The 56,483-nt window shown below is 69.9% G+C and carries 51 protein-coding genes and 1 pseudogene (1 of these 52 running past the window's edge); 22 read left to right on the top strand and 30 right to left on the bottom strand.

Annotated features, from left to right (window positions below; translation table 11 throughout):
* Positions 1 to 2,170: the 5' portion of an alpha-galactosidase gene (locus DI269_RS06585; RefSeq protein ID WP_112134304.1), read on the bottom strand. The gene continues 32 nt to the left of window position 1, outside the view; the window shows 2,170 of its 2,202 coding nt (coding positions 1–2,170); it begins with the start codon at positions 2,168 to 2,170; the stop codon falls past the left edge of the window.
* 91 nt (positions 2,171 to 2,261) lie between these two features.
* On the bottom strand, positions 2,262 to 3,422 hold the full coding sequence (locus tag DI269_RS06580) for an ROK family transcriptional regulator (protein WP_112134303.1): 1,161 nt from the start codon (positions 3,420 to 3,422) through the stop codon (positions 2,262 to 2,264).
* Positions 3,423 to 3,662: 240 nt separating this feature from the next.
* Between DI269_RS06580 and DI269_RS06575 the strand changes: the two genes are divergently transcribed.
* The 4 genes from DI269_RS06575 to DI269_RS06560 all read left to right on the top strand — a co-directional run bounded on the left by DI269_RS06575 (position 3,663) and on the right by DI269_RS06560 (position 9,814).
* Positions 3,663 to 5,357: a type 2 periplasmic-binding domain-containing protein gene (locus tag DI269_RS06575; RefSeq protein WP_157974797.1), complete on the top strand. Its 1,695-nt coding sequence runs from the start codon at positions 3,663 to 3,665 to the stop codon at positions 5,355 to 5,357.
* 84 nt (positions 5,358 to 5,441) lie between these two features.
* Entirely contained in the window at positions 5,442 to 6,425 is a 984-nt protein-coding gene (locus tag DI269_RS06570) for an ABC transporter permease (protein ID WP_112134301.1), read from the top strand.
* Complete coding sequence (locus DI269_RS06565) at positions 6,422 to 7,375, top strand: carbohydrate ABC transporter permease (protein ID WP_112134300.1); 954 nt, start codon at positions 6,422 to 6,424, stop codon at positions 7,373 to 7,375. The genes DI269_RS06570 and DI269_RS06565 overlap by 4 nt, the downstream gene beginning before the upstream one ends.
* 60 nt (positions 7,376 to 7,435) lie before the next feature.
* Positions 7,436 to 9,814 carry a sialidase family protein gene (locus DI269_RS06560; protein ID WP_112134299.1) on the top strand — a complete coding sequence of 793 codons (2,379 nt, stop codon included), beginning with the start codon at positions 7,436 to 7,438 and terminating at the stop codon, positions 9,812 to 9,814.
* Between the two features lie 54 nt (positions 9,815 to 9,868).
* Here DI269_RS06560 and DI269_RS26835 read toward each other — a convergent pair whose 3' ends face one another.
* Positions 9,869 to 10,690: a helix-turn-helix domain-containing protein gene (locus DI269_RS26835; RefSeq protein WP_198667212.1), complete on the bottom strand. Its 822-nt coding sequence runs from the start codon at positions 10,688 to 10,690 to the stop codon at positions 9,869 to 9,871.
* Positions 10,691 to 10,799: 109 nt separating this feature from the next.
* On the opposite strand from DI269_RS26835, the gene DI269_RS06545 reads away from it, so the two are divergent.
* Positions 10,800 to 12,002 (top strand): Gfo/Idh/MocA family protein, encoded by a 1,203-nt coding sequence (locus DI269_RS06545; protein WP_198667211.1) that lies wholly within the window; start codon positions 10,800 to 10,802, stop codon positions 12,000 to 12,002.
* A gap of 86 nt (positions 12,003 to 12,088) precedes the next feature.
* Here the strand turns inward: DI269_RS06545 and DI269_RS06540 are convergent, their stop codons facing one another.
* Positions 12,089 to 14,146, bottom strand: coding sequence for a cellulase family glycosylhydrolase (locus tag DI269_RS06540; protein WP_112134297.1), 2,058 nt, complete (start codon positions 14,144 to 14,146; stop codon positions 12,089 to 12,091).
* Between the two features lie 407 nt (positions 14,147 to 14,553).
* On the opposite strand from DI269_RS06540, the gene DI269_RS06535 reads away from it, so the two are divergent.
* Both DI269_RS06535 and DI269_RS06530 read left to right on the top strand, forming a co-directional pair.
* Entirely contained in the window at positions 14,554 to 14,817 is a 264-nt protein-coding gene (locus tag DI269_RS06535; protein WP_112134296.1) for a glycoside hydrolase family 12 protein, read from the top strand.
* A 48-nt stretch (positions 14,818 to 14,865) separates the two neighbouring features.
* Entirely contained in the window at positions 14,866 to 15,612 is a 747-nt protein-coding gene (locus tag DI269_RS06530) for a glycoside hydrolase family 12 protein (protein WP_157974795.1), read from the top strand.
* Between the two features lie 276 nt (positions 15,613 to 15,888).
* Here the strand turns inward: DI269_RS06530 and DI269_RS06525 are convergent, their stop codons facing one another.
* From DI269_RS06525 to DI269_RS06515, 4 genes are all read right to left on the bottom strand, one after another.
* A complete protein-coding gene (locus tag DI269_RS06525; RefSeq protein ID WP_408612272.1) occupies positions 15,889 to 17,358 on the bottom strand; it encodes a non-reducing end alpha-L-arabinofuranosidase family hydrolase in 1,470 nt (489 codons plus the stop codon).
* 409 nt (positions 17,359 to 17,767) lie between these two features.
* Positions 17,768 to 18,868 (bottom strand): RICIN domain-containing protein, encoded by a 1,101-nt coding sequence (locus tag DI269_RS06520; RefSeq protein ID WP_112134293.1) that lies wholly within the window; start codon positions 18,866 to 18,868, stop codon positions 17,768 to 17,770.
* Between the two features lie 283 nt (positions 18,869 to 19,151).
* Positions 19,152 to 19,316, bottom strand: a complete 165-nt coding sequence (locus tag DI269_RS26830) for a hypothetical protein (protein ID WP_157974794.1) — start codon at positions 19,314 to 19,316, stop codon at positions 19,152 to 19,154.
* A gap of 24 nt (positions 19,317 to 19,340) precedes the next feature.
* Entirely contained in the window at positions 19,341 to 20,612 is a 1,272-nt protein-coding gene (locus DI269_RS06515) for an ROK family protein (RefSeq protein ID WP_198667210.1), read from the bottom strand.
* A 195-nt stretch (positions 20,613 to 20,807) separates the two neighbouring features.
* Here DI269_RS06515 and DI269_RS06510 point away from each other — a divergent pair, with 195 nt between their 5' ends.
* Positions 20,808 to 22,310, top strand: coding sequence for a cellulase family glycosylhydrolase (locus tag DI269_RS06510; RefSeq protein WP_112134291.1), 1,503 nt, complete (start codon positions 20,808 to 20,810; stop codon positions 22,308 to 22,310).
* A gap of 481 nt (positions 22,311 to 22,791) precedes the next feature.
* On the opposite strand, the gene DI269_RS06505 is transcribed toward DI269_RS06510, so the two are convergent.
* Together DI269_RS06505 and DI269_RS26825 are read right to left on the bottom strand one after the other, a co-directional pair.
* Positions 22,792 to 23,439: an NAD(P)-dependent oxidoreductase gene (locus DI269_RS06505; RefSeq protein WP_112134290.1), complete on the bottom strand. Its 648-nt coding sequence runs from the start codon at positions 23,437 to 23,439 to the stop codon at positions 22,792 to 22,794.
* Between the two features lies 1 nt (position 23,440).
* A complete protein-coding gene (locus tag DI269_RS26825; RefSeq protein ID WP_157974793.1) occupies positions 23,441 to 24,277 on the bottom strand; it encodes a winged helix-turn-helix transcriptional regulator in 837 nt (278 codons plus the stop codon).
* Between the two features lie 52 nt (positions 24,278 to 24,329).
* On the opposite strand from DI269_RS26825, the gene DI269_RS06495 reads away from it, so the two are divergent.
* The 4 genes from DI269_RS06495 to DI269_RS06485 are packed head-to-tail and all read left to right on the top strand — an operon-like array spanning position 24,330 to position 26,494.
* Entirely contained in the window at positions 24,330 to 25,079 is a 750-nt protein-coding gene (locus DI269_RS06495; protein WP_112134289.1) for an SDR family oxidoreductase, read from the top strand.
* 4 nt (positions 25,080 to 25,083) lie between these two features.
* The gene (locus DI269_RS26820) at positions 25,084 to 25,227 is read left to right on the top strand and encodes a hypothetical protein (protein ID WP_157974792.1); all 144 of its coding nucleotides are present in this window, start codon (positions 25,084 to 25,086) and stop codon (positions 25,225 to 25,227) included.
* A gap of 52 nt (positions 25,228 to 25,279) precedes the next feature.
* Positions 25,280 to 26,014, top strand: a complete 735-nt coding sequence (locus tag DI269_RS06490) for an SDR family NAD(P)-dependent oxidoreductase (protein ID WP_112134288.1) — start codon at positions 25,280 to 25,282, stop codon at positions 26,012 to 26,014.
* Between the two features lie 12 nt (positions 26,015 to 26,026).
* Positions 26,027 to 26,494: a cupin domain-containing protein gene (locus tag DI269_RS06485; RefSeq protein WP_112134287.1), complete on the top strand. Its 468-nt coding sequence runs from the start codon at positions 26,027 to 26,029 to the stop codon at positions 26,492 to 26,494.
* 81 nt (positions 26,495 to 26,575) lie between these two features.
* Here DI269_RS06485 and DI269_RS06480 read toward each other — a convergent pair whose 3' ends face one another.
* From DI269_RS06480 to DI269_RS06445, 8 genes and pseudogenes are all read right to left on the bottom strand, one after another.
* Positions 26,576 to 27,007: a DUF6069 family protein gene (locus tag DI269_RS06480; RefSeq protein ID WP_112134286.1), complete on the bottom strand. Its 432-nt coding sequence runs from the start codon at positions 27,005 to 27,007 to the stop codon at positions 26,576 to 26,578.
* Positions 27,008 to 27,029: 22 nt separating this feature from the next.
* Positions 27,030 to 27,893 carry an NmrA/HSCARG family protein gene (locus tag DI269_RS06475; RefSeq protein ID WP_112134285.1) on the bottom strand — a complete coding sequence of 288 codons (864 nt, stop codon included), beginning with the start codon at positions 27,891 to 27,893 and terminating at the stop codon, positions 27,030 to 27,032.
* 146 nt (positions 27,894 to 28,039) lie between these two features.
* Positions 28,040 to 28,543 carry a MarR family winged helix-turn-helix transcriptional regulator gene (locus tag DI269_RS06470; RefSeq protein ID WP_112134284.1) on the bottom strand — a complete coding sequence of 168 codons (504 nt, stop codon included), beginning with the start codon at positions 28,541 to 28,543 and terminating at the stop codon, positions 28,040 to 28,042.
* A gap of 153 nt (positions 28,544 to 28,696) precedes the next feature.
* Positions 28,697 to 29,719: a zinc-binding dehydrogenase gene (locus tag DI269_RS06465; RefSeq protein ID WP_112134283.1), complete on the bottom strand. Its 1,023-nt coding sequence runs from the start codon at positions 29,717 to 29,719 to the stop codon at positions 28,697 to 28,699.
* A gap of 83 nt (positions 29,720 to 29,802) precedes the next feature.
* Positions 29,803 to 30,878, bottom strand: a pseudogene (locus tag DI269_RS06460) (carboxylesterase family protein).
* Positions 30,875 to 31,279 (bottom strand): MmcQ/YjbR family DNA-binding protein, encoded by a 405-nt coding sequence (locus DI269_RS06455; protein ID WP_112134282.1) that lies wholly within the window; start codon positions 31,277 to 31,279, stop codon positions 30,875 to 30,877. Before DI269_RS06455 ends, DI269_RS06460 begins: the two are co-directional and overlap by 4 nt.
* A complete protein-coding gene (locus tag DI269_RS06450; RefSeq protein ID WP_112134281.1) occupies positions 31,276 to 33,795 on the bottom strand; it encodes an excinuclease ABC subunit UvrA in 2,520 nt (839 codons plus the stop codon). The genes DI269_RS06455 and DI269_RS06450 overlap by 4 nt, the downstream gene beginning before the upstream one ends.
* A complete protein-coding gene (locus tag DI269_RS06445) occupies positions 33,792 to 35,129 on the bottom strand; it encodes a replication-associated recombination protein A (protein ID WP_112134280.1) in 1,338 nt (445 codons plus the stop codon). The genes DI269_RS06450 and DI269_RS06445 overlap by 4 nt, the downstream gene beginning before the upstream one ends.
* Positions 35,130 to 35,339: 210 nt before the next feature.
* Here DI269_RS06445 and DI269_RS06440 point away from each other — a divergent pair, with 210 nt between their 5' ends.
* Positions 35,340 to 36,308: a helix-turn-helix domain-containing protein gene (locus tag DI269_RS06440; RefSeq protein ID WP_112134279.1), complete on the top strand. Its 969-nt coding sequence runs from the start codon at positions 35,340 to 35,342 to the stop codon at positions 36,306 to 36,308.
* A 93-nt stretch (positions 36,309 to 36,401) separates the two neighbouring features.
* On the opposite strand, the gene DI269_RS06435 is transcribed toward DI269_RS06440, so the two are convergent.
* Together DI269_RS06435 and DI269_RS28590 are read right to left on the bottom strand one after the other, a co-directional pair.
* Positions 36,402 to 36,821, bottom strand: a complete 420-nt coding sequence (locus tag DI269_RS06435) for a hypothetical protein (protein WP_112134278.1) — start codon at positions 36,819 to 36,821, stop codon at positions 36,402 to 36,404.
* Positions 36,822 to 36,894: 73 nt separating this feature from the next.
* Entirely contained in the window at positions 36,895 to 37,020 is a 126-nt protein-coding gene (locus DI269_RS28590) for a hypothetical protein (RefSeq protein ID WP_269814143.1), read from the bottom strand.
* Between the two features lie 569 nt (positions 37,021 to 37,589).
* Here DI269_RS28590 and DI269_RS06425 point away from each other — a divergent pair.
* The 3 genes from DI269_RS06425 to DI269_RS06415 all read left to right on the top strand — a co-directional run bounded on the left by DI269_RS06425 (position 37,590) and on the right by DI269_RS06415 (position 40,360).
* A complete protein-coding gene (locus tag DI269_RS06425) occupies positions 37,590 to 38,021 on the top strand; it encodes a hypothetical protein (RefSeq protein ID WP_112134277.1) in 432 nt (143 codons plus the stop codon).
* Positions 38,022 to 38,088: 67 nt separating this feature from the next.
* Positions 38,089 to 39,624 carry a multicopper oxidase family protein gene (locus DI269_RS06420; protein WP_112134276.1) on the top strand — a complete coding sequence of 512 codons (1,536 nt, stop codon included), beginning with the start codon at positions 38,089 to 38,091 and terminating at the stop codon, positions 39,622 to 39,624.
* Positions 39,625 to 39,808: 184 nt separating this feature from the next.
* Positions 39,809 to 40,360, top strand: a complete 552-nt coding sequence (locus DI269_RS06415) for a cadmium resistance transporter (RefSeq protein WP_112134275.1) — start codon at positions 39,809 to 39,811, stop codon at positions 40,358 to 40,360.
* A 255-nt stretch (positions 40,361 to 40,615) separates the two neighbouring features.
* Here DI269_RS06415 and DI269_RS06410 read toward each other — a convergent pair whose 3' ends face one another.
* From DI269_RS06410 to DI269_RS06380, 7 genes are all read right to left on the bottom strand, one after another.
* Positions 40,616 to 42,193 carry an FAD-dependent oxidoreductase gene (locus DI269_RS06410; RefSeq protein ID WP_112134274.1) on the bottom strand — a complete coding sequence of 526 codons (1,578 nt, stop codon included), beginning with the start codon at positions 42,191 to 42,193 and terminating at the stop codon, positions 40,616 to 40,618.
* Positions 42,190 to 43,089, bottom strand: a complete 900-nt coding sequence (locus DI269_RS06405) for an alpha/beta fold hydrolase (protein WP_112134273.1) — start codon at positions 43,087 to 43,089, stop codon at positions 42,190 to 42,192. The genes DI269_RS06410 and DI269_RS06405 overlap by 4 nt, the downstream gene beginning before the upstream one ends.
* On the bottom strand, positions 43,086 to 43,937 hold the full coding sequence (locus DI269_RS06400) for an alpha/beta fold hydrolase (protein ID WP_112134272.1): 852 nt from the start codon (positions 43,935 to 43,937) through the stop codon (positions 43,086 to 43,088). Before DI269_RS06400 ends, DI269_RS06405 begins: the two co-directional genes overlap by 4 nt.
* Positions 43,938 to 44,100: 163 nt before the next feature.
* Positions 44,101 to 45,429: an amidohydrolase family protein gene (locus DI269_RS06395; protein WP_198667207.1), complete on the bottom strand. Its 1,329-nt coding sequence runs from the start codon at positions 45,427 to 45,429 to the stop codon at positions 44,101 to 44,103.
* 80 nt (positions 45,430 to 45,509) lie between these two features.
* Positions 45,510 to 46,127 carry a TetR/AcrR family transcriptional regulator gene (locus DI269_RS06390; RefSeq protein WP_198667206.1) on the bottom strand — a complete coding sequence of 206 codons (618 nt, stop codon included), beginning with the start codon at positions 46,125 to 46,127 and terminating at the stop codon, positions 45,510 to 45,512.
* A gap of 80 nt (positions 46,128 to 46,207) precedes the next feature.
* Complete coding sequence (locus DI269_RS27660) at positions 46,208 to 46,519, bottom strand: hypothetical protein (protein ID WP_198667205.1); 312 nt, start codon at positions 46,517 to 46,519, stop codon at positions 46,208 to 46,210.
* Entirely contained in the window at positions 46,497 to 46,928 is a 432-nt protein-coding gene (locus DI269_RS06380; RefSeq protein ID WP_112134271.1) for a type II toxin-antitoxin system Rv0910 family toxin, read from the bottom strand. The genes DI269_RS27660 and DI269_RS06380 overlap by 23 nt, the downstream gene beginning before the upstream one ends.
* A 263-nt stretch (positions 46,929 to 47,191) precedes the next feature.
* On the opposite strand from DI269_RS06380, the gene DI269_RS06375 reads away from it, so the two are divergent.
* The 3 genes from DI269_RS06375 (at position 47,192) to DI269_RS06365 (ending at position 49,210) form a co-directional block, all read left to right on the top strand.
* Complete coding sequence (locus tag DI269_RS06375) at positions 47,192 to 47,605, top strand: pyridoxamine 5'-phosphate oxidase family protein (RefSeq protein WP_157974791.1); 414 nt, start codon at positions 47,192 to 47,194, stop codon at positions 47,603 to 47,605.
* 104 nt (positions 47,606 to 47,709) lie between these two features.
* Entirely contained in the window at positions 47,710 to 48,150 is a 441-nt protein-coding gene (locus tag DI269_RS06370) for a universal stress protein (protein WP_112134269.1), read from the top strand.
* 67 nt (positions 48,151 to 48,217) lie between these two features.
* Positions 48,218 to 49,210 (top strand): 2-hydroxyacid dehydrogenase, encoded by a 993-nt coding sequence (locus DI269_RS06365; protein ID WP_112134323.1) that lies wholly within the window; start codon positions 48,218 to 48,220, stop codon positions 49,208 to 49,210.
* A 51-nt stretch (positions 49,211 to 49,261) separates the two neighbouring features.
* Here the strand turns inward: DI269_RS06365 and DI269_RS06360 are convergent, their stop codons facing one another.
* Positions 49,262 to 51,640 (bottom strand): phosphoketolase family protein, encoded by a 2,379-nt coding sequence (locus DI269_RS06360; RefSeq protein ID WP_112134268.1) that lies wholly within the window; start codon positions 51,638 to 51,640, stop codon positions 49,262 to 49,264.
* Positions 51,641 to 51,741: 101 nt separating this feature from the next.
* Complete coding sequence (locus DI269_RS06355) at positions 51,742 to 52,383, bottom strand: response regulator (protein ID WP_112134267.1); 642 nt, start codon at positions 52,381 to 52,383, stop codon at positions 51,742 to 51,744.
* 212 nt (positions 52,384 to 52,595) lie between these two features.
* Here DI269_RS06355 and DI269_RS06350 point away from each other — a divergent pair, with 212 nt between their 5' ends.
* Positions 52,596 to 53,036 carry a universal stress protein gene (locus DI269_RS06350; RefSeq protein WP_112134266.1) on the top strand — a complete coding sequence of 147 codons (441 nt, stop codon included), beginning with the start codon at positions 52,596 to 52,598 and terminating at the stop codon, positions 53,034 to 53,036.
* Between the two features lie 117 nt (positions 53,037 to 53,153).
* On the top strand, positions 53,154 to 54,380 hold the full coding sequence (locus DI269_RS06345) for a GAF domain-containing sensor histidine kinase (RefSeq protein WP_112134265.1): 1,227 nt from the start codon (positions 53,154 to 53,156) through the stop codon (positions 54,378 to 54,380).
* Here DI269_RS06345 and DI269_RS06340 read toward each other — a convergent pair.
* Complete coding sequence (locus tag DI269_RS06340) at positions 54,377 to 54,856, bottom strand: response regulator (RefSeq protein ID WP_112134264.1); 480 nt, start codon at positions 54,854 to 54,856, stop codon at positions 54,377 to 54,379. The genes DI269_RS06345 and DI269_RS06340 overlap by 4 nt on opposite strands.
* A 205-nt stretch (positions 54,857 to 55,061) precedes the next feature.
* Here DI269_RS06340 and DI269_RS06335 point away from each other — a divergent pair.
* Positions 55,062 to 56,483, top strand: a 1,422-nt coding sequence (locus DI269_RS06335) for a GNAT family N-acetyltransferase (protein ID WP_115509834.1), incomplete at its 3' end; no start/stop codon positions are given.

Genomic DNA, 56,483 nt, shown 5'->3' with positions numbered 1-56,483 from the left:
CGGGTGCCAGGAGCGGGAGCTGGATTCCCACCTCGGCGATCACCGAGCCGGGGAGGCACAGTTCGCCGTGTTCGATCCAGGGCGGAGGCACCTCGTCGAGGCCGCGCGGCACGGGCAGCTCCGGAACCGGTGCGACCCGGTACCGGCTGCCCGGGTCGAGGCCCGGTACGCGGAGCGCGGTCGCGAGCGCGCGGTTCCCGGTGGCGTGGCGGGCGACGCGCACCACCGCGTGGTCGCGGTCGTCGCCGACGACGGAGGTCGCGGTCGTCCCGTCGTCGCCGGTGTCGAGATGGCCGAGCGTCCCGGTGTGGAGGAGGCCGCGGAGGCGGCGGTAGCAGGCGATGCCGAGGCGCAGCCGGTCGAGTTCGGCCGGCGTGCAAGAGGTGATGTCCCATTCGATGCCCGCGGAGGCGAACAGGGAGGTCGCGATCCGGAAGTCCAGGCTCGCCGCCCGGTGGGTGGTGTGGGCGGTCGGCGGGCCGATGTGGGATCCGATGAGTTCGAGGGGCAGCAGCAGTTCCGTCCACCGCTGGATGGCGAGGCGCTCGATGGGGTCGTTGGTGTCGGAGGCCCAGACGCGGTCGGTGCGGTCGAGGATGCCGAGGTCGACGCGGGCGCCTCCGGAGGCGCAGGATTCGATCTCCAGCGACGGGTGCAGGTCCCGGAGCCGGTCGAGGAGCCGGTAGACGGCCTCGGTGTGCCGGTGGACGTTCGCCCGCCCGTGGTGGACGGCCTCGATGAGGTCGCGGTTCTGGTCCCATTTGATGTAGTCGAGCTCGTATTCGCGGACGAGCGCCGAAATCGAGTCGAGGAGGTACCTGAACGCGTCGGGGCGGGTCAGGTCGAGGGCGTACTGGCCGCGCCACGCTCGCGTCGACGGGGGCTGGAGGAGCCATTCGGGGTGGCGGCGGGCGAGGTCGGAGTCGGGGTTGACCATCTCGGGTTCGAACCACAGGCCGAACTGCATGCCGAGGGAGCGGACGGTGCGCACGACGGGGTGCAGGCCCTGCGGCCAGACCTCGGGGTCGACGGTCCAGTCGCCGAGGCCGGCGCGGTCGTCGCGGCGGCCGCGGAACCAGCCGTCGTCGAGGACGAACCGCTCGACGCCGATGTCGGCGGCCGTGCGCGCCAGTGTCTCCAGGCGGTGGAGGTCGTGTTTGAAGTAGACGGCCTCCCAGGTGTTCAGCACGACCGGGCGGGGTTCGCGCGGGTGCGAGGGCCGGGCGCGGAGTGAGCGGTGGAAGCGGTCGCCGAGACCGTCGAGACCCCGGTCGCTCCAGACGAACACGGCCTCGGGTGTGCGGAAGGATTCGCCCGGGGCGAGGTCGATCTCGCCGGGGCGCAGCAGCGGTCCCGCCCCGAGGACGGTCCGTGCTTCGGGGAGGGCGTCGTGGCGGTAGACGGCGTCGCCGCTCCATGCGAGGTGCACCGCCCACAGTTCGCCCGCGGCGGCGTCGAAGCCGGGAGTGCCGAGGACGAGGGCGAACGGGGAGTCGTGTCCGGTGCGGCCGCGCCGGGTCTCGCGCACGCGGCTGCCCTGGGCGAGGGGGCCGCGCTGCGGGACGCGCTCGCGGGTCCAGCGGCCGGTGAAGTCGAGGACCTCCGCGGCGCGGTCGTCGACGGGCATCACGGCTTCGAGCGCGGCGAGCGACAGGGGCTCGTCACCGGTGTTGACCAGCGTGTGCGCCATGCGCAGGACCCCGGCGTCGTCCAGGTGCAGTTCACTGCGGAGGAGCAGGCCAGGGGCTTCGGCCCGGAGGTGCAGCGTCCCGGTGTCGACGTCGGTCTCGAACTCCGAGTCGGCGACGGTCCACCGGGGATACTGGGCCCGGCCTGCGCGGTGCGCGGCGAAGCCGGGGCGGCCCTCCCAGCCGTCGTGCTCGCCCGGCACCAGGGTGAGGGGCCACGGCGCGTCGAGCGCGCTGGGCGAGACCGGGCGCGTGCGTGCCCGGCGCAGCTGCTCGAAGTCCCCGTGGCCGAGGTCGCCGAGGTCCCGGCCCCAGTGCAGCACCTCGGGGAGTCCGCGCTCGGGCAGGTGCACGACCACGGATACGCCTCCGGCCCAGAGCATCCGGGTCTTGCCGCCGTCGTCGAGGCCGTCGGACTCACGCGGCGACTGGTCGGGTCGCCGCAGATGCGGGGCTTCGGCGACGGCTCGCGTTTCGGTCATGCGGACTCCTCGAAGGACGGGTGCGGGGCCGTCCAAGTATCGACAAGCGTCATGACTTTGTCAATATTTGAAACTAACTATTGATCACGGCTCAGAACCGGAGGAAGTCCCGGATCGCGAGCACGGCCCCGGCCCGGGCCCACTCGGCGAACTCGAACGGCTGGATGTCGAGGGCGATCGGCGCACCGTCGGGGTGGCGGTTCGCCGCGATCGCGGCGTCGATCTCGTCGCCCGCGAGCTCGGTCACCGCGATGCCGTCGCCGGTGACGACGATCTTCTCGGGGTCCATGGCGTTCGCCAAGGTCGCGGCGAGGACGCCGAGCGCGTGCCCGGCGTCGCGGAACGCCTGCCTGGCGGCGGGGTCGCCGCCTCGCGCGAGGTCGAGGACGCTCGCGTAGTCCAGCCCCGGGGTGCGCAGCGCGGCGACGATCGCCGCGTTCGAGAGGTACGAGTCCACGCAGCCGCGGTGGCCGCGCTCGCACCGCGGACCGCCCCCGTCGACCAGCAGGTGGTCCAGGCTCCCGGCCTTGCCGTTGGCACCGGTGACGACGTTCCCGCCCACGACCATGCCGACCCCGATCCCGGCGCCGACGGTGATGAGCACCATGGACTCGTACCCGGCACCGATGCCGAACCAGTGCTCCGCCGCGGTCAGGGCCCGCACGTCGTTCTCGGCGCTGGCGCGCACTCCCAGTCGCTCGCTCACGAGATCGGCCAGCGGCACCTCCCGCCAGCCGAGGAACGGCGACTGGAGCACGATCTGGCGCCCGCCCACGGAGGCCACGTCACCGGCGAGACCGATCCCGACCGCGGCCATGCCGGGGTGCTCGACCGCGAGGCGGTCGTAGGCACCGCCGATCTGCTCGACGACGTCCTCGACGCTCCGCGACGCCAGCGGCTCGTCGTACTCGGCGAGCGCCTGCGCGGTGAGGTCCGTGACGACGGCGAAGAGCCGGTCGCTGGTCAACTTGACGCCGAGGAACCGCCGGCCCTCGGGGCGGATGTGGAGGACCTCGCTCGGTCGGCCGGTCGCCCCGCGCAGCTCGACGGCGCCTTCGGCGACCAGGCCCTGCTCCATGAGCGTGCGCGTGACCCGGGTGAGGCTCGCCCGCGACATGCCGAGCTCCCGCGCGATCTCCGCGCGGGACTTCGGGCCGTGGATCAGCAGGTCGCGAAGGGCGCTGCGCTCCAGGCCGCTGAGCGGCGCCCCGGACGGCGGGTCGTCGAGCTGCGGTGCCGGCGTCTTCTGCATGGCGTTCTCCTCGGTTTGTTCACGGTTCACGGTATCCGGACGCCCTGTCGCAGATCTATGACCCTGAATGTCTATTTCGCGGTTATTTCTACGGCCGCCGAACTCGAATACTTGGTTTCACTGGTTGACAAAGTCGGCGACACCTGCGTACCGTACATCGCACCAGGTCAGGGATCTACATCCCTCGATACCCCTGAACTGGGTCCCTCCATATCCCTTCGCAACAACGAGGTCAGCGAAATGGCAACTCCCTCCGACCGGGCGCCCTTCAAGCGCCGCTCCCTCTTCAAGGCCGCGGGACTCGGGGCCGCGGGGACCGCGGGCCTCCCGATCGTCGCCGCCTGCTCCGACATCGAATCCGGCAGCGGCTCCACGCAGACCACCGAGGGCTTCGACTTCCTGCCGACCTACAAGGAGTGGCCGCTGCCGGTCGAGCCCGACCTGGTCGGCGAGCCCCCGAACCACCCCTCCGCCTTCACCTCCTATCCGGAGCCGGTCCAGGCGATCACCGACCTGCCCTCGGGCAGCGGCTCCTACGAGCTGACCGTGCCCTGCTGGGGCCCGGCCCCCGCGAAGGACGACCCGTACTTCGCGGCGGTGTACGAGGCCTGGGGAGGCACGAAGCTCGAACTGCGCCAAGGCGACGGCATGACCTACGGCGACACGGCGGTGCAGTGGGTCAAGGCCGACGAGTACGGGGACGGCATCCAGCTGTTCAGCTACATGACCGGCTCCTTCAGCAACTTCCAGGAGACGGTCGTCAACAAGTTCTACGACCTCACGGACATACTGCGGGGCGACATCGCCGAGCGCTGGCCGCTCCTGGCCGCCATCCCGTCGGCCGCCTGGGGCCAGGCCGTGTGGTCCGTGGACCCCGAGGACCCCGACACCGCCGGCATCTACGCAATCCCCATGAACTACTCCGGCGGCCAGGGCAACGGCATCCTCGCCCGCGTCGACCTCATGGACGCCGCCGGCATCGCGATGCCGACCACGGTCGAGGAGCTGCTCGACGCGGCCCGCGCCTGGTCCGACGACGCGAACGGCAAGTGGGCCTTCGCCCAGCTCGACTGGTTCATCGGCCAGTGGTTCGGCCTCGGCGGCACCGACGGCTGGAACTGGGACCCCGAGCAGCAGAAGATGGTCAACAACATCGAGCGTCCCGAGTTCACCGAGATGCTGACGTTCCGCCGCACCCTGTGGGACGAGCAGCTCATCCACCCCGACGTGCCGACCGGCACCCTCGACGCCGCCGCCCTCCAGGAGGCCGGACAGGTCCTGTTCACCCAGGACAACCTGGTGCGCTGGAACGACTTCAACCTCAAGGTCAAGCGCGGCGAGATCGAGGGCGAGGTCGCCCCGCTCCCGCCCCTGGCCGCGAACGGCCGCACCCCCACCGTCGCCATGGGCGCCGGCATCGGCGGCTGGACCTTCCTCAACAAGGACCTCAGCCGCGAGCAGGTCGAGGAGATCCTCGACATCGCGAACTGGGCCGCGGCCCCCTACGGCACCACGGAATACCAGCTCCTCCAGTACGGCGTCGAAGGCGAGCACTTCGAGATCGGCGCGGACGGCACCCCCGTCTTCACCCCTCTGGGCAGCGAGATCGTCCAGGGCCCGGTGCACTACAAGGCACTGTGCTGCCAGGTGGAGACGTTCCTGACCGGCGACCCCGACATGGTCGCCAAGCGCTTCGAGTACGACGCCTCGATCCAGGACTACGCCATGGAGAACCCGTTCGAGGGCGTCCGGATCGAGGCCCCGGCCGAGGCCAAGGCCGCCGGTTCGACGCTCTGGGACCAGCAGCAGGACATCGCCTTCGGCCGCGCCGAGCTCTCCTCGATCCCCGAGATGGTCGAGACGTTCATGGCGAACGGCGGCGAGGACGCCCGCCAGTACTACACCGACGCGTACAAGGCCGTCCACGGCGAATAGCACCCCGGCCGGGCGGCCGCCGACACGAACCGCCCGGCCGCACCCCGCCTCCACACAGGACCTACACGACTGGAATCTCAAGCGATGGCAACACTCCAGAGCACGGCACCACCGGACGCGGACCGGTCCCCCGCCCGCCCGGTCGTCAGGCGCAAGCGGACCGTACTCCAGCGGCTGCGCCACGACTGGCCGCTGCTGCTGCTGGCCCTCCCGGTGGTCGCCCACCTCTCGGTGTTCCACTACTGGCCCACGGCCTGGAACATCATCGCATTTCTCGACTACAGCCCGTACCGGCCCTTCTGGGAGAACCCGTTCGTCGGCTTCGCCTGGTTCGAACGACTCTTCAACGACCCGTACTTCACCCCGGCCCTGCTGAACACGCTGAAGTTCGCCGCGCTCAACCTGCTGTGCATGTTCCCCCTGTCGATCGCACTCGCACTCGCCATGAACAGCATCATCTCCGTCAGGGTCCGGTCCGCGTTCCAGTCCATCGTGTACCTGCCGCACTTCTTCTCGTGGGTGCTCGTAGTGACCGTGTTCGTGCAGGTCCTCGGCGCGGACGGCCTCGTCTCCAACTGGATCATGGACGGCGGCGGCGAGCGGCTCGACATCACTTCCAACCCCGAGACCTTCACGTTCCTGGTGTGGATGCAGTGGGCGTGGAAGGACGCCGGCTGGGGCATGATCATCTTCCTCGCGGCACTGTCCTCGATCAACCCCAGCCTCTATGAAGCAGCGGCCTCCGACGGCGCGAACCGCTGGAGGCGCATGTGGCACATCACCCTCCCCGGCATCCGGCCGGTCATCATCCTGCTGCTGATCCTCCAGATCGGCGGCATCCTCTCCGTCGGCTTCGAGCAGTACCAGCTGCAGCGCCAGGCCGTCGGATACCAGGCCACGGAAGTGCTCGACACGTACGTGTACTACCAGTCGATCGTCGGCAGCCAGGGCGAGTCGTTCGGCACCGCGGCGGGCCTGTTCAAGGGCGTCATCGGCCTGATCCTGATCCTCATCGCCAACAACATCGCCCACCGCCTCGGAGAGCAAGGGATCTACCAGAAATCATGACCGCCACCGAGATCACGCCCCGAAGCGGCAGTGCCTTCCGCAAGAGCGCCCGGCCCATGTGGGACGAGGAGCCGTCCCTCGCCGGCAAGCTGTTCAAAGCCCTGTTCCTGGTCTGCTACGGCGCGGCCATCGTCCTGCCGCTGTGGGCCGTCCTCGCCACCAGCCTCGCGAGCGAGGAGGCGCTGACGCGCGCCGGGGGCAACCTGCTGCTCGTGCCCACCGAGGTGAGCCTCCAGGCCTACCGGGAGATCTTCTCCGGCGGCGCGCTCACCGACTCGCTGCTGCTGACCACCGCCCTCACACTCGGCGGCACCGCGATCAGCATGGCGTTCACCATCTGCGGCGCGTACGCGCTCTCGCGCACCGGCTCGCTCCTGCACCGCCCGATCCTGTGGTTCATCCTGCTGACGTTCCTGTTCGGACCCGGCATGTACCCCAGCTTCCTGGTGGTGCAGCAGCTCGGGCTCTTCAACTCGTACTGGTCGCTCATCCTGCCCGGGGCGGTGGGCACCTTCAACATCATCATCCTGCGCGCGTTCTTCATGAACTCGATCCCCGGCGAACTCATCGACGCCGCCAAGATGGACGGCGCCGGCGAGTTCCGCACCCTCTTCCGGATCGTGCTGCCGATGTCGAAGGCCATCCTCGCCGTCATCGCCCTGTTCTACGCCGTCGGCTACTGGAACATGTACTTCGGGGCGGTGCTCTACACCCCGGGGCTGGAGACCCAGCCGATCCAGGTCGTGCTCCAGCGCATGCTCATGTCCACACAAGGACTCCCCGAGGGCGCGCAGGCCGCCGCCCAGTACCAGGCCCAAGGCGAAGCCGCCCCGACCGCCGCGCTCAAGATGGCCGTCGTCGTCTGCACCATCATCCCGATCGTGATCATGTACCCCTTCATCCAGAAGCACTTCACCAAAGCCGTCATCACCGGCGCCGTGAAGGGCTGAACCCGCGGTCCTCCACCCGGACCCACGACCTCTCGCAACCAGTACGAAAAGGAGAACACCATGCGACGACGCACGTTCACCGCATCGGTCGGCGCGGCCGCGGCGGGGGCCGCGATCACCGTCGGCACCCTGCCGGCCTGGGCCGCCAACGACACCGACTCGAAGCAGAACGACGTCTACACCTGGAAGAACGCCGCGATCAACGGCGGCGGCTTCGTCCCCGGCATCGTCTTCAACGAGACCGAGGTCGATCTCATCTACGCCCGCACCGACATCGGCGGCTGCTACCGCTGGCAGGAGGACTCCCGCACCTGGAAGCCGCTCCTGGACTGGGTCGGGCGCGACAAGTGGGGCTACTCCGGTGTCGTCTCGATTGCCACCGACCCCGTCGACACCGACCGCGTCTACGCCGCCGTCGGCACTTACACGATCGACTGGGACCCCAACAACGGCGCGATCCTGTACTCCGACGACAAGGGCGAGACCTGGGGCATCGCCGAGCTCCCGTTCAAGCAGGGCGGCAACATGCCCGGCCGCGGCATGGGCGAACGCCTCGTCGTGAACCCGGCCGACAACGCCGAGCTCTACCTCGGCACGCCCAGCGGCAACGGCCTTTGGCGCTCAAGGGATCACGGCCGCACCTGGGCGAAGGTCGAGAACTTCCCCAACCCCGGGAACTTCGTCATCGACCCGAACAACCCCACCCAGGCCGACAACCAGGGCGTGATCTGGATCGACTTCGACCAGATCGGCGGCAAGGTCTATGTGGGCGTCGCCGACCCGGCCGACCCGCTGTACGTCTCCGCAGACGGCGGGGCCTCCTGGCAGGCCGTCCCCGGGGCCGTCGAAGCCCTCGGCTCCGCCGACGGGAACCGCACCTTCCCCCAGCAGTCCGCTGTGGACAACACGAACGGGTACCTGTACGTCGTCACCGGTTACGACCCCGGCCCCTACAACGGCGCGCCCGCCTCGGGCGACGGCGGCCGCATCCAGCGCCTGGAGACCCAGACCGGCGAATGGACCGACGTCACGCCGACCTACAACCCGCGCGGTGTGATCCCCGGTTTCGGCGGGATCACCGTCGACCGCCAGAACCCCGGCACTCTGATGACGGCCACGCGCAACAACTGGTGGCCCGACGAGATCCTCTACCGCTCCACCGACTCCGGCGCGACCTGGTCGCTCAGCTGGGACTACGCCGAGGGCCAGGACCGCCACGACCGGTTCGACATGGACAGCTCCGGAAGCCCGTGGCTGTCATGGAACGGCGAGGACCAGGGCCCGGCGTACGCCGTGAAGCACGGGTGGATGATCGACGCCCTCGCCATCGACCCGCACGACTCGGGCCGCGTCATGTGGGGCACCGGCGCGACCGTCTGGGGCACCGAGGAACTGACGCAGTGGGACTCGCAGGGAGAGCTCATCGGCGAGAACGAGGCCGGCCAGCGCGTCGCGCTGCCGGTCGAGAAGTTCACCGTCGGCGTCCGCGCCGAGGGCGTGGAGGAGTGCGCGACCCTCGACCTCGCCGCGCTCGGCGGGACGCTCGTCTCCGCCGTCGGCGACGTCGGCGGGTTCGTCCACACCGACCTCGACCGGGCCGAGCCGATGATCGACACCGGCTGGTCCACCGGCACCAGTGTGGACTTCGCGCAGTCGAACCCGGACATCGTCGTCGGCACCGGCAACGTGCACGGCAACGAGAAGGGCCACGTCGGCGTCTCCACCGACCGCGGGCAGACCTGGAAGAACGCCGCGCCCGTCGAAGGCGTCCCCGGCGACGGCCACGGCGGCACCGTCGCGGTGAGCGCCGACGGGTCCAGGATCTTCTGGACTCCGGGCGAATCCGAGGTCACGCCGGTGTACAGCACCGATCTGGGCGAGACGTGGACCCCGGTCCAGGGCCTCCCCGCGGGGGCGAAGATCCGGGCCGACCGCGTCAAGGCCTCGGTCCTGTACGCGTTCTCGGGCGGCGTGTTCTACCGCAGCACCGACGGGGGCGCGACGTTCGCCGACACGGGGGCCGCAGGCCTGCCCGCCGGAGGGGTCGACGTCTTCCGCGCCGTCCCCGGCAAGAAGAACCACGTCTGGCTCGCCGGGCGCGGCGACGACGAGGAAGGCATCCCGGGCGGCATGTGGCAGTCCAAGGACGGCGGCACCACCTGGAAGCGCATCACCAAGTTCGAGACGGCGGAGTCGGTCGGCTTCGGCAAGGCCGCCAAGCGAAACGGCTACCCGGCGATCTACACGTCCGCGCTGATCGGCGGCAAGGCCGCCATCTACCGCTCGACCGACGGCGGCTCCAAGTGGGTCCGCATCAACGACGACGAGCACCAGTGGGCGTACTCGGGGTCGGCGATCACCGGCGACCCGCAGATCTACGGCCGCGTCTACCTCACGACCAACGGCCGCGGCATCATCTACGGCGACATCGCCGGCTGACGGGCGGAAGCCGCCCTCGCGGAGGCGGGGGCGGCTTCGGGACCCCCGGCCCGGTTACCGGTGCTGGCGGCGGTAGGCGGCGGGCGGGACGCCGCATCCGGTCTTGAACGCGGAGTAGAAGCGGCTGACCGAGCTGAAGCCCGACTCGGCGGCGACGTCCGCGATGGGCAGGTCGGTGGTGATGAGCAGCCGGCGGCCCTCGGCGAGGCGGCACCCGGCGAGGTAGTCCCCGATCGTCGCGTGCGCGACCTTGCGGAAGTGCGCCATCGCGTAATTGGGGTGGAGGTTCGCCGCGGCGGCGACGTCGGCCACCGTCAGCGGTTCCCGGAAGTGCTCGGCGATGTGCCGCACCATCGCGACGACGTGGCGCAGCGCCGGGTCGCCCCCGCTGTAGGGGCGGACCGGCCCGCCCGGCGCGTCGAGCGCGAGGCGGCGCACGCGCGCCTCGACTTCGAGGAGCATGATCCGGCGGCGCTCCGGTCGGGCACTGGACAGGTCGGCGGCCCACTGGGTGAAGTTCGCGGAGTCCGCGTCCATCACGGCCGCGGGCGGGGCGATGAGCGGCGTCCCCGACAGCAGGCGGCCGACCAGCGCGCTCGGCAGGTTCCAGCCGAGGAACGTCGCGAACGGCACGTGGACCCAGTGCGCCCGCGTCGCGGAGTTCGCGACGAGCTGGTGGGGCACGGCCGCCCAGAAGGCGGCCACGGAGCCCGGCCCGATCTCGACGGGCTCGCCGCCGAAGAGGTAGAGCATCGTGCCGCCCTCGGCGACGAAGTTGATCTCCAGGTCGTCGTGCTGATGGGCTTTGTCCATGAGGACGGGCCGCCCGGCCCAGCCGATCAGCGCCGAGGGCTGGACCGCGATCTGAGTATCCAAGAAACACTCGCTCGTATCGATGAAGACTTCTCGGATCAAAACTAATACGTTCATGGCGGCGTTCGGCACCGGCCGTTCGGCCACCGTCCTACGACCAAGGAGTCCTCCCGTGTTCGCTATCGGCATCGTCGGGTCCGGCCAGTTCGCCGGCGCTTTCGCGAAACTGTTCAACGCCCACCCCGGCGTCTCCCGCGTCACGGCCACCGACCTGATCGCCGACCGGGCCGCGACGCTCGTCAGGGAACTCGACCTGGCGGGGGTGGAGGACGACTTCGACGCGATGCTCGCCTCCGACGTGGACGCCGTCGCGATCTTCACGCAGCGGTGGACGCACGCCCCGCTCGTCGTCAAGGCGCTGCACGCGGGCAAGCACGTCTACTGCGCGGTGCCGATGGCGTTCACCGTGGACGAGATCGGCGAGATCATCGACGCGGTCAAGGAGACCGGCCTGACCTACATGATGGGCGAGACCAGCCAGTACCACCCGGCCACAGTGTACGCCCGCCAGAAGGCCGCCGAAGGCGGGTTCGGTCGCCTCTTCTACGCCGAAGGCGACTACCTGCACGACATGGACCACGGCTTCTACGCCGCGTACCAGTACAGCGGTGGCGCCGACTGGAAGCGGACCGCGAGCTTCCCGCCCATGAAGTACCCCACGCACGCCGTCGGCGGCGTCCTCGGCGCCTGGAACACCCACGCGGTGAGCGTGAGCGCGATCGGCGTGCCCGACCAGCTCGGCGACGGCGTGTTCGACAAGGCCGTGAGCATGTTCGACAACGACTTCTCCAACGCCACCGCGCTCTTCGAGACCGCCGACGGGGGCAGCTTCCGCACCAACGAGTTCCGCCGCATCGGCCTGGCCCACTGGATCCCCGAGTCCCGGTTCGTCTTCTACGGCACCGAGGGCATCCTCGAGCAGGGCTCCCGCGCCTCCTTCTGGCACGAGAAGTCCGAGGACCTGCAGGACGTCACCGAACTGCTCAAGCCCGGCTGGGCGACCGGCGCCGACGACCCGGTGCTCGCCAACGTCGACCCCGCGCTGCACGAATCGTTCATCTCCGGGCATGCGCCCGTCCACGACACCTCCGCGCTCCCGACCGAGTTCAAGGGGCTCGGCAACGGCCACATGGGAAGCCACCAGCTCCTCGTGAACGACTTCGTGACCGCCGTGAACGAGCAGACCCTGCCGACCGTCAACGCCTGGGTGGCGGCGCGGTACACCCTCCCGGGCCTCATGGCCCACGAGTCCGCGCTGCGCGGCGGCGAACGACTCCGGATCGACGATTTCGGAGACGCGCCGCAGCGTGGGTAGATCCGGTTCCTGATCTGCTTGAGAGCCCTCGGGAGACGACGGCCGGGCCGGAGCGACTGCTCCGGCCCGGCCGTGTTCAGACGCTCCTAAGAGGCCGTTCCGGTCACCGTGGTGCCGTTCTTGGTGACCGTGTAGTCGACCGAGTCGCCGCCCCAGAAGTGGTACGTGATCGTGACGGGCTCGCCGTCCCTGATCGCGTTCACGAACGAGCTCGGCACGGTGATGGTGCCGCCGCTGTAGTTCGGCAGCCAGCTCACGTTCGACTCCTGGAACGGCGTCCAGGAAGCCGGGCCCGCGTTGGAGCCGTCGGCGTAGTGGGCCTCCATCTGCTCGATGTGGTCGCCCTTGAACTGGGTCGGGATGACCAGCGAACCCGTCCCGGTCGCGTCCGAGAGCACGGCCTGATCGAAGGAGATGACGTTGATGCGCCACGGGATGCCCGCGGAGAAGCGGGCCTCGATGGTCGCGTTCGTTCCGTAGGCGCGGTCCCCGGCGAGCCGGGTGAGCGCCGCGGCCTTGACGGTGAGCGTGTCGCCCGAGACCGTGTAATCGGTCCCCTCGGCCAGCTGCGTGCCCCCGTGCCACAGGCCCTCGAAATCGAGGCCGTTGCGGTGCAGCGTCTGCGACACGTCGCCGATGGTCCCGGCCTTCTCCAGGTAGATCCGGTCGAACGAGGTGGAGCCCGAGCGGGTGGTCCAGCTGGAGGCGATGCGGTCGGCGAGGTACGCGTCGCGCCATTGGAGGGTGCCCCGGTTGAGGAACTGGCCGGCGTCCCAGATCATCGTCGTCAGCTGCTGCTCGCGGGCCTGGAACTGCATGTCCTCGAAGAACTTCAGCATCTCGCCGTACTCGACCACCTCGGGACCGGTGTGGCCGTAGTTCAGGATCGCCCACTCCCCCACGATGACCGGGATGCCGTTCGCCGTGAAGGCGTCGTGCGTCCGCTGGAAGGCGCCCGCCAGGTCCGCCTGGGACACTTCCTCGTAGGTCGGGTAGCCCGCGACGTTCACCGAGAACGGCCAGAACCCGTAGTAGTGGATCGTCGCGCCGACCATGTCGTCGTCCAGGCGCTCGATCATGGCCCTGACCGGGTCCAGGCGCTCCTGCGCGGCGTTGGTGTTCAGCGTCGGCAGGATCAGCAGCCGGTCGGCGTTGCCCCCGCCGGTGCCGCGGACCACGTCGTAGAAGGCCTGGTTGAGCTCTTCGTTGTACGGGTCGCCCGCGTCGTTCTCGGCGCCTGCGAACTGCGGCTCGTTGTTGCTCTCGAAGGACAGCCCCGCCGGGTAGTCCTCGAACCGCTCGGCGATCTGCGTCCACATCGCCTCGAACTTGGCCATCACGTTGTCGTGGTCGTTCGGCAGCTCGTCGAGCCACATCCACGAGTCGTGGTGGAGGTTCAGCATGACCTGGAGGTCGTTCTCCAGCGCCCAGTCGACGACCTGCGCGACACGCTCCATCCGCTCGGGGGCGATCGTGTAGTCCGGGCCCGGGCCGGTGAACTCGTCCCACGTGACGGGCAGGCGGATCGAGTTGTACCCCTCGGCCTTGTACGTCTGGAGCAGTTCCTCGGTGATCATCGGGTTGCCCCAGGCGGTCTCGCCGCCCAGCGCGTCGAGCGTGTTCCCGATGTTCACACCCGGCTCCATGGCGGCGACCTGCTCAGTGGCGTTGTCCCACTCCGAGGGTCCGCCAGTGGGCGTCTCGGTCGGCTCCCCGACGGTGCCGTCGCAGAGGCGGCCGTTGAGGCGGAACCCGGTCGGATCGGTGTTCTCGCCGGACCACGATCCGGTGAAGCCGAACGAGGTCGAAGCGCCGGTGGCGATCTTCTTGTTGTAGCCCAGGCTCTCGGCCGTGGCGGTCTCGCCCGAGCCGGTGTGCCTCGCGTTCCACATGCCGGTGACGCGCTGGCCGTCGGGCCAGGGCCATTCGAGGCTCCAGCCGTCGACCGGCTCGCCGAGGTTGGTGACCTCCACGTCGGCGATGAAGCCGCCCGGCCACTGGCCGGTGACCTCGTAGTCGACCTCGCAGCCTTGGGCCGCTTGGGCACTGACCGCCCCGAGGAGACTGGTGGTCAGCAAGGCGACGGCAGAGGCGACGATCACGCCGAGGCGCAACCGTCTCCCATGCGCGGTAGTGGGACTCATCTCGAAACTCCTTTGTCGGAGGGGTGGGAATCCGTCAGGGCGTGGGGATCGGAGTCGGTGCCAGGCGGCGATGACGACCAATACATCGAGAGATGTGGATTCTCAACACTGCTGCCAGCACGGTACGCAGCCATCACCACGTTTGTCAACCTACGGAACTAAGCACCTCCCGACAGTCGGTCGCCGCACACCGCCTCCGAGGCTGGGCAAACACCAGGGCGCCAAGGCAATGCGACCATTGCACACCCGTCAGCACAGCCTCGCGCCACGACACCGCGCTCGGCGATTTTTCCCGGTCTCGGGCGGTATAGACATCGACTTTGTTCCATGATTTAATCAAGATACATATCGACATTCGTACATTTACGAATGCCGTCGACCGGTGTCGAATCCCCTGGGAAAGGCGTGTGCCTCATGCAACGCAGGCCGCTCCTCACCGCAGCACTGGCCGCACCGCTGGCCACCGCCGGCGCCGTCGGCGCCCCGCCGGAGCCCAGTCCATCTGGGCGAATTCGTACTCCAACTGGGGCGTCTGGGCCGACCACCCCAACACCGGAGGGGTCAAGTCCTACCCGCACGTCAACTACCGGCTCGGGCGCGACGTGTTCGAGATCACCTCCTCCACCGGAGGCCGCAACTTCAACTGCAACAGCTACTCGCTGTGGACATAGCAGACCCGCCGGGCCCGTGACCGGCCCCGCACAGGAAGGAAAGTTCAGATGAAATCTGTGACCAGCAGGGCCCTCGGCCAACTGGCCCTGATCGTCCTCGCAATCGCCGGGCTCCTGGGCATCGCGACGCCGGCGCAGGCCGAGGTCTACTCCTCCTGCGATCGGTGGAGCAGCTACACCCAGAGCCCCGCAACGATCTACAACAACATCTGGGGCGAGAACGCCGGGCCGCAGTGCCTGCACGTCAACAGCATCAAGTCCTGGTACGTCGACTCGACCCAGTCGGGCGGCGGGATCAAGTCCTACCCGAACACCTCGGTCAGGCCCCAGATCCCGCTGTCGCAGCTGAACGCGGCGGGCTTCTGGTACGACACCTCCTCAGCCCCGGTCGCCGGCGGGGACTGGTGGAACTGGACGAGCGACCTCTGGTCGACCGGCAACCAGGACGAGATCATGGTCTTCACCGACTGGTCCGGGCAGACGGCAGGCGGCTGGGGCACCCAGATCGCCTCCAACGTGACGATCGGCGGCGTCCTCTACGCGTCGGTCTGGCAGGCCGACCCCGGCTGGAACGTCCTGCAGTTCATCCCGGCCACGAAGCGGAACACCGGCACCGTCGACGCCTCGGCGGTCTGGAGGTGGGCCGCGGACAACGGCCGCCTGCGCAACACCACCTTCGACACCATGCAGTTCGGCCTCGAGATCACCTCGACCAACGGCGTGTCGAAACGGTACTCCCTGAACGCCTACAGCGCCTGGTGGAGCAACACCTCCGGCGGCGGCGGGAGCATCTGACCGCGGCGGGCCCGGAGTGCACTCAGATGAGGGACCGACGAGCCCGGCCTGAGAGCGCGTCTCAGCCGGCGGTTCGATCCGGCGGCAAGTGATGGCTACCGGCCGCACGGCCGGTAGCCGTCCTTGCGTGCTCACCGCTCGCGCGGACCGGTCTTCTCATCCCTCGGGTGGAACTGGCGAGAGGAGGACGGCGGGAGTCCGATCCGGGCGGGCTCGGTCTCGCACCGAGCCCGCCCGCTTGCTCGGGAACACCCGAGCCGGACCTGCGTCGTGCCGCTAGCGCTGCAGGGTCAGCAGACCCGGCCGGTAGGGCAGGAGGCCGTAGTCCATGCCGTCAGAGCTGGGGTCGCGTCCCTGGTAGAGGAACTGCAGGTTGCAGGGGTCGATGGTCTTGGTCTGGTCGGGGTTGGTGCGCACCAGGTCGCCGTGGCTGATGTCGTTGGTCCACGTGGCGCCGCTATTGGCCTTGCCGGCGAACGGGTTGCCCTCGGTGGCGGCCTGCGGTGTCCACGTGCCGTTCAGGCTGGTGGCCGTGAACGAGCGGAAGAACCGGCCCTGGTTGCCCATGGCCTCGACGATCATGAGGTACTGGTTCTGGCCCTGGACCTTGTAGACCTCGACCGCCTCGAACAGGTTCGCCTTCGTGTCGCTCATGACGAGCTCGTAGTCCGTGCCGAAGCTGCTCGGGAAGTCCCCGAGGGGCATGCTGGACCGGTAGATCTGGCCTTCGTCGTTGGCGAAGAACAAGTACATGTTCTGGTCATCGGCGATGAGGGTCTGGTCGATGGGGTTGTTCACGGGAAGCTCCCCGTTGAAGAGCTCCTGGTGCGGGCCCCAGCTGTTGGGGTCGGCGGGGTTGGTCGACGTGCGGTAGGAGAACTTGTACGGCCAGCCCCACTGGTAGGCGATCACCCAGACGTTCTTCGGGGCGAAGTGGATCAGCGTCGGGGCCACCGGGTTGAAGCTCGTCACCATGTTCTGGCCGGCCGAGGCCATGTCGGACCAGTTGGTGAACGGACTGAAGACCACCGAGTTCCAGGCGTCTCCCGCGTCGTGCGTCGTCCCGTAGACGAGGTACTGGCCGTTGTAACGGACGGCGGTGAAGTCCTTGAGCGCGACCTGCCCGTTCCTCGGCTGCGCCAGAGGGCCCGTCGATGTCCAGCGGTACGTCGACGGAAGAGCGCAGGCGCCGCTGCCGCCGTCGACGCGAGCGAGCTGCCATTGCTGGTTGCTGCCGCCCCAGTCGCTGTACTGCACGACGGCGGCACCGTCGCCGGTCGCCGCGCCCTGGACCTCGACCGCCTTACCGCTGTTGCGATTGATCAGACGCACATAGCCGCTATCGGAGTCGGCCAACCGGAACTGCTGATTGGCGCCATTGTGGTCGGCCCACTGGTGGACCGCGGCACCGTCGGCGGTCGACCAGCCCGACACGTCCAGCACCTTCCCCGAGTGCCGCGCCCTGATCCGGAAGTACCCGCCCCCGGCATCCACGAACTGGAACTGCTGGTTGTAGGCGTTCGTGCGGGTCCACTGGTGGAGCTGGGCCCCGTCGGCAGTGGACACACCGCTCACGTCCAGAACCTTCCCACTGCCGCGATTCACCAGCACATACCAGGCGGATGTGTCGACCGTGGCGGCTGCAGCCGAGCCGGTGAACGGGTTGAGGACGGTCGCGGCGGCGGCCCCGGCGAGCACGCCGGCTCCGCCGATGAGCATCCGCCTGCGGCTCTTGGGGGTTTCCATCCAGGCCATGGTGGCCTCCTTAGTCGAGTTCGTCGGGTCGTGGAGATGCGGAGCGGGACAGGATCGAGCAGTCGGGTGCGGCGGATGTCATCGGATGATTCTCAGCGGACGCGGGTACAGGGAATACCTGTTATCGCTCACATATCGCAACCTAGGCCGGAAACATCTGATGGATTCTCCGGCGATTCGAACTATAGAGAGATCTCGATGTGTAGTCAACGGCTCGATGGAAGTTTGTTGGTGCACCTAGCGTTAAACTGCCGCGTCGGGTCTCGGCTTCACGGTCGTTTCCCGAAGGCCTGCAACCGATCTCCGACCGCGGCAGGAGACGGACAAGGCGGTGGCGAAGCCGAACATTGGTCGGTCCCCTGAGCACCCGGCTCAGGGGACATCCGCAACGTCGCCGTGGCTACCGTCTGGCCCATTGCTGGTTGGCCTGTCCGCCGCCGCAGGCCCAGAGCTTGATCTTCGTGCCGTTGCCGGTGCCCCAGCCCGAGGCGTCCAGGCACAGGCCGGACTGCACCCCGGTGATGGTGCCGTCGGCGTTGACGTTCCACTGCTGGTTGGCTTGTCCGTTGCAGTCCCAGATCACCACCGCGGTGCCGTTGGCGGTGCCCCGACCGTAGGCGTCCAGGCACTTGTCGCCGTACACCATGAGCTGCTTGCCGGCGGTGTAGGTCCACTGCTGGTGGGAGCCGCCCCAGCAGTCCCACAGCTGCACGTCGGTGCCGTTGGCGGTGCCGAGCCCGGTGGCCTCAAGGCAGCGACCGGACTGGGCGCCCACGATCTCGGTGCCGTCCGCCGCGCCGATGCTGCCGGGTACCGATTGCAGCGCGGAGTACCAGACCGCGGCCATCTTGTCGTATCCGGCGGAGGTCGGGTGGACGCCGTCGTCCAGGTCGGCGGTGGTCAGGGCGCTGTGCATGTCGACCATGTGCACGTTCTTGCCGGCGTTCACCTTGCTCTGCACGATGCCGGGGATCGTCGCGTTGAAGCTGTTCACCGCCGCGTCCCCCTCGCTCCACCCGAGCGGAGTGATCTGCGCGACGAACACCTCGGCGTTCGGTGCGGTCGTGGTGATGCGGTCGATCAGCGCGGACAGCCGGTTCGGGGCGCCGGAGACGTCGTAGTTCTGCAGGATGTCGTTGGTGCCGATGTGCAGCAGCACGGTCTGCGGCTGGTAGGTGTTCAGCCAGCCGACGACGTTCGCGTCGATCTGGTCGATACGCCAGCCGGGGTGGCCCTCGTGATCGTGGTCGCCGAGACCTGCCGGCCCGTTGAACTGCGACCCGACGAAGTCCGTGGTGTACCCGCCGTTGACGAGGCGCTGCCACAGGCCGATCCGGTATCCGCCCGGCGTGGCCGTGCCCTCGGTGATGGAGTCACCCAGCGGCATGACCCGAACCCCGCCGTTCGACTCCGCGGAGGCGGTATCGATCGGCGTCGCCACCATGCCCACCATGAGACCGAGCGCCACGATCGGCCCGAGCCACCTTGCTCTTGTTCGCATCTCTTGTTCCTTGAATTCGTAGGATCATTTCCGCTTCTGGTGGCCGTAAGGATCCAGCCTCGGTCTCGCACCAAGCCCGCCCACCGCCTCAAGAAAACCCAAGCCGGAACTGCGTCATGCCGCCGGCACCGCAGAATCAGCGGACCCGGCCGATAAGACAGTTATCGCTCACATGCCGCGACCCGACCCCGAAACATCTGATGATTTTCCGGACAACTCGAACTATAGAGAGATTTCTATGTATAGTCAATGACTCGACCGAGGTTTGTTGGTACACCTACCGTTAACCGACGGGCGGCGCTTTGACCGCCTTGGGCTTCGATAAGAACATCACGATCATGTACCCGCCGTACAGCATCCACATCAGGACTGGAAGCGCGGTCAGCACGCCGAGCGGGTCGGAGGCCATGTCGGCGGCATCGGCCTCCGCCGCCGGGCCGGGGCTCAAGGAATCTGCGCCCCGTCCTCGGGGCTAATCACCCGCAACCGCGACCGCCGGTCGGGCATGGCCGCCGGCACCCCTCCCCTCCTCGGTCCGAGTCCGGCCGTGGGTCAGCTCGCTTTGCAGCACGAGGGCCGCTGCGCCGATCGCTGCTGCGTCGGGGCCGTTGACCGAAGGCGTCACCCGCACCGGGTGCGTCCGCCAGCTGACGGTGCGGCGGTCCACTTCCTCCTGGATCACGGTCGGGTAGATAGAGCCCGCCGCCGCGAAGCTCGGACCGGCCAGGACGATCGCGTCCACATCGAAGAGGATGGTCATGGTGACGGCGGCGGCACCGAGGTAGCGGGCCGACCGCTCGATGAGGCCACGGGCGGCCTGGTCACCGGCGTCGGCGGCGGCCGCGATCCGCGCGAACCCGGTGAGGAAGTCGGCGGAGTCGGGGTCGGGCACCAGGCGCTCGGCCAGCGCGGGCGTGGCCGCGGCCTGCCGGACCAGGGCTGAGGGGCCGGCGTAGTTCTCCAGGCAGCCGACGTTGCCGCACGGGCACTGGTCGCCGTTGACGTCGATCGACATATGGCCGAGCTCTACGCTGTTGGAGGAGCTGCCTCGGTACACCTCGCCGGCGACCACGATTCCGCCGCCGATCCCGCTGGCCATGTAGATGCAGCCGTAGGTGCTTCGTGGGTCGACCGCGCCCATCCAGTATTCGCCGATCGCGGCGGCCGCGGCGTCGTTGTCGAGCAGCACGGGCAGGCCGAGGTGCTGCGCGAGTCGCTCCGCGACCGGGTATTCGAGCCATGGCGCGGAGGGCTGCGGGCTCAACAGCACCCCCGCGCGGCGGTCCTGCGGGCCGTAGCTGACCAGCCCGACTCCCAGCACTCGGTCGCGGTCGACGGCAGCCGTGGCCAGCAGGGCGTCGACCTGCGAGGCGATCATCGGCAGTGCCTGCTCCGGCGGCATCGACGCCACACCCTGGAACGAAGTTCGGGCCACCGGCCGGCCGGCCAAGTCGACGACGACGATGACGCAGGCGTTGCGCTCCATCTGGACTCCGACGCTGTAGCGGGCCCGGGGGTCGAGCTGCACCAGCGTGCGCGGCTTGCCGCCGGTCGGCGCACCTCGGCCGGCCTCGACCACCAATCCGTCGTCGATGAGCTCCCGCACGAGCTCGGAGATCGTGGCGCCGGCAAGACCCGTCGCTGCAGCGAGCTCCACCCGGCTGATCGTGCGGGCCGCACGGATGGCGTCCAGGATCAGACCCCTGGTCGTCGATTTGTTCGTCCACGTCGGGCTGAGCGCCACGTGTGCCTCCTGCGCTGTACGTTGTCGGGCCGCCTTGCTTACCCGCCTGCTTGCCCTGTCGCTCATTTCGCCCGATCGGCTGCTCGTTGAGCACTAAGCATAGATCTATATGAATGCTTGACTTTCTTCGGGTGCCTAACTAAGGTGAGAACGGAAGCGCTCCCATCCATTCCTCACGAGAATCAAGGAGCTGAAATGCGACATCGTCAGACACTGTTGGTCGCCGGCGCCGTCGGCGCACTGGTACTGGGCGGCTTGGCAACGGCGACCCTTCCCGCATCGGCGGCCACCTCGGGCTGCGCGGTCACCTACACCGTGCAGAGCGAGTGGCCGGGCGGGTTCCACGCCAACGTGAACGTCACCAACCTCGGCGATGCGATGTCCGGCTGGACATTGACCTTCGACTTCCCGAACGCCGGCCAGAAGGTCACCCAGGGATGGAGCGCCGGCTGGACCCAGTCGGGCGCCGGCGTCTCCGCCACCAGCATGAGCTGGAACGGGTCGCTGGCCACCGGCGCCTCCACCTCGATCGGGTTCGTCGGCGCATGGCGCGACGCCAACCCCGAGCCCGCGTCCTTCGCGCTCAACGGCACGCCCTGCACCGGCTCGACGACCCCCACCGGAGGCCCGACCACCACCCCCAGCGAGGACCCGACCACCACCCCGCCGGACGGTCCGGCGCCGCAGCTCAGCGTCTCCGGCAACCAGATCGTCACCGAGGACGGCGAGCCGTACCGGCTGCTGGGCGTGGACCGGTCCTCCGCCGAGTTCGCGTGCGTGCAGGGCAAGGGCCTGTTCGACTCCGGCCCGGTCGACCAGGCGTCCGTCGACGCCATGAAGTCCTGGAACATCCACGCCGTGCGGCTCCCGCTCAACGAGGAGTGCTGGCTCGGCCTCAACGGCTCACCCAGCGGCGCCGCCTACCAGGAAGGCGTCAAGGACTACGTCGATCTCCTGGTCGCCAACGGCCTCAACGTCATCCTCGACCTGCACTGGACCTGGGGCGCCTACACCACAGGACCGGACTGGCATTGCACCGATGTGCACGCCACCTGCCAGAAGCCGATGCCCGACGCGCAGTACGCCCCGCAGTTCTGGGCCGGCGTCGCCGACACCTTCAAGGGCAACGACGCCGTCGTCTTCGACCTGTTCAACGAACCGTACCCGGATATGGCCAGCAACTGGGACAAGACGTTGGGCTGGCAGTGCCTGCGCGACGGCGGCACCTGCGCCGGCATCGGGTACGAGGTCGCCGGCATGCAGGACCTCGTCGACGCGGTCCGCGACACCGGTGCCACGAACATCCTCATGGTCAGCGGGCTTGAGTGGACCAACGACATGCGGGAATGGCTGGCCTACATGCCGGAGGACCCGCTGGACAACATCGCCGCGTCCTGGCATTCCTACAGCTTCAACCGGTGCGTGACCGAGTCCTGTTGGGACGGTGAAATCGCCCCGCTGATGCAGGAGGTACCGGTCGTGCTCGGCGAGTTCGGCCAGGACGACTGCGGGTTCGACTACATGCAGGAGCTGGTCGACTGGGCCGACGCGAATGGTCTGGGCTACCTGGCCTGGACCTGGAACCCGTGGGGCTGCACCAGCGGCGCGGTCCTCATCAAGGACTGGTCCGGCACACCGGAGCCAGGCGTCGGCGAAGGCTACCGCAGCCACCTGCTCACGCAGAGCCCCTACCTGTAAACGCTCAGGCCGTGCTTACAGACTGAGACAGTCTCCTGTTGAGTTCCGTTGTGCCACAACGGAACTCAACAGGAGACTTCCATATCGAACCAATCGCGGCGCGGGGATCCGACCGAGCATCCACCTTGCCCACCCGGTCCGAACTCGCCTGCAACTACGGTGTCGACATCAGCACCATCAAGCGCATCCTCCGCCAAGCCCGGAGCGGCGAGCCGGGCGACACGTTGATCCGAAAGCCACGAGTTCGAATCCCCCTACCTCCACAAACGGACATACAGGATATGAGGGATCATCGCATAGATGGTCCCTTGTTTCTTGTCCCACGGGGCACGTCAAGGTATATGCGGCTCGATTCTTACCCGCTGGGCCTACTGCGATCGTGCAAGCCCGCCGACGGGCTCGCCGGGCCCTCGTGCCCGACGAGTCTGGTGGCGATGTGGGACGGGGACTCGTCGCCCCCGCCCCATGGCGTTGTCCTCGCTCAGTAGGCGATGGTGGGCAGGGCCTTGTGCCAGTCCTCGCCGTCCACTTGATCGAGGAGGAACGCGGCGAGGTCGGCGCGGGCGATGCGCCATCCGCCCTTGGGGTTGCGGCCGTCCTCGACCCGGTACTCTCCGCGGGCGGGGGCGTCGGTGAGGTAGGCGGGGCGCACGATCGTCCAGTCCAGGCCGCTGGCGCGCACCGTCGACTCCATGACCCGCATGTCCTTGTAGAGGTCGTCCAGGAACAGCGGGATCGCGAGCCGGTACCACAGGGGCAGGCCGCGGTCGGCCGGGTTCACCCCGCCCGAGGAGGTGCACACGAACCGGTGCACCCCTGCGGCTTCGAGTGCCTCGACGATGGCGGCGGTGCCTTCGGAGTAGATGCGGCCGTGCTGCTTCGGGGTGCCGCCGATGACGGAGAGAGCCGCGTCGTGGCCGGTGAGGGCCGAGCGGAGGGCCTGCCGGTCGCGCACGTCGACCCGCTTGACCGTGAGGCCGTCGCGGCCGGGACCGAAGGGGTCGGAACGCGAGACGGCGGTGACCGCGTAGCCGCGTTCGAGGGCCTGGTCGACCAGGAGGCGGCCGGTGCTGCCGCTGGCGCCGAGAATGACGAGCCGGGTCGGACCGCCGGAGGGAGTGTTCCTCATATTATTTCATTTCTGTAGTAGTTTCGAAGCTGGCGAGGATCTTGTCGGTCAGGCGGCGCAGCTGGGCCTGCTCGGCCTCGGTGAGGGCGCCGTACAGATGGTCGTGGAGGATGCCGGTGTAGACGGGTTGGATTGCGGCGGCGACCGCTTTTCCGGCCTCGGTGAGGGTGACGGTCCACGAGCGCTGGTCGGTCGGGTCGGCGGTGCGCAGCGCCCAGCCGGATTCCTCGAAGTGGGCGACCATGCCGCTCACGCGACTGGATTTGAGGCCGGTCGCGGCCGCGAGGTCGCCCACCCGCATCCGGCATTCGGGGGCGAGCCGCAGTCGCGCGAGCGCTTCGGCGTAGACCCCGGGGACGGCGGCGACCGTCTTGGCCTGCCGGTCGAGGGCGTCCTGAAGGCGGCGGGCGGCCAGGTCCAGCGACTCCCACACCGCACGGTCGGCCGGGTGCTTGCCGGCACCGGCCTGTTCGACGAAGTCCTCGCGAGTCGGGGGCGGTTCGGGGGAACCGGCCCAGATCCGCAGTTCGGCCATGGCCGGGCCGAGTCCGCGCCCGTGCTCGGTGAGGCGGTAGACGACCTCGCGCGGTCCTCGCTCGTCGCGTTCGACCAGCCCGGCCTCGGTCAGCTCGGCGAGGCGTTGGGAGAGCACCCGCTTGGACAGCTGCGGGAGGGCCTCGATGATCGCCGAGAATCGGGCGGGAGACGCGAGCAGCAGGTCGATGATCAGGCCGTTCCAGCGCTTGCCCAGCAGTGCGAACACCGCCTCGGCGTAGGTGCAGTCACCCGACGGGCACCCAGTGGCCTCCGCCACGGAAATAAGTTCTCGGTCCGACATGTTGACCCCCTTGTTAGGTTATAAATAGTAACCCATTGGAGGAAGGTCGATCATGAACACGCCACAGCTTGCGGGAGCCACCGCGCTCGTCGCCGGAGGCACCGGGAACGTCGGGTACTTCGCCGTGGACGCGCTGCTGCGCGCCGGCGCCGAGGTCCTCGTGCCCTCCCGCGACCCGGCCAAGATCGAGCGGCTGCGCTCACGACTGGCCCCGGACCTGGAGTCGCGGCTGCTGGGACTGCGAGGGGACATCGGCACCGCCGCCGGGGCCCGCGAGATCGCCGCCCAGGTGCGCGACGCCGGCGGGCTCGACGCCGTCGTCTCGACCGTGACGTCCTGGCACCAGGGCCCGCCGGTCCTGGCCGCCGGGTTCGACGCGTTCCGCTCGGTGATCGAAGCGGCCCTGTACCCGCACTTCACCGCCGCCGAAGCCCTCGTGCCGCTGCTGCGCCCGGGCGGGGCCTACACCACGGTGAACGGTCCGGCCGGGTTCGTGGACCAGGTCGGTGCCCAGGTCGGTCCCATCGCCGCCGCCACGGCGGCGCAGAACCGGCTCGTCCTGGCCATCGCAGACGAGACGGGCGGGGACCCGCGCGTCAACGAACTCGTCATGTGGGCGTACATGGGGCCGAACGGCACCCGGCCCGGGTCGCCGCTGCGCGGTGAAGCGGTCGGCGACGTCCTGGCCTGGCTCTCCTCGCCCGCCGCCAAGGACGTCCACGGCGCCACGGTCCATCTGCGCCAGCCCGACCAGGCCCAGCGCATCCTCGACGGCCAAGCGCGCCAAGGGGACCTGGGGTAGGGCCGTGACCGTGCTCTACGAGCTCGCGGGCGGGGCCGAGGCGTTCATCGACGTCTTCACCCAGTACCTCGGCCCGACCAGCCGCAACACCGCACAGGTCTCGCATCTGGACGCGGCACGGGCCGACGCCCTGCTCGGACCGCGCTGAAACCGCACGACCGATCACACGCAACGAACACGAACAACGAGGGAGCACCATCATGGACAACGCACGCACCGGCTCGATGGCAGGACGCGTCGCCGTCGTGCCCGGCGGGACCGGCTCGGTCGGCGAAGGCATCGTCCGGGCCTTCCTGAGCGCGGGAGCCGACGTCGTCGTGCCCAGCCGCAGCCAGGCCAAGCTCGACGAGCTCTCCGAGCTCATCGGGCCCGAACTCGCCGAGCGCCTCCACGGCGTCACCGGCGCCTACGGGACCTTCGCCGAGGCCGAGCAGCTCGCCGAGACCGTCAAGGAGCGCTTCGGCCGCATCGACCACGTCGTGCCCGCCGTCGGCGGCTGGTGGATGGGCCAGACCCTGTGGCAGACGAGCGAAGACGCCTGGCAGCGCTTCTTCCTGGACGTCACGACCGCCCACACGGCCGTCGCACGCGCCTTCGTCCCCAGGCTTGAGGCCGAGGGCTCCTACAGCATGATCTCCGGGTTCTCGGCGCAGAAGCCGTATGCGGGGGCGGGCATCGTCAGCATGAGCGGCGCGGCCCTGCTCATGATGCGTGAAGTCCTCAGCGCCGAACTGCAAGGCCAGCGCCGCGTCAACGACCTCATCCTGGGTCCGGTCATCACCCGCACCCGACCGGGCGGCCAGCCCGACTGGCTGACGGCCGACCAGGTCGGCGAAGCGGCCGTCCTCGTCGCGGCCAACCCGGCGGTCGCCGACGAGCACCTCGTCCTCGACACCGTCGCCAACCTCGACCGACTCCGCAAACGCAACCAGTAAGGGACCCGCACCATGACCATGGCCTATCTGGCCCAACCCGACCAGCAGCAGACGCTCGAATGGCTGGACGGCTCCACGTTCTCCGTCCTGCTCGACAGCGCGGCCACGAACGGGCAGCTCACCGTGGGAAGGTTCGCGGTCGGCAAGGGCGAGGCCCCGCCCTTCCACATGCACACCCGCGAGGACGAGATCTTCATGCTCATCAAGGGCACGGCGCTGCTGTGGCTGGGCGAGGAGGAGATGGAGCTGTCCGAAGGCGGCATCGTCTTCCTGCCCAAGAATGTGCCGCACGGCTACCGCATCACCTCGGACACCGCCGACCTGCTCATGATCGCCACTCCGGCGGGGATCGAGGGCATGTTCCGCCATGCCGGACGCGATGTGTCCACTCCGCGTCCCGAGGGCTTCGCCATCTCGCGCGAGAAGCTCGCCGAAGCCGCCGACCTCCACGGACAGGTCATCCTCGGCCCGCCGCGCTGAACCGGATGCCCGGCGCCGCTCGGCCGCGCATCGGGTACTGCGCCGCCCCAGGACGGGACGTCCTGGGGCGGCGCGGCCGTGTCAGCGGGTGGCGGGCTTGTCCCAGGGCCGGGTGGCGGCCAGCCAGGCGAGGCCGCCGACGATGTGCATGGACGCGAGCGTGAATGCGGTGGTCAGGTCGTCCGCGGCGAAGAACGGCGAGGCGACCGTGGCGAAGGCGAGGACGGCCCCGGCCCATCCGGCCCAGACGCGGATCCTCGGCGACCGCTTGGCGATGAGCCAGAGGACCAGTCCGGCGACCAGCAGCGGCCCCAAGGTGGCGCCGAGGGTCGCTGCGACGCCGACCTCGGTCGGCGTGGGGTCGTTGACGATCATCGAGGCGTCGGCGGCGCTGCCGATCCCGAGCGCGACGAGGTTGAGGGCCGCGGCGGCCCCCGCGGCGGCGAGCAGGCGCGGAAGACGGAGTGCGGTCGGTGCCGCGGTCGAGTCGAGACTGGTCGTGCTGGTGCTCATGGAAGTGCTCCTTGTGGTGGTGTCAGTGGGTCTTCGGGGTCCAGCCGGTGGCGGTGAGCCAGCCCGGCAAGTCGAGCAGGCCGGGCGCGAGCGACCGGGTGGCGGGGATGTCGGCCTGGTAGGCGGGGTCTTCGGCGAACCACTCGAACATCCGGTGCGAATCGGCGTCGCCCAGGACCGAGAGCGGCAATGCCTCGTACCGGGCCGGCAGGCCGGTGTGTTCGCCGATGGCATCGGCGATCTGGGGACCGGTGCGCTCGTCACCGGCGATCTCGATCGACCCGTCGACCGCATCCGGTTCCAAGAGCGCGGCGGCGGCCGCGGTGCCGATGTCGCGAACGGCGACCATCTGCAGCGGGACGTCCGCCGGAAGCGGGAGCCGGACGACGACCTCGCCGTTCTCGATCGCGGCGCCCATGAACGTCAGGTTCTCCATGAAGAAGACCGGCCGCACGAACACCGCGGGTACGCCGCGTTCGAGCAGGTACTCCTCGACGGCCCGCTTGCTCTCGAAGTGCGGGATGCGCGTGTGCCGCTCGGCTCCGCCCACGGAGCTGAAGACCACATGCGGCACACCCGCGGCTCCGTCCGCAAGGACCGTTCCCTGGCGGATCTCGTTCGCCGCCTGCCGGTCCCGCCCGGGCGTGGTCATGAAGAAGAAGGCGTCGACGCCCTCAAGCGCTGACCGGACGGTCGCGGGCGCGTCGAGATCGATCCGTGCGAGTTCGATCCCGCGCTCGGCAAGGGCACGGGCCGCCTCGGACCCGGGGTCGCGAACGAGCGCGCGGATCTGCGCGCCCCTGGCTTCGAGCGCGTCGACGACCGCGCCTCCCTGCTGTCCGGTCGCGCCGAAAACGGCGATGCGCTTCGCCGCAGTGGTGTCCATGGCTGACTTCCTTCGCTCTGGTCGATGGGTACGACAAGAACAATGTTAGTCGGCTAATTATTTATTCCCCGGGCTCCCTCGCATGGCCGAGCCCCTGGCCCCATGCGCAGCCGGCAGGGCCGGAGGTCTCACGAGTCGCGCACCGCCTAGGGGTGGTCCCCCGGGGCTTCGCAAGCGAACGGCGGGGCCTGGCCGTTTCCGCGCAGGTTCGCGACCGCCTCTTCCAGCAGCCGTTGGAACGTCTGGCGGTCGGCCTCGGGCATGTCGCCGACCGTGCGCCGCTCCAGCTCGGCCCAGATCCGCGCCACCGGCTCACGCAATGCCCGACCCTCCTCGGTGAGGGAGACCAGCCACACCCGCCGGTCGGCATCGGAGCGGCGGCGCTCCACGAAACCGGCCTTCTCCATGCGCGCGAGCATCTTGGTGACCGTCGGCGCCTCGATGCCCATCTCGCGAACTAGCACCGCCTGCGGCAGCGGCTCGGACGCCCACAGCTTCGAAAGCAGCCGCTCCTGCCCCGGCGAGATGCCGATCCGGCGCATGAGGGTGAACGCGAGCCCCCGATGCCCCATCACCAGCTCGGGAACCAGGGCGCTGATCGGCCCGATCTCGGCCAGACTCGGCCCTTCGGCGACGTGGTCGGAACTCATGATCGCACGATCCCCAATTGGTTCAGGCGGCTCAATGTCAGTGCGCAGACGAGCCTATCCCGCTCCCCGGGAACCCGGTCCCCTCATACCCTCGGAGGTCGTGCGCACTTGCGCGGTGTCTCGCAAGCCGCCCGGTCGCGTGCTGTTTCGCGTTCAGTCAAGGACGACCACGTGTTTGCCCGGTGTCGTACCGGATTCCAGGTCGGCCTGAGCGTCACGGACCTGCTCCAGGCCGTGGTAGACCCCGGCGATGGCGACGTGGAGTCGTCCGTTGGCGATGGCCCGCAGCTGGTGAGCGAGGACGTCGGCGGGCAGGTCGGCGGCTTCTCCCGCATAAACGGTGAGCCGGACCCCGCTGGGGATGTACGCGAAGGGGCTGAACTCGGGGATGACCCATTCGCCCGAGAGCGAGCCGGTGAAGCAGCCGGTGCCCCCTGTGCGCAGGGCCCGGAGCGTGTCTGGCAGGGCCGGGCCGCCCACCAGTTCCAGGGCCGCGTCGACTCCGTCCGGATAGAGTTCCCGCACCTGGCCGGCGACACTGCCGTCGTCGACGAGCGGGTGGTCGACGCCGATCGCGCGCAGTTCTTCGGCGCGTTCTGGTTTGCGGGTGGTGGACAGGACGGTCGCGCCCATGTCCTTGGCGATCGTCGCGGCGCTGAGGCCGACGGTCGAGGTCCCGCCCCGGATCAGGACCGTCTGTCCTGATCGCAGGTCGAGGCCCGTGGTGAGGGAGCCGTAGGCGGTCTGGAACATCTCCGGCAGCGCCCCGAGCGTCCCCCACGGCAGGTCCGACTCGAACGGGATGACCTGGTCGACCGGAACGAGCGTGTACTCCGCGTACGACCCGTCGAAGGACCGACCCATGCCGCCCATCATGGTCGCGACCTGCTGTCCTGACTGCAGGCCGCTGCTCTCGTCGGCCTGGTCCACTGCGCCGACGCCTTCGATGCCGGGAACCCGCGGGTAGGTGACATCGGGGTCCGACTCGCCCTTGCGGGTGGTCACCTCGGATTCGTTGACGCCGAACGCCTTCACCTTGATGCGCACCCAGCCCGGTCTCGGCTCGGGCACCGGCGCCTCGGTGATGACGAGTTTGTCGAGTCCGCCGGTTTCGGTGACCACGATCGCCCTCATCGTCACCGGTGTGCCGTCGCCTACTGCTGTGGATTCGCTCATGTCGGTTCCTTGCCGTGTTCGTTCCCGTGGAGGTGCAGATGGTGCAGGTGCCCGGGCGGTGCTGTGCCGCCCCGCCTTGGGTGTCAGGGTCGGTCGATGCCCTCCCACAGGTCAAGGGCCGCCCGGTAGTGGGCGCCGGCCTCGAACGGGGGGTTGCCGACGCTGTTCGAGACGGGTTGGTCGGTGACGGCGGGCCGCAGGCGGGTCTGCTCGCCGGTGGCGAAGTCGAGCACGATGTCGCGGATGCTCGTGTCGCGCTCGGCCTGTTCGGCACTGCGGCCTGGTTTCTCCTGGCCGACCAGGGCGTACATTTCGGTGCCGTGCACGGCGGGCGTGCCTTCGGCGGGCCCGATCAGGAGGAGATGGGCGTTGCCGCCGGCGGCGGCGTGGGCGAGAGCGCCGCGGGCCGCGGGGAGCGCGAAGAGGTAGTCCGCCATGACCGCGGCGCGGATCTCGGCGGGGGTGCGGCCGTCTTGGTCGTAGGCGTCGACGATCTGCTTCGCGCGGGAGCGGGAGATGCGCCATCCTGCGACTTCATCGGTGACGCGGTCGCGGGTGCGCGGGTCGAACCGGTCGAGGTCGTTCGCGACCCACCAGCCCATGTCGTCGCTGGCCATGCTGAGCAGGACGTCAATATCGCGGTGCGTGCCTGAGGCGAGGACTTCCATCGGGTGGGATTGCATCACCGCGCCGGGTTGCCCTATGCCCAGGACGACGCCGGTGGCCTGGTTGTCCACCCCGCCGCGGACGCCGAGGTCGGTCGGGAGGACCTTGCGCAGTGCGGCCATCAGGGTGGCCGGGTCGAGGTCGACCAGCTTGTCGGGGTTGAAGGTGGCATAGGCGCCACCGCTGTGGCCGTAGACGGTGACGTTGCCGGGGTCGCCGCCGTGGATGTACACGGCCACCGGGAGCGCCTTCGCCTCCGGCTGCTCGGGGCCCATACGTTCAGATTCAGGCAGTCCTCACCCATCCCGCTGTCCGCCTCGAGCCAATCGCCGCTGTCGGGCTGGATCGAGACGACCCCCTTGCGGTCGTACGGGAGGCCGGGATCGAAGTCCGCGACCGCAGGGCGGCGGAACCGTTCGGCGGTGGCGTACGGGATGCCCCACCAGGAACGCACCCCTGGTGCACTCGGTGCCTTGGGCGTATTGACGGTCATGGCATGCCCTTCCGGTCGGCGTCGCGAATCGCGTGCGCTGTCATTGGCCATTGGTCGTGGGGAAGGAGATCGAGGACGAGGTCGTAGGAGAGCACGACGAGGTCCTTCACCAGTTTCGCGGTGATATGCGGCCCGGGGCCGATGCTGATCCAGTGCCGCTTGTCGAGGTACCGCCCCTCGGTGATGCCGGGGTGCTCGTGCTGAAGCGCGCGCCCGTGGCCGGGTTCGCACTTGACGGTGACGATCGGCTCGTCCGGGTCGTCGGTGACGATGAGGAAGACTCTGCCGGCGACCTTGTAGACGTCGAGCTTGTCGACGAAGGGACGACCGTGGCTGGTGGCATCGAGTCCCTCGGCGGCGGAACGGGCGGCCCGCTGGAGCTGCGCTCCGGTGATGGTCACGACTCCCTCCCCTCCAACAGCGGCTTCAGATACCTGCCGGTGAGGGTGTCGGCGCGGGCGATCTCCTCGGGAGCGCCAGTGGCCACGATGCGGCCGCCGTCGATGCCGCCGCCCGGTCCCAGGTCGATGACGTGGTCGGCGCCGGCGATCACATCGAGGTCGTGCTCGATGACCACGACGGTGGCCCCGTTGTCGACCAGCCGCTGCAGGACCCCAAGCAGCACTTGGACGTCGAGCGGGTGCAGGCCGACGGTCGGCTCGTCGAGGACGAACACGGCATCGCGCTGATCGCGGTCGAGATCGGCGGCGAGCTTGAGTCGCTGCGCCTCGCCACCGGAGAGCGCCGGAGTCGCCTCGCCGAGCGTGAGGTAGCCCAGGCCGAGGTCGGCGAGCGTCCCGAGCCGGGCGCGGACCTTCCGGAGTCCACCGGTGTGCTCCAGCGCCTGGTCGACGGTGAACGCGAGGAGCTCGGGCAGCGTCGGGCCGTGGGGCCCGCGCCGGATCAGGTCGGCTTCGGATGCGTACCGGTGGCCCCCGCAGTCGGTGCAGACGATGTCGACGTCGGGCAGGAACTGGACGTCCAGCACGATCTGCCCCGTGCCGTCGCACGTCGGGCAGCGGAGCGACCCGGTGTTGTACGAGAAGTCGCCCGCCTTGAGCCCCGACCGTTTCGCATCGTCGGTCGCGGCGTAGGCGCGGCGCAGGTCGTCGAGGATGCCGCTGTAGGTGGCGACGGTGGAGCGCACGTTGACCCCGATGGGCACGGTATCGATGAGGTCGACCCTGGAGACGCCCGCAGGATCGATCGAGCGCACATGCTCCGGCAGCGCCTGCCCGGCCGCCTGGGCGCGCAGTGCGGGGACCAGGCTCTCCAGGACGAGCGTGGTCTTGCCCGAACCGGAGACGCCGGTGACCGCGGTGAGGCGCCCGCGGGGGATGTCGAGTTCGAGCGCGCTGACCGTGTGCAGGGGTCCGGTCGCCAGACGGATCCGGCCCAGGTCGAACATGCTGCGGGCGTCCGCCCGTCCGCGCCGGTGCACCCGTTCGCGCCCGGTGATGAATCCGCCGATGAGCGAGGCGGGGTTCCGGTCGAGGTCGCGTGCGGTGCCGGTGGCGATCACCGTGCCGCCTTCGCGGCCCGATCCCGGGCCGATCTCGATGAGATGATCGGCCTCCCTGAGGACCTGGACGTCGTGGTCGACGACGATGACCGAGTTGCCGTCCGCCAAGAGGCTGCGAACGACATCCAGCAGCCCGTCCACATTCGATGGATGGAGGCCGATCGAGGGCTCGTCGAGGAGGTACAGCACCCCGGTGGTGCGGTTGCGGACCGCCCTGGAGAGGGCGACGCGCTGGCGCTCCCCCGTCGACAGGGTGGCGCCGGCACGGTCGAGCGCAACGTATCCGAGCCCCAGTTCGGTCAGGCGCTCCGCGGTCTCCAGCAGGTCGCGCACGATGCTGTCGGCCATCGCGGTCATGGACGCGGGCAGGTTCTCGGCGACGGCGGGGAGCCAGTCGGTGAGGTCGTCGAGGGTCATGGCGGCGGCCTCGGCAAGGTCGATCCCCTCGACCAGCGTCGACCGGGCCCGGTCGTTCAGGCGGGTGCCCTCGCAGTCGGGGCAGACCTGGACGCTGAGGAACCGGTCGATCCGGTCGAGTCCTTTCGCGGTGGACGCGTTCTGCAGCGCCTCGCGGACGGCTTGCCGCGCGTTGCGGTAGGAGGCGTTGAGCTCGAACAGCTTCCCGTTCTTCGCGGGGTAGAGGATCAGCCGCTTCGTCTCCGGCCCGTTGAAGACGATCTCGCGTTCGGGCCCCGACAGCTCCTTGAACGGCACATCGGTGCGCACGCCGAGCTCGGCGGCGACCTTCGGCACGACCGTGAGGCCGAACATCTTCCAGGGCGCGACCGCCCCTTCGTCGATGCTCAATGACGGGTCGGGCACGAGCGCGGTGTCGTCGACCTCGCGGACGATCCCGGTCCCCTCGCAGCGCGGGCAGGCCCCCTCGCTGTTGAACGCGTACGACTCCGCGCTCGGCGGACCGAACACGACACCGCACTGGGGGCAGGTGAGCGGCAGGTCGAGCGCGACATCGATCGTCGGTTCCAGCCGGTGGCCGTTGGGGCACCGGTGGCGGCCCAGCCGCGAGTAGACCAGGCGCAGCCCGTTGAGCAGCTCGGTCGAAGTGCCGAAGGTGCTGCGCACGCCGGGCACGGGCGGGCGCTGACGGAGCGCGACCGCGGCGGGCACGTGCTCGACACTGGCGACGGCCGGGCGGGCGGCCTGGGTCAGGCGCCGGCGGGTGTAGGTCGACAGTGCTTCGAGGTAGCGGCGGGAGCCTTCGGCGTAGAGGACGCCCAGCGCCAGCGACGACTTGCCCGAGCCCGAGACGCCGGCGATCGCGACCAGCTCGCCGAGCGGCACCGACACGTCGATGTTCTGGAGGTTGTGGACGCGAGCGCCGCGCACCTCGATCGCCTCGGGAGCGGCGGGCCGCTTCGTTTCGCTGTGGCTCACCGTTCGGTCCTACCATTCCCGGCGCTGTCGCGCCGCCGTATCGCGCGCAGCTCAGCCCACCGCTCGAGCCGCTCGCCTACGCGCGCCTCATGGCCGTTGCGGGTCGGCCGGTAGAACCGCTGCCGGTCCATCCCCTCGGGGAAGTAGTCCGCGCCCGAGAAGCCGTCCTCGCTGTCGGGATCGTACTGGTAGCCCTTGCCGTACCCGATGTCCTTCATCAGCCGGGTCGGCGCGTTCAGAATGTGCTTCGGCGGGCCCAGGGAACCGGTGCGCCCAGCGCTGGCCGAGGCCTCGTTGAAACCGCGGTACACCGCGATCGACTTCGGCGCCGTCGCCAGGTAGACGACGGCCTGCGCGATCGCCAGCTCCCCCTCCGGCGAACCCAGCCGCTCGTACACATCCCACGCCGCCAGCGCCTGCTGCACCGCCTGCGGATCGGCGATCCCGATGTCCTCGTTCGCGAACCGTGTGATGCGGCGCGCGATGAACAGCGGGTCCTCGCCGCCGTCGAGCATCCGCGCGAGCCAGTACAGGGCGGCGTCCGGGTCGGAGCCGCGCATCGACTTGTGCAGCGCCGAGATGAGGTTGTAGTGACCCTCCTGGGCTTTGTCGTACAGCGGCGCGCGCTTCTGCACGGTCTCGGCGAGCGCGGCGGTGTCGAGCGGAGGCGTGCCCTCGGGCAGCTCCTGCAACTGCTCGACCATGTTGAGCAGGTACCGCCCGTCCCCGTCTGCCATCGCGATGAGCGCACCGCGCGCCTGCTCGTCGAGCGGCACGGGCCGCACTGCCCGCTCGGCGCGTGCGAGGAGCGTCTCCAGCGCGGCGGCGTCGAGCCGTTGGAGCACGAGCACCTGGCAGCGCGAGAGCAGCGCGCCGTTGAGTTCGAAGCTGGGGTTCTCGGTGGTGGCGCCGACGAGGATGATCGTGCCGTCCTCCACGTACGGCAGGAAGCCGTCCTGCTGTGCCCGGTTGAAGCGGTGGATCTCGTCGACGAAGAGCATCGTGCCCTGGCCGATCTCGCGACGGTGCCGGGCGGCGGCGAAGACCTTGCGCAGGTCGGCAACGCCCGCGAATGTGGCCGAGAGGGGTTCGAACGCGAGGTCGGTCTCCTCGGCGAGGAGCCGGGCGATCGTGGTCTTGCCGCAGCCCGGCGGGCCCCACAGGATCGTGGACACCGGTTTGCCGCGCGCGACCGTCCGCCCGAGCGGCGCGGCCGGTGCCAGCAGATGGTCCTGGCCGACGACCTCGGCGAGTGTGCGCGGCCGCAGCCGGTCGGCCAGCGGACGCGGCGGGTCCTGCCCGAACAGCGGCAGCACCGGAGGATCGAGGTTCACCGGCGGCTCCGCTCTTCGATGGTCTCCTCCGGCTCGCGAACGGTGCAGCCGATCGTTTCCATGTCGGCTCTCACGTCTTTCCTCCCTGGACTTCGAGGCCGGGTCGCCCGCCACCCCGCCAACCTGCGGTGCGGAGCGGGTTGAGGTGTCGCCCCACGGGATATTGTTTCCGGATTCGGATGGTTTCGAGTCGCAGAAGACGGACAACTCATGGTCACCAGCGGACACTTGGGCGGATCGGCGCCTGACGCCTCCTCGAGCGCTCCGGCGCCGCTGTACGGGTTCCAGCCGCCGGTCGGCACTCCGTACGGGTTGGAGGTCACCACGATCGAGGACTTCTTCGACCGGCACGACGACTGGCCGTGGAATCCTCCTCGCCCCGGACGCGCCGCCTTCCACTACCTGATCCTGGTGACCTCCGGCGAGTTGCTCCACGACGTCGACCACGTCACGCGCACCGTCGTCCCCGGCCAGTGGCTGTGGGTCCGTCCCGGCCACACCCAGTGCTGGCATGCGCCCGGTACCGCACGCGGGCCGTTCATCCTGTTCGAACAAGAGGTCCTGCGCCCCGAGACCGCCCCGCTGCTCGCCGCCGCCACCGCCCACGACGCCCCCGCCGTCCTGGCCCCGGGCGCCGACGCCCACTGGGCCGAGCAGACCGCGTTCCAGCTCTTGGACGAGCACCGCGCGTTTGGAAGACGCCCGCTCGAACTGCATCATGCGCTGCGGCGCAGCCTGCTCGAGGCGTTGCTGCTGCGCCTCGCCCACGCCCCTGGCATCGCCGCGCCGCCACCGCCCGCTGCCGTCGGCGACCAGCGCGCCTCGACCTACCGACAGTTCCTCGACGCCCTCGAACTGCACTTTCGCGAACTGCACCGTGCGGACGACTATTCACGGCTTCTTGGCTGCTCGACTCGCACCCTCACCCGAGCCGCGCATGCCGCGGCTGGCACCGGGGCACGGGAGGTCATCGACGAGCGCCGCCTCCTTGAGGCCCGCCGCCTCCTGGCCACCGGCCGGACGGCCGCCGCCGTAGCCGCCCACCTCGGCTTCCCCGATGCCGCCAACTTCGGACGCTTCTTCCGGAGTCGCACCGGACTTTCCCCCGCGGCATACGCGGCAAGGCAGGCACACCAAGACGCCGAACCTGACCGCCAGTGTCCGGACAGCGGCTCATGATGCCGTGCAGTTCGTTGACATCCGCGGCGTGAGAGGCGCATCGATCTGCCGCCAGAACCGGCTGCGGGACACCTCTCGCGGTGCCGCTTGCCGTCAAGATCGGCGTACGGCGGGGAAGAGCCGGCCCGCCGCCGCGACGACGGCGCCGCGGCGCCGCTGGAGACAACGCTCGCGCTCGGCCGGGTCGGAGGGAGGGAAGTCTGCGTATCCAGTCCAGGCTGCGGCGATCTGATCGAGCGGCTGGATCCGGGCCGAGTACTTCTCGGCCCCGGCTTCTCGCAGGACGGTCTTCACGCTCGACAGACCGATCGAGTACCAGGTGGCGAGGTCCTTCTGGAGGGCCCCGGCGAGGTAGTCCGCGATGAGTCGTCGGCGGTCCTTCGGGGCCGGCCGTTTCCAGCCCTGCGGGTCCTCGATTTCCGCGGCGATCCCGTACACGCCGCCTCCGATTCGCACGTTGCCGTCGCGGGTGAGGAAGGGCGCATGCTCAGGTTTGATGCGAAGCTTCTCCATGAGCCGTCTCCTTAAGGGACTTGATCGGTTCGCGGCGAGCGGCGCAGCTCACGGAAAAGGCTGTTCCGAGGACTTACCGGCTCAGATTGGAGCACGCGCCGGTGGTCTCGATCTTGTCGAGCTTGCGGATGGTGAGCTTCCGGGCGACATTCGCAGCAGGCTTTTCGATGTCAGCGTTCCGGTGGGTTTCCGTGGACATGGCGATCCGTTCATTCGAAGTGGATCCTGATGACCAGGACTTGACAACCAGTCTCGTGTCGGGAGTTATTCAGCGATCACTCACGGCTTAAATCTCCGCAGAACAGGGCTGCACTGCCAAGGGGGCAAAGTCGAGTTGGCGAAGCAGGAGTGCGGCGAGCACTGGCTCGGTGGCCATGATCCGACCGGGGACCAGCATGTTGTTGAGGAACAGCGACCGCAGTCCAGGACCTCCCATGAGGTGCCGCCACCCGTTGAACACTGCGCCGGCGGGCGCCTGCGACCCGAAGCTAGAAGTCGTCCCCTTCTGGTTCGTTCCAGAACCAAGATAAAACCTCTCCGGAAAAACGGAGGGAGCACACCGAGGCCGAACACGTCCGTCCACTGGTCGACGGACTCCTGCAGCAGCTGGTGGGGCACGAGCCAGTCCTGCGCTCGTTCAACAGCATTGAGTCCCCTAGTGGTCCTGAATACCCCGCTGGGGTATAATCCTCGGGAGTGTCGATGTGATGTCTGCCGAGGAGATGCAGGACGTTCTTCCCACCCCCGCTTTGATTTCAGGGTGATGCCATGGCTCGCAGGATCGCGCGTGTCGCGCTGGTCGCGGTGCTCGTGGTGGGTGTGGTCGCGATGCACTCGTGGGGCCATCGCGGGCACACCGGGGACACTGAACCAGAAGCGCAGACCACTCACTCCATGGTTCAGCATCATGGGCAGATGGCCCATCACGGATCGGGCGAGACCGGCCGGGAAGCCGATCCGGATTCCGATGAGGATCCGGGCGGGCTGCTGTCGCTGCTCGGGGTGATGGCCTGCGGGGTGCTGCTGCTGCGAGCCGTCGCCGAGACCCTGCGCCCACTCGTGTCCCGGCTCCTCGCCGCGCTGTCCGCACCGGCGCGCGCGCTCGAATCCCTGCGGGCCCGGCGCGGGCGCCATCGACCACCGCTGTGGCGGGCGCCGACATCGGTGCTGCTCAACCGGGTCGCGGTGCTGCGGATCTAGATGCGGCCCCCGAAAGGGGGTAAGCCGCCGCTTCCAGATCCACAGCAACCGAAAGGCCTCCTTCATCATGCGTACACTGACACGTCGTTCCGTGCTGCGCGGCACTGCCGCCGCGCTCCCTCTCGCCTCACTCGCCGCCTGCTCCGAGGACGGGCCGGCCGCCCCCTCGTTCGTCGCCCCCGACTCCGAGCGGGTCGCCGCGGCCGAGGCCGCCCGCAACCCCGGCACCGTCCGGGAGTTCCACCTCGACCCCGTCGTCGCCGAGGTCGACCTCGGCGGCGGCCTGGTCGTCCCCACCTGGTCCTACGGCGGCACCGTCCCGGGCGCTCCGATCCGCGTCAGCCGCGGGGAGCAGGTCAAGGCGGTGGTGTCCAACGGCCTGCCCGCGGGGACCACCGTGCACTGGCACGGGCTCCAGATGCGCTGCGACGCCGACGGCGTCCCCGACCTCACCCAGGACCCGATCGAGCCGGGCGCGACCTACACCTACCAGTTCACCGCGCCGGACGCGGGCACGTACTGGTTCCACCCGCACATGGGCACGCAGCTCGACCGCGGGCTCTACGCCCCGCTCGTCGTCGACGACCCCGACGAGGCCGTCACCTGGGACCTGGAGTGGACCGTGGTCCTCGACGACTGGATGGACGGCGTCACCGGCACCCCCGACGACGTCCTCGCCGAACTCGCACAGGGGATGGGCATGGGCGGGACGGGCTCGGGCGGCGGCCACGACGGCCACGACGGCCACGACGGCCACGGCCAAGCCGCCACCGAGGACTCGTTCCTGCTGCACGGATCCGAGTCCGACCTCCTCGGCGCCGACGCCGGGGACGTCCGCTACCCCCACCACCTCGTCAACGGCCGCATTTCGGCCGACCCCGAGGTGTTCGCCGCCGAACCCGGTGCGCGCGTGCGCGTCCGGATCATCAACGCCGGTTCCGACACCGCCTACCGTCTCGCCCTCACCGGGCACCGGCTGACCGTCACCCATGCCGACGGATTCCCCTGTGCCCCGGTCGAGACCGACGCGATCCTGATCGGCATGGGCGAGCGCTACGACGTTCAGGTCACCCTCGCGGACGGCGTATTCCCCCTCGTGGCCGAAGCCGAAGGCAAGGGCGCCCGCGGACGGGCGCTGGTGCGCACCGGAAGCGGAGAAGCACCGGCGGCCGACTTCGCGCCCGCCGAGCTGGGCGGCCGCGTCCTCACCTACGCCGACCTCGCGCCGACCGACCCGGTCACGCTGCCCGCCAAGGAGCCCGATCGGACCATCGACCTGGAACTGACCGGTTCGATGATGATGTTCGACTGGGCGATCAACGGCCGCCCCCACGACCTCGGCAACCCCTATCCGGTCGAAGAGGGCGAGCGGGTCCGGCTCCGGTTCATCAACGGCGACGCCATGTGGCACCCGATGCACCTGCACGGCCACACCTTCGCCCTCGCCGATTCCGGTCTGCGCAAGGACACCGCGATCGTCCTGCCCGGACAGACCCTCGAAGTCGACTTCGACGCGGTCAACCCCGGGCTGTGGATGGTCCACTGCCACAACCTCTACCACGGTGAAGCCGGCATGATGGCCGCCCTCGGCTACCTCGCCTGACGATCGAACGAGCCCGGCGGGAAACCGCCCGCCGGGCTTGGCAGGCGTCCAACAGGAGTCACCGTCGGTTCTGGATCATTCAGTGACTGTCTCCCAACGGGTTCGGCCGAGTCGGCATCGAGCCGCGGTGCGGCGCAGACCGAAATCGCATCAGCAGTACATGATCTCGTGAATACACGATTTCATGTACTACCGAGTGCACGGAGGCGCTCACCCGCGGGCTGCCAGGTCAGGTCAGACTCTGGGCTGCATAGAGCGCGGCGGGCGCGACGACGGCGACCGAGAGCCCCGCGCCAGCCAGTACCTCGGCTTCGCCGCCATCCTCGTCGTCGCCATCGCCGCCGCGTTCGGGGCCACGTTCCTGCCAGAAGCCGCCGTCCCCTACCTCGGACTACTGCCGCTGGCACTGGGAATCAGGGCCGCATGGCGGGCCTGGCGCGCACGCCGCACTCAGCAACAGGGCGAGAGCGACGACCGGGCCGCCGGGCGCGAGAATGGCCCGCGCGCCGGGGAGGTCGCGACGGTCACCTTCGCCAACGACGCGGACAACATCGGCGTCTACGTCCCGGTCTTCGCTGCGGTCGGCATCGGCGCGATGAGCGCCTACGTGGCCGTCTTCCTCGCCCTGGTGGCGCTGTGGTGCGCAGCGGGCAGGTACTTCGCCACCCGCCCGCTCATCGCCAGAGCCCTCGGCCGCTGGGGCCACGTCCACCATTCTTGGGCGCACCACCTCTGAGCAGGTGAAACGAGTTCGGATTCGGGTGCCTGAGGGACCGGTTCCGAACTCAGGCACCGATCCCACCGGGCAAGGTAGCGAGTAAGGCCGATCCCTGCCTTGAGCGCTAGGTTGAGAGGCCCTGTGCCGCGGGTGCCTTCAAGGGCCGAGGTTCATCCGGTCGCACTGGGGAGTCCGGCGGATCGCCGGTCGGGGATTTAGCGTCGCCGCCGCCGAAGGAACAGTCTGCTCCGGTGTACTCGGCCTGGACACGGCTCATTCGCCGACCCTCTGGTCAGTGTCCGGTACGGTGCGGCTCCCTGGAGCGGGCGTCATCCTCTGGGCGGCGGCGCGGATGCCCGCGGAGTGGTCGCTGGTCGCAATGTGTCCGATGTAGCCGTCGGGTCGTACCAGGAGCAGGGTGTCCTCGATGAGCCCGTGCATTCGGGTGAGGGTCTGCGCGGGGTCGGTGAGGACGTGGTCGGCGCGGTCGGCGGTGGCGCCGACGGCGATGCGTCGCAGCGGCGCGCCGGTCTCCGCCCATTCGAGCCCGTTGAGCGCGTCGGCAGCGTTCGGGCCGTGGGCGAGGATCGTGAAGTGCGGTCCTCGCATCAGGTCGAACAACCGCACCTGCTCGCCGCCGGGACCGCGCAGTACGGCGCCCGGGATCCGGTCGCCCGCGCGGAGCGTCTCGGTGCGGTCGCCGCCGGCGGGGGCGAGCGGGCCGCCGAAGTAGGTGAGGGCGAGCTGCTGCTCGTCCTTGCCGCGGCGGATGCTGGAGGGGTCGAGTCTGGCGATGCCGTCGTACTTCTTCGTGGCGAGCCCGAGCACCCCGGCGGCGATCGGCATCCGTTCGGCCTCATAGGTGTCCAAGAGCGCGGGATCGGCGCCCGCGAGGACTTGGGCGAGTTTCCATCCGAGGTTGTAGGCGTCCTGGATGCCGGTGTTGAGTCCCTGCGCTCCCGCCGGGGGGTGCACGTGTGCGGCGTCGCCGGCGATGAAGACCCGGCCCTTGCCGTAGCTTTCGGCGAGGCGGATGTTGGGCCGGAACACCGACGTCCACTGTATGTCGGTCAGCGTGATGCGCCGGTCGCCGGTGGCCTTGCGGATCCGTTCGTTGAGCCGCGCCTCGTCGAGCATGGGCTCCTCGCCGGGTGCGAGCCGCACCATCCACTGGAACAGTTCGCCGCCCGGCAGCGGGCAGGCGCCGGTGAACTTGCCTCCGGTGCGGGGCCACAGGTGCCAGCGGTTGCGGGACAAGCCGGTGGTGACGGCGTCGACGATGACGATCCGGTCCTGTTCGTCGGTGGATCCGGTGAACTCGATACCCAGTTGTCTGCGGACGCGGCTGGAGCCGCCGTCGGCGCCGACTACGTATCGGGCGGTGATCGACTCGGTCCCGGCCGGGCCGGCGACCTGGGCGGTGACGTGGTCGGCGTCCTGCGCGAGTTCGACGAGCACCGTCGCGAACTCGACGTGCCCGCCGAGCTCGCCGAGGCGGTCGTGCAGCGCGCGGTCGGTGCGGAACTGCGGGATCAGCCAGGTGTCCGGATACGGGACCGCCGGGCTCGGCCTGCGGTGCTTCATCATGCGGAAGGGGACGGTCACGGGGCCGAAGTGGATGCCCGTGAGCGGGTAGAGGCTGCCGCCGTCGAGGACGTCCTCGAGCGCGCCCAGGTCTTCGAGCACCTCCAGGGTGCGCGGCTGGAGGCCCTTGGCCCGCGATCCGTCGAAGGCGTGGTCGTTCTTGTCGATGACGCGGACGTCGAGGCCGCGGCGGGTGAGGTCGATCGCGAGCGCGGTCCCGGTCGGCCCGGCGCCGACGATCAGGACGTCGAGGATCCGCTGGTTCATGATTCGTGCCTTTCAGTGTGTTCGGCGATGAACGCGGCGATGCGGTCGGCGACTTCGCGTGGTCGTTCGAACGGCGCCATGTGACCGCACTCGGCGATGACGTGGCACTGCTGCGGTTGCAGCAGCGATCGTGCGGTCCGGAGCCGGTCGATGGGCGTGACCTTGTCGTCGTCGCCCCAGAGCACCAGGGTGGGCACACCGAGTGCGCCCGCGCGCCGGAACTGGTCGGCGCGGCCGGACAGCGGCAGGTGCTGCAGCGTGTCGAAGAACGCGTACAGCGAGCCTTCGTAGCGGTAGGCGTCGAGGACCATCGCGGTGAGTTCGGCGGAGCGCCCAGGGTCGCGCACGTTGTGGCCGAGGTGGCGTTCCAACAGGCGACGGCCGAACCGCCGGGCGGCGAACCCGGCCAGCAGGTCGCCGGCGAGCAGCCGGTGCGGCGGCAGCGGCTGCCGCAGGAGTCCGGCGGGTCCCGACAGCGTCAGCGTCGCAAGGGAGTCGCGATGCTCCTCGGCGTACCGCATCGCGACGAGGGCGCCCATGGAGGTCCCGACGAGGTGCACCGGCCGGGAGACGCCCAGCTCGTCCCGCAGCTCGGCGAGCTGGCGGGCGAACAGCGCCTCGTCGTAGCGGGCCCGGACGCGGTCCGAGTAGCCCCGCCCGTAGGCGCTGCAGGCGAGTGTGCGGATGCCGCGGTCGTGCAGCTGCGCGGCCAGGGCGTCCCAGTAGAACAGCGGGACGGTGAGCCCGCCGGCCAGCAGGGCCACCTCGCCGTTCTCGGGGCCGGCGAGTTCGTAGTGGGTGACGCCGTCGGACAGTTCGATGAAAGAGCCACGCAGGTGCTGCCGGGAGGCGGGGTCGAGGCGACGATCCTCCTCAGCGTCCACGAAGTACTTCATTGTCGGCCTCCTTGGGGCGGTTGGTCGCTCGCGGGCAGGGTCTGGAGGAACGCCGCGACGGCGCTCGCGACCCATTGCGGGTCCTCTTCGGGCAGCAGGTGGCCGCCGTCGGGATGGACCAGTTCCCTGGCACCGGGGATGTCGCGGGCGAAGTGCTGGCCGTCGATGCCCGCACTGCGCAGCACCAGCGTCGGCACCGCGATGCGCGGAATCTCGGCGCTGCGGTCGGGCTGGTCGGTGTTGACGAAGTCGATGAAGGCCGACCGGTTTTCGGGGCGGTTCATCAGCTGGTACGCCCGGTCCACCATCTCCTCGTCGACGAGGCCGGAATGCGGGCCGACGGCCGAACGCAGGTTCCGCTCGACGGCGCTGCGCGGCATCACCCGGCGCAGGAGGGGACGCAGCAGCGGGTTGCGGGCCAGCCGCAGACCCGCGGGAACCGACTTCTCCGGGTAGCCGGTGGCGTTCACGAGCGCCAGTCCGGCGACCCGCTCCGGACGGCTCAGCGCGAGGTTCCACGCGATGTTGCCGCCCAGCGAGTTGCCGACCGCGAAGTACCGGCGCACTCCCAGCACCTCCAGGAAGCGGGCGACCGCGTCCGCGTAGGTCGGTACCCGGTAGTCGCGGTCGGCCCGGGGCCCGGTGAGTCCCCAGCCGGGCAGATCCGGACGGATGACGTCGTACGACCCTGACAGGAAGGCCGCCATCCGCTCGAAGTGGTGCAGTGACGAGGCGCTGCCGTGCAGCAGCACGAGCGCGGGCCCGCGGCCGGCGCGCTTGTAGTGGACGCGCAGACCGTCGACGGTGGCGAACTGCGAATCGGCTTGCGGTTCAGACCAGATCATCATAATGGATACAGTGTAGCCGATATAAGGGCCGAGTGGCTCCGATCCGTTCCGTTTTCGTTCCGACATGGCTTTGACCTGCGTTTGACGAGCCGTGTCTTCGGTCGCAGCAGCGGGGCGCACAGGGTCTGAGATCGGACATGAGGCGCCCGGTCGCATGCCGTCCTCAGTCGAGCCGACAAGAGGTCAGCAGAACGGACGGGCCGCCGGAGCGCCGAAGCAGGCCGTCCGCCGAGCGGGACAGCGCGTCGAGCACGGCGTCCAGGTCCACCCCGACCAGGCGGCCGTCGCGCTTGACCACGCGTCCGTCGACGAGGACGGTCTCGACGTTGCCGGTGTCCATCTGCAGGACGGCGCCCGGGGCGTGGTTGACCGGTCCGGCGTTGAGCGCCCGCGCGTTGAGCACGATCACGTCGGCGCGCTTGCCGGGAGTGAGCGACCCGACGAGATGGTCGAGGTGTGCGGCCTGCGCCCCGCCCAGCGTCGCCATCCGCAGGATGTCGCGGGTGGACACCGGCCGGACCTCAGCGCCGCCCTCTCGGGCGAGGTTCGCGATGCCGCCGCGCTGGAGCGTGTATGCCGCGCGCATCTGGGAGAAGAAGTCGACCGTGTGGATGCTGACGGCGTCGGTGCCGAAGCCGACCGGGACCCCGTGGTCGAGGGCCGGCTGCAAGGCGAGCCGCCCCATCCCCAGGGTCTGCTCGGCGATGCACGAGACCGACACCTTGGCCCCGGTCCGCTCGACGACATCCCAGGTCGACTCGTCCAGACCCAGGCAGTGGATGTACGTCAGCCACGGCCCCAGCAGGCCCTCCGACTCGAAGTCCTCAAGCAGCCGGCCCGTATGCACGTCGTTGACGTGCGCGAAGACCGGCAGCTCCAGTTCCCGTGAGAGACGGAACAGGTCGTCGTCGACGTGATAGCCCAACGCCAGGCCGACGAGCGGGCCGCCTCCGTGTTTCACGAGTCGCCGGATGTCGTCGGGGTGGGCATAGGACGGGTCGGGTTCGAACTCGCCGAACACCGGCGAGAAGCTGAACACGCAGCGGATGCCCGAGCGCCGGATCCCCTCGAGTGCGGCGTCGGTGTGCTCCGGGGTGTAGGAGCACTGGGAGGTGTCGACGACGGTGGTAGTACCCGCGGCCAGATTCTCCAGCGCACCGCCGAACTCGCCCCAGTAGACGTCCTCGGGCGCGTACTGGTGGAACAAGGCCCGGTCCCCGGCCCGTGACTGCAGGAAGTAGTCCGTCTCCAGCGCATCGGACCAGTACGACCGCAGCGCGGTCTGGAACATGTGGTGGTGGGAGTTCACGAACCCCGGCATCACGATTCGGCCCGAACAGTCCAGCACCTCGGCGTCGGCGTCCAGGTCCGACTCGACCGCGACGATGCGGCCGTCCTCGATCAGCACGTCGCCGGCGTCGAGATCCCCGATGTCAGGGTCCATGGACAGCACGGTCCCGCCACGCAGCAGGGTGCGGTCGGTAGAGGTCACGGCGACTCCGTTCGTAGTTCCCATTTTGGATACACTGTATCCAAAATGAAATGAGTCGTCAACGACCGCCCCGGACCGGCTCAGCCTTCGGCGTGCTGGTCGCGCGTCTGGGCGAGGCCCGCGAGGAGGAGGTCGAGCCCGAAGGCGAACTCCTCCTCGATCGGCATGGGCAAGAGGTCGGCCAGCGCGCGCGTGGCGGGGAACCGGGCGGCGTCGATCCGATGCAGGGCCGCGGACATCCGGGCTTCGTCGCGGGACTTCGCTGCAGGATCGGCAGTGAGCTGCATGGCGAAGCCGAGAACGTAGCGGGCCAGCGACGCATACGCGCGAGACGCCAGCGGCGGCGGAAAGCCGTGCGCCAGCAGCAATGCCAGGACGCGCTCGCGGTAGACGGCGGCGTTCGGCCCGGCCGGGATCTGCTCGGTCAGCAGGGCCGCCACGTTGCGATGCCGACTCAAGACCTCGAACATGCTGACCGCGGCCGTCCGGACCGCCTGCTGCCAGTGCGTCGCACCGGCCTCGTCTTCATCGACCTCGATCTCGCCGATGATGCGATCGACGACCTGGGCGACGAGGTCGGCGCGATTCTCGAAGTGCCGATACAAGGTGGCCGTACTGGAGCCCAGTCGCTGGGCCAGCAGGCGCAGCGACAAGGCATCGGCGCCGTCCTCGTCCAGGATCGTCAGTGCCGTCGTCAAGATCCGCTCCAGCGGAATGCGAGGTCGGCCCGGAGCCCGCCGCCCTGCGGCCGACGCCCCCGATTCGGTCGATGCCGTGTTCACGTTGCCAGTATGGCGGGTTTACGGCGGGACGCGCTCGCAGCCACCGCCGCGAGCGCCGCCACGGCGAAACTGAACACGATGCCCGCGGCACGGAGTCCCGCCGTCTGGGCGACCAGGCCTGCGCCGACGACGGGAATCGAGATCGCGATGTACGCCACGACGAAGACCGTGCCGGTGAGAGTCGAGAAGTGCATCTCGCGCTGGAACAGCACGTACAACGGGGTCGGCAGCGTCGTACCCAGCATCGTCACCGTGAATGCCGACGCCACGCACCAGAACGCCGCGTCAGGCGACGAGCGCTTCGACATTGCGCAGCGACGTGTTCAGCGCCCCGGTCAGGGAGCTCTGGAAGACACCGCCCATGGGGCTGTCGATCATCCCGCCGTCAACGCTCACCGACAGGTCGACCTTGCTCGCCGTGCCCATGTCGGCGATGCCGATCGCCAGCTTCAGGCTCACTCCGGCGCGGGTGATGCCGCTCATCTCGATCACGTTCGGAGTCTCGACCCTGTCGAACGTCCAGTCGATCGCGACGGGCATGTTCATCACGCGGGCGGCCGCCGTCGCGGCGTCTCCCTGCGACAGCGGTGCGGGGACCGCGGATTTCCAGGACTTGTGAATGGTGAGCCATTCGGCCCAGCGGAACGGATCCGCCATCACCTCCCAGACCTTCTCGGGACTCGCGCTGCAGGTGGCGCTGACTTCGACGGTACGCATGTGTTTCCCTTCCGACTATTTCGACTACACTGTACCCGAAATAACGAAGCGGTGCACGCGCACGAAATCCGAGGTCCATCGGGATCGGGTTCTGCATGGCCCCTACGAACGGCCCGGAGTGCTCTGGTCGGGATGCTGAGGGCCCAGTGGGATGCCGTCGAGTCGTTCTGCTGCAGGTCGGGACGTTGTTCCCCTTCCTTGCCCGACGGCCGCTGTTACCGTCGAATCAGGAGCCGGAGAGTGGGCCGTTGGGAGTGGTCGTGATGGACGAGCGGGTACCGGTCGAGCTGGATGCGAAGGTCGCGATGGGGCTGCTCACGCGGGCCGAGTTCGGGCGGGTGGCGTTCGTTGCGGACGGGCTGCCGGTGATCAGGCCCCTGAACCATGTGGTGTTCGAGGGTCGCATCATCGTCTTCACGGGCCGGGACTCGGTGTTCGCCGGGGCGGTCCGGGCGCGGCCGGGGTTGGCGGTGGCCTACGAGTGCGACGAGATCGAGGCCCACGGCCGCATCGGCTGGAGCGTCCTGGTCGCCGGCGCCGCCAGGGACATCACCGGGGAGCCCGGGGCCGAGCGCCTCGGCATGCGGGTGCAGTCGTGGATCGACCGGCCGCTGGACACGGTCATCGCGATCGTCCCGAGGGAAGTGACCGGGCTGCGCCTGACCGTCGGGTCCTGATCCTGCCCGCCCCGGTGACCACTGACCTGGAGGCCGGGGACCTTCGGCTCTGATCCCGATCCGCGCGAGCGGTGAGACTGGGGTTCGAGAGGAAGGAGCGGACCATGTCGAACCGCAAGCAGGAGAACGAGATCGTGGTCGGGGTCGACGGCTCGGCGTCGTCGCGGAAGGCGCTGGAGTGGGCGCTGAGGTACGCCTCGGCGCTGGGCCTGCCGGTGAAGGCCGTGCAGACCTGGCAGATCCCGATGAACTACGGCACCGCGGCCATGATCCTGCCGGCCCAGGAGTTCGCCGACGAGGCGCGCCGGGGCCTGGAGAAGACCGTGGACGAGGTCGCGGCCGAGTGGCCGCAGGTCCACGTCGAGCGCGTCGTCAAGGAGGGGCACCCCGCGAAGGTGCTGCTGGAGGTCGCCGACGGGGCGCACCTGCTGGTGGTCGGCTCGCGCGGGCACGGCGGGTTCGTCGGCGCGGTGATCGGCTCGGTGAGCCAGTACTGCGTCACGCACGCCCGCTGCCCGATCCTGGTCGTCCGCGGCGCCAAGTGACCATGTCATCCGAGACGGGGCGGCGGCGGCCGCCCCGTCTCCGTATCGTCTGGAATGGAGGTCCATGATGCGAGTGGCCGTGTTCAGCACGAAACCCTACGACGAGGCGTTCCTGCGCAAGGCGAACGGCGGCGCGCACGAGCTGGTGTTCCTGGAGCCGCGCCTGAACCGCGACACCGCGGCGCTGGCCGAGGGCTGCGCGGCGGTGTGCGCGTTCGTCAACGACGACCTCGGCGCCGAGACGGTGGAGGCGCTGGCCGCGCGCGGCGTGCGGTTCGCGGCGCTGCGGTCGGCCGGGTTCAACCATGTGGACCTGCGCGCGGCCAAGGAGGCGGGGATCGCGGTGGCGCGGGTCCCGGACTACTCGCCGTACGCGGTCGCCGAGCACTGCGCGGCGCTGGTCCTGGCGCTCAACCGCAAGACCCACCGGGCGTACAACCGGGTGCGCGAGCACAACTTCGCCCTCACCGGGCTGCTCGGGTTCGACCTGCACGGGCGCACGGTGGGCGTGATCGGGACGGGGAAGATCGGGGTGTGCTTCGTGCGGATCATGGCCGGGTTCGGGTGCCGCGTGCTCGCGTACGACCCGTTCCCGACCGAGGCGGCCCGGGACGCGGGCGCGGAGTACACGTCCCTTGAGGAGCTGCTGGCGGCCGCGGACATCGTCTCGCTGCACTGCCCGCTCACGCCCGAGACGCACCACCTGATCGACCCCGAGCGGATCGCGCTGATGCGCCCGGGCGTGATGCTGGTGAACACCAGCCGCGGCGCCCTGGTCGACACGGCCGCGGTGATCGAGGGCCTCAAGTCCGGCCGGATCGGGCACCTGGGACTGGACGTGTACGAGGAGGAGGCCGAGCTGTTCTTCGAGGACCTGTCCGACCAGGTCATCGGCGACGACTGGTTCGACCGGCTCAACGCCTTCCCGAACGTGCTCATCACCGGCCACCAGGCGTTCTTCACCGCCGAGGCCATCGCGGCGATCGCCGCGACGACGATCGCGAACCTGACCGCGTTCGAGGACCTCGGCGCCGGGGTCCACCCGGTGGCGCTCGGGTAGGGGAACGAAAGCGGGGCGGACCGGCCGGTCCGCCCCTTTCCCTTTGCCCCCTTAGAGTTCCAGCGGCCTGCCGGGACGCCAGTCGGCGACGGCGGGGTGGTCGACGCCCTGGCTGCGGGTGTGCTCGCGGCACTGCTGGCGGGCGTCCCACATCTCCTGGCGCAGGCCCGCGGCGTTCTGGCCCAGGCCCGGGACGCGGTCGATGACGTCCATGACCAGGCGGAACCGGTCGAGGTCGTTGAGCATGACCATGTCGAACGGCGTGGTCGTGGTGCCCTCCTCCTTGTAGCCGCGCACGTGGAGGTTGTCGTGCCCGGCGCGGCGGTAGGTGAGCCGGTGGATCAGCCACGGGTAGCCGTGGAACGCGAAGATCACCGGCTTGTCGGTGGTGAACAGCGCGTCGTACTGCCGGTCGGGCAGGCCGTGCGGGTGCTCGCTGTCGGGCTGGAGCCGCATGAGGTCCACGACGTTCACCACGCGCACCTTCAGGTGCGGGAGGTGGCGGCGCAGCAGGTCGGCGGCGGCGACGGTCTCCAGGGTGGGGACGTCGCCGGCGCAGGCGAGGACCACGTCCGGGTCGGCGCCGCCGTCCGAGGAGGCCCACTCCCAGATGCCCAGGCCCCGTTCGCAGTGGCGGACGGCCTCGTCCATGGTCAGCCAGGCGGGCGCGGGCTGCTTCCCGGCCACGACGACGTTCACGTACTGCCGCGAGCGCAGGCAGTGGTCCATCGTGGACAGGAGGGTGTTGGCGTCCGGCGGCAGGTAGACGCGGACGACCTCGGCCTTCTTGTTGACGACGTGGTCGATGAACCCGGGGTCCTGGTGGGAGAACCCGTTGTGGTCCTGGCGCCACACGTGGCTGGACAGGAGGTAGTTGAGCGAGGCGATCGGGCGGCGCCACGGGATCGAGTTGGTGGTCTTGAGCCACTTGGCGTGCTGGTTGAACATGGAGTCGACGAGGTGGATGAACGCCTCGTAGGAGGTGAACAGGCCGTGGCGGCCGGTCAGCAGGTAGCCCTCCAGCCAGCCCTGGCACAGGTGCTCGGACAGGACCTCCATGACCCGGCCGTCGGGCGAGAGGTGGTCGTCGCCGGGCTCGATTCGGGCGTTGAAGGCGCGGTCGGTGGCCTCGAAGGCGGCGCCGAGGCGGTTGGAGGCGACCTCGTCGGGGCCGAAGAGGCGGAACCGGTCGGGGTTGGCGGCGATGACGTCGCGGACCCACTCGCCCAGGACCCGGGTGGCCTCGGCGTCGGTCCCGCCGGGCCTGGCGACGGCGACGGCGTAGTCGCGGAAGTCGGGGAGGACGAGGTCGCGCAGGAGCATGCCGCCGTTGGCGTGCGGGTTGGCGCTCATGCGCCGGTCCCCGCGCGGCGCGGCCGCCCGCAGCTCGGGCGCCGGAGCGCCGGTGGCGTCGAAGAGGTCCTCGGGCCGGTAGGACCGCAGCCATTCCTCCAGCATCGCGAGCTGCGCCGGGTCCTCGCGGACGGCTCCGAGCGGGACCTGGTGGGCGCGCCAGGTGCCCTCGACGGGCTTGCCGTCCAGTTCGGCCGGTCCCGTCCAGCCTTTCGGGGTGCGCAGCACGATCATCGGCCAGCGCGGTCGCTCGGCGCTCTCGCCGGTGCGGGCGCGCCGCTGGATCTCCTTGATCGCCTCCAGCGCGGAGTCGAGGACGCCCGCGAGCTCCTGGTGGACGGTGTCGGGGTCGTCGCCCTCGACCAGGTGCGGCTCGTACCCGTAGCCGCGCATCATCGACAGGAGGTCCTCGCGCGGGATGCGGTCGAGGACGGTGGGGTTGGCGATCTTGTAGCCGTTGAGGTTGAGGATCGGCAGGACCGCGCCGTCGCGGGCGGGGTTGAGGAACACGTTCGACAGCCACGAGGCCGCCAGCGGGCCGGTCTCGGCCTCGCCGTCGCCGATCACGCACGCCACCAGGAGGTCCGGGTTGTCGAACGCGGCGCCGTAGGCGTGCATGAGGGAGTAGCCGAGCTCGCCGCCCTCGTGGATGGAGCCGGGTACCTCGGGGGCGGCGTGGCTGGGGACGCCGCCGGGGAAGGAGAACTGGCGGAACAGGCGGGCCATGCCGGCCTCGTCGAGTCCGACCGAGGGGTGGTGCTCGGAGTAGGTGCCCTCCAGCCAGGTGTTGGCGAGCATGGCGGGGCCGCCGTGGCCGGGGCCGGCCATGTAGATCGCGTCGAGGCGCCGCTCGGTGATGCACCGGTTGAGGTGGGCGTAGACGAGGTTGAGGGCCGGGCTGGTCCCCCAGTGGCCCAGCAGGCGCGGCTTGATGTGCTCGGGCTTGAGCGGCTCGCGCAGGAGCGGGTTGTCGAGCAGGTAGATCTGCCCGACGGTGAGGTAGTTGGCGGCGCGCCAGTAGGCGTCGATCTGGCGCAGGCGCGCCTCGGTCAGCGGCGCGGAAAGGGTCTGGTCCATGGCGGGTCCTCTGCTCGTGCTCGTTCGGACTGCCTCCAGCCTCGTCCGAGCGCGGGCCCGGAGGCAGGGCCGGAAGTCCCTTCCCGATGGGGCCAAAGGAGTCAGGAGAACAGGCGGGAGGCGAGGACGGCCGCCTGGGTGCGGCGTTCGAGGCCCAGCTTGCCGAGCACGCGGGTGACGTAGTTCTTGACGGTCTTCTCCGCCAGGTGCATCCGCTCGGCGATCTGGCGGTTGGTGAGCCCTTCGCCGATGAGTTCGAGGATGCGCCGCTCCTGCTCCGAGAGCGCCTCCAGCTCGGGGGCTCGCGGCGGGCCCGATCGCAGCCGCTCCAGGACCGCGCCGGTCACGCGGGCGTCCAGCAGGGACCCGCCGGCGGCGAGCTTGCGGACGCCGTCGACGAGGTCGTTGCCGCGCACCTGCTTGAGCAGGAAGCCGGCCGCGCCCGCCTCGATCGCCGCGAACAGCGTGGTGTCGTCCTCATAGGAGGTGAGGATGACGACGGCGATGCCCGGGTCGGTCTCCTTGATCTTGCGGCACACCTCGACGCCGTTGCCGTCGGGCAGCTGCGCGTCGAGGACGGCCACGTGGGGGCGGGCCGCGGGGATGCGGCGAATCGCCTCGGCCACGTCGGACGCCTCGCCGACGACCTCGATGTCGCCGTCGCGCTCCAGCAGTTCGCACAGTCCCCGCCGGACCACCTCGTGGTCGTCGAGCAGGAAGACCCTGATCTTCTCGGTATCCATCCTTCGAGTATGGCCGCCCTCCGCCGCGGCGCCACCCCGCCGAAGTCCGCACTGCAAGGGACCTTCGCCCCGTGCGGGGAGGGGACCAACGTCATGGGCGGGGCGGCGGCGCGCGGGCGGAGACCACCGGCACCGGCGGAGGGGACCTTCGTCCCTGATCCGGCGCGGCCGCTGCTGCGAGGCTGGAGTCCGAGAGAAGGGATGTGGTGACGATGAACCACAAGGATGGCGACGGCACGGTCGTGGTCGGCGTCGACGGCTCGGAGCCGTCCCGCAAGGCGCTGGAGTGGGCGCTGGAGTACGCCGAGCTCAAGGGCGCGCCGCTGCTGGCGGTGCAGGCGTGGCAGGTCCCGTTCTCCTCCGGGGCGGACGGGATGGTGCTCTCGGCGGCCGAGTACGCCGCCACCGCGCGCCGGGACCTGGAGAAGACCGTGGACGAGTTCGCGCTCGAACGGCCCGGAGTGCGCATCGCGATGCTCGCCGTCGAGGGGAACTCGGGGAAGGCGCTGGTCGACCGGTCCGAGCACGCGTCGCTGCTGGTGGTCGGCAACCGCGGGCACGGCGCGCTCGTGGGCGCCATCATCGGATCGGTGGGCAAGTACTGCGTCACGCACGCCCACTGCCCCGTCGTGGTCGTCCGCGGCGCCGAATGAGCCGGACGGGACGGGTGCGCCCTGTCGTCCGCTTCTCGGGGCGGATCGGCCGGGCGTGTTCGAAAGCGGCTCCGCTCAAGGCTTGCGATCCTGAAGGGACTCGCTACGATCAGGAGCATGGCCGATTCGAAGCCGTCCCATTCGCGCCCTTCCGGTCGGCCCGCGACTCGCACCCCGATCGACCAGCTCTTGAATGAGCTGGCCTCTCGCGTGGACGAGATCGTCATCGACAGGGAGCGGCTGCGTGCGCTGCTGGATGCGGTGATCAGCATCGGCTCCGACCTGGAACTGGCCGCGATCCTCGACCGGATCGTCGCCGCCGCGTGCAAACTCGTCGACGCGCGGTACGGCGCCATGGGCGTCCTCGACGGCGCCGGCGGCCTGGCCGACTTCCGCACGCAGGGCCTGAGCCGCGAGGAGATCGAGGCCCTCGGCGACCCGCCGACCGGCCGCGGCATCCTCGGCCACATCATCGACCACCCCGAACCGCTGCGCCTGATCGACCTGTCCGCGCACCCCGCCTCGGTCGGGTTCCCGCCCGGGCACCCTCCGATGCGGACGTTCCTCGGCGTCCCGGTCACAGTGGGCGACAAGGCGTGGGGGAACCTGTACCTGACCGACAAGGGCGGCGGCGAGCTGTTCACCGAGGACGACGAGGCGATCATCCAGGCGCTCGCGGCCGCGGCTGGCGTCGCGATCGACAACGCCCGCCTCTACACCGAGCTGGCCGCCTCCCAGGCCGAACGGGAGCGCCTGGTCGTCTTCCGCGACCGCGACCGCATCGGCCGCGATCTCCACGACCTGGTCATCCAGCGGCTGTTCGCGACCGGCCTCCAGTTGCAGAGCATCGTGCACCTCGTCGACGAGCCCGAGGCCGCGACGCGGATCAACTCGGCGGTCGACGAGATCGACGGCGCGATCGCGGACCTGCGGGCGGCGATCTTCAGCCTGCACACCGACTCCGACAAGGCGTTCTCGGCGACCGTCCGGGGCCTGTGCGGGGTGGTGCGACACCACCTGGGGTTCGCCCCGCAGGTGGAGTTCGAGGGGCCGGTGGACCGGGCGGTGCCCGAGCTGGTGCGCATCGAGGTCCTCGCGATGCTCCGCGAGGCGCTGTCCAACACCGCGCGCCACGCGAAGGCCTCGCGCGTGACCGTCTCGATCGCGGTCGACGCGGCGGTGCTGCGGATGCGGGTGGCCGACGACGGCTGCGGCATCCCGGCGCAGGCCCCGCGCCGGGGGCTGGCCAACCTCGCCTCGCGGGCCGCCTCGCTGGGCGGGGAGTTCTCCGTCGGCGCGGTCAAGCCGTCGGGGACCGAGCTGACCTGGACCATCCCCGTCTAGTCGTCGGCGGCGCCGCGCCCGGGAGGGTCCTGCGTCCGCCTCCGCGACCACGACCGCAGCCGGCCCAGCACGGCGCCGGTCATGCGCTCGTCCAGCAGCGAGCCCCCGGCCGCGACCGTCCGCACCGCCCCGACCAGGTCGATGCCCCGGACCCGCTTGAGCAGGAACCCGGCCGCCCCGGCCTCGATCGCGGCGAACAGCGTCGCATCGTCCTCATCGGAGGTCAGCACGAGCACGCCGACGGACGGGTCCGCCGCGCGCACCCGGCGGCACGCCTCGACGCCGCCGCCGGGCAGCTGCGCGTCGACCACCATGACGTCCGGTCGGGCCGCCAGCGCGCGGCGCACCCCTTCGGCGGCGCTCGCGGCCTCCCCGACCACCTCGATGCCGTCCTCGCGCTCCAGTAGTTCGCGGAGCCCCCGTCGGACCACCTCGTGGCCGTCGAGCAGGAACACGCCGATCAGTTCGCTGTCCATGCCCCGAGTGTCGGCTCCCCCGCCGCCCCGCGTCATCTCGCCGAAGTCCGCTCCGCAGAGGACCTTCGCCCCGGGGGCGCGGGCAGGGACCAACGTCCCCGCGCGCCCGGGCATTCGGCACTGTCGGGGAGGCGCCCGGCGCCCGACGATCGAGGCAGGAGCGGGGAGAGGCCCCCGCCAGAGGACACCGCCGCAAGGAGACGACATGAACCTCCACCTGCCCCCGCCCGCCGACGCGCTCGACACCGACGGCCGCATCGTGCGCATCCGCCCGGTCGAGCGCGCCGACCTGGACGCGCTGATCGCCATGCACGAGGCCTGCCCGCCCGCCGACCTGCGCTACCGGTTCTTCGGGACCGGCCGGGGCGTCCTCTCCATCGAGGCCCGGCGGCTCGCCGCCCTCAACGGCACCGGCAGGGGGGCCGCGCTCCTCGTCGAGGACGACGGCGCGATGCTCGGCGTCGCCTCGTTCGAGCGCTTCGACGACCAGCCCGACCGCGCCGAGTTCGGGGTCCTGGTCGTCCCCGGCGCGCAGCACCGGGGCGTGGGCACGCTCCTGCTCGAACACCTCGCCCTGACCGCGGCCGCGGCGGGCGTCAAGGAGCTGTCCGGGCAGGTCCTCGGCGGCAACTACAAGATGCTGCGCCTGGCCCGGCGGCTGGCGCCGGGCGTGCCGATGCCCTACGCGGACGGCGTGGTCGACGTCGTGCTCACCGCCGACCTCGACGAGCGCTTCGCCGAGGACGTGGCCAGGCGCGAACGGGCCGCCGAGCACCTGTCGCTGCGCCCGCTGCTGGACCCGACCTCGGTCGCGGTGGTCGGCGCGAGCCGGTCCGGGCGCGGCGTCGGCGCCGAGATCCTCAAGTCCATCGTGGACGGCGGCTTCGCCGGGGCGGTCCGCGTCGTCCACCCGGAGGCGGCCGAGATCGCCGGCGTGGCGGCCGCGCCGTCCTTCGCCGAGCTGCCGGCACCGGTCGACCTGGCGATCGTCGCCGTCCCGGCGCCGCAGGTCGCCGACGTGCTGCGCGAGGCCGGGGAGGCGGGCGTGCCCGCGGCGGTCGTCGTCACCTCCGGGTTCGCCGAGACCGGCGACGAGGCGGCGCAGGCGGCGCTGGTGCGCATCGCCCGCGCCCACGACATGCGCCTGGTCGGCCCCAACTGCCTCGGGATCGTCAACACCGGCCGCACCGTGCGCCTCCAGGCGAGCTTCGCCGCGGAGCCGCCCGCGCCCGGCGGCCTGGCCCTGGCCTCGCAGTCGGGGGCGGTCGGGATCGCCGCGCTCGCGCACGCCACCCGCACCGGTCTGGGCGTGCACTCGTTCGTCTCCCTGGGCAACAAGGCCGACGTGTCCGGCAACGACCTGCTCTCGTACTGGTACGACGACCCGGACATCAAGGCCGTCGCGCTGTACCTGGAGTCCTTCGGGAACCCGCGCAAGTTCGCGCGCCTGGCCCGGGCCGTGGCCCGCCGCAAGCCGGTCCTGGCCGTCAAGGGCGGCCGCTCCGAGCCCGGACGGCGCGCGGGCAAGTCGCACACCGCCGCCGCGGCCACCCCGGACACCGCCGTCGACGCGCTGTTCGCCCAGGCCGGCGTCATCCGCTGCGACACCCTCGAACAGCTCCCGGAC

This window comes from Glycomyces dulcitolivorans, from assembly GCF_003265355.1.
Taxonomy (GTDB): Bacteria; Actinomycetota; Actinomycetes; order Mycobacteriales; family Micromonosporaceae; genus Glycomyces; species Glycomyces dulcitolivorans.
Note: the sequence above shows the minus strand (reverse complement) of the source record. Positions and strands in the feature narration are given on the sequence as shown.

What these genes read in the sequence shown, in the direction of transcription:
- DI269_RS06580 (WP_112134303.1), bottom strand. Translation starts at nt 3,422, where the DNA reads ATGCAGAAGACGCCGGCACCGCAGCTCGACGACCCGCCGTCCGGGGCG.
- DI269_RS06575 (WP_157974797.1), top strand. Translation starts at nt 3,663, where the DNA reads ATGGCAACTCCCTCCGACCGGGCGCCCTTCAAGCGCCGCTCCCTCTTC.
- DI269_RS06570 (WP_112134301.1), top strand. Translation starts at nt 5,442, where the DNA reads ATGGCAACACTCCAGAGCACGGCACCACCGGACGCGGACCGGTCCCCC.
- DI269_RS06565 (WP_112134300.1), top strand. Translation starts at nt 6,422, where the DNA reads ATGACCGCCACCGAGATCACGCCCCGAAGCGGCAGTGCCTTCCGCAAG.
- DI269_RS06560 (WP_112134299.1), top strand. Translation starts at nt 7,436, where the DNA reads ATGCGACGACGCACGTTCACCGCATCGGTCGGCGCGGCCGCGGCGGGG.
- DI269_RS06540 (WP_112134297.1), bottom strand. Translation starts at nt 14,146, where the DNA reads ATGAGTCCCACTACCGCGCATGGGAGACGGTTGCGCCTCGGCGTGATC.
- DI269_RS06530 (WP_157974795.1), top strand. Translation starts at nt 14,866, where the DNA reads ATGAAATCTGTGACCAGCAGGGCCCTCGGCCAACTGGCCCTGATCGTC.
- DI269_RS06525 (WP_408612272.1), bottom strand. Translation starts at nt 17,358, where the DNA reads ATGGAAACCCCCAAGAGCCGCAGGCGGATGCTCATCGGCGGAGCCGGC.
- DI269_RS06520 (WP_112134293.1), bottom strand. Translation starts at nt 18,868, where the DNA reads ATGCGAACAAGAGCAAGGTGGCTCGGGCCGATCGTGGCGCTCGGTCTC.
- DI269_RS06510 (WP_112134291.1), top strand. Translation starts at nt 20,808, where the DNA reads ATGCGACATCGTCAGACACTGTTGGTCGCCGGCGCCGTCGGCGCACTG.
- DI269_RS06505 (WP_112134290.1), bottom strand. Translation starts at nt 23,439, where the DNA reads ATGAGGAACACTCCCTCCGGCGGTCCGACCCGGCTCGTCATTCTCGGC.
- DI269_RS26825 (WP_157974793.1), bottom strand. Translation starts at nt 24,277, where the DNA reads ATGTCGGACCGAGAACTTATTTCCGTGGCGGAGGCCACTGGGTGCCCG.
- DI269_RS06495 (WP_112134289.1), top strand. Translation starts at nt 24,330, where the DNA reads ATGAACACGCCACAGCTTGCGGGAGCCACCGCGCTCGTCGCCGGAGGC.
- DI269_RS06490 (WP_112134288.1), top strand. Translation starts at nt 25,280, where the DNA reads ATGGACAACGCACGCACCGGCTCGATGGCAGGACGCGTCGCCGTCGTG.
- DI269_RS06485 (WP_112134287.1), top strand. Translation starts at nt 26,027, where the DNA reads ATGACCATGGCCTATCTGGCCCAACCCGACCAGCAGCAGACGCTCGAA.
- DI269_RS06480 (WP_112134286.1), bottom strand. Translation starts at nt 27,007, where the DNA reads ATGAGCACCAGCACGACCAGTCTCGACTCGACCGCGGCACCGACCGCA.
- DI269_RS06475 (WP_112134285.1), bottom strand. Translation starts at nt 27,893, where the DNA reads ATGGACACCACTGCGGCGAAGCGCATCGCCGTTTTCGGCGCGACCGGA.
- DI269_RS06470 (WP_112134284.1), bottom strand. Translation starts at nt 28,543, where the DNA reads ATGAGTTCCGACCACGTCGCCGAAGGGCCGAGTCTGGCCGAGATCGGG.
- DI269_RS06465 (WP_112134283.1), bottom strand. Translation starts at nt 29,719, where the DNA reads ATGAGCGAATCCACAGCAGTAGGCGACGGCACACCGGTGACGATGAGG.
- DI269_RS06440 (WP_112134279.1), top strand. Translation starts at nt 35,340, where the DNA reads ATGGTCACCAGCGGACACTTGGGCGGATCGGCGCCTGACGCCTCCTCG.
- DI269_RS06435 (WP_112134278.1), bottom strand. Translation starts at nt 36,821, where the DNA reads ATGGAGAAGCTTCGCATCAAACCTGAGCATGCGCCCTTCCTCACCCGC.
- DI269_RS28590 (WP_269814143.1), bottom strand. Translation starts at nt 37,020, where the DNA reads ATGTCCACGGAAACCCACCGGAACGCTGACATCGAAAAGCCTGCTGCG.
- DI269_RS06425 (WP_112134277.1), top strand. Translation starts at nt 37,590, where the DNA reads ATGGCTCGCAGGATCGCGCGTGTCGCGCTGGTCGCGGTGCTCGTGGTG.
- DI269_RS06420 (WP_112134276.1), top strand. Translation starts at nt 38,089, where the DNA reads ATGCGTACACTGACACGTCGTTCCGTGCTGCGCGGCACTGCCGCCGCG.
- DI269_RS06415 (WP_112134275.1), top strand. Translation starts at nt 39,809, where the DNA reads ATGTACTACCGAGTGCACGGAGGCGCTCACCCGCGGGCTGCCAGGTCA.
- DI269_RS06410 (WP_112134274.1), bottom strand. Translation starts at nt 42,193, where the DNA reads ATGAACCAGCGGATCCTCGACGTCCTGATCGTCGGCGCCGGGCCGACC.
- DI269_RS06405 (WP_112134273.1), bottom strand. Translation starts at nt 43,089, where the DNA reads ATGAAGTACTTCGTGGACGCTGAGGAGGATCGTCGCCTCGACCCCGCC.
- DI269_RS06400 (WP_112134272.1), bottom strand. Translation starts at nt 43,937, where the DNA reads ATGATGATCTGGTCTGAACCGCAAGCCGATTCGCAGTTCGCCACCGTC.
- DI269_RS27660 (WP_198667205.1), bottom strand. Translation starts at nt 46,519, where the DNA reads ATGTCGAAGCGCTCGTCGCCTGACGCGGCGTTCTGGTGCGTGGCGTCG.
- DI269_RS06380 (WP_112134271.1), bottom strand. Translation starts at nt 46,928, where the DNA reads ATGCGTACCGTCGAAGTCAGCGCCACCTGCAGCGCGAGTCCCGAGAAG.
- DI269_RS06375 (WP_157974791.1), top strand. Translation starts at nt 47,192, where the DNA reads ATGGACGAGCGGGTACCGGTCGAGCTGGATGCGAAGGTCGCGATGGGG.
- DI269_RS06370 (WP_112134269.1), top strand. Translation starts at nt 47,710, where the DNA reads ATGTCGAACCGCAAGCAGGAGAACGAGATCGTGGTCGGGGTCGACGGC.
- DI269_RS06365 (WP_112134323.1), top strand. Translation starts at nt 48,218, where the DNA reads ATGCGAGTGGCCGTGTTCAGCACGAAACCCTACGACGAGGCGTTCCTG.
- DI269_RS06360 (WP_112134268.1), bottom strand. Translation starts at nt 51,640, where the DNA reads ATGGACCAGACCCTTTCCGCGCCGCTGACCGAGGCGCGCCTGCGCCAG.
- DI269_RS06355 (WP_112134267.1), bottom strand. Translation starts at nt 52,383, where the DNA reads ATGGATACCGAGAAGATCAGGGTCTTCCTGCTCGACGACCACGAGGTG.
- DI269_RS06350 (WP_112134266.1), top strand. Translation starts at nt 52,596, where the DNA reads ATGAACCACAAGGATGGCGACGGCACGGTCGTGGTCGGCGTCGACGGC.
- DI269_RS06345 (WP_112134265.1), top strand. Translation starts at nt 53,154, where the DNA reads ATGGCCGATTCGAAGCCGTCCCATTCGCGCCCTTCCGGTCGGCCCGCG.
- DI269_RS06340 (WP_112134264.1), bottom strand. Translation starts at nt 54,856, where the DNA reads ATGGACAGCGAACTGATCGGCGTGTTCCTGCTCGACGGCCACGAGGTG.